Source organism: Porphyrobacter sp. AAP60 (assembly GCF_001296025.1).
Taxonomy (GTDB): Bacteria; Pseudomonadota; Alphaproteobacteria; order Sphingomonadales; family Sphingomonadaceae; genus Erythrobacter.
Window position 1 is genome coordinate 1 of record NZ_LJHV01000010.1, and the last position, 57,128, is coordinate 57,128.

The 57,128-nt window shown below is 63.1% G+C and carries 52 protein-coding genes (1 of these 52 running past the window's edge); 17 read left to right on the plus strand and 35 right to left on the minus strand.

Annotated features, from left to right (window positions below):
• Window positions 1-322: 322 nt before the first annotated feature.
• From IP79_RS09790 to IP79_RS09800, 3 genes are all read left to right on the plus strand, one after another.
• Window positions 323-1,417 (plus strand): AI-2E family transporter, encoded by a 1,095-nt coding sequence (locus IP79_RS09790; protein ID WP_054119126.1) that lies wholly within the window; start codon window positions 323-325, stop codon window positions 1,415-1,417.
• A 61-nt stretch (window positions 1,418-1,478) separates the two neighbouring features.
• Window positions 1,479-2,792, plus strand: a complete 1,314-nt coding sequence (locus IP79_RS09795) for a hemolysin family protein (protein ID WP_054119127.1) — start codon at window positions 1,479-1,481, stop codon at window positions 2,790-2,792.
• On the plus strand, window positions 2,789-4,090 hold the full coding sequence (locus IP79_RS09800) for a hemolysin family protein (RefSeq protein WP_054119128.1): 1,302 nt from the start codon (window positions 2,789-2,791) through the stop codon (window positions 4,088-4,090). Before IP79_RS09795 ends, IP79_RS09800 begins: the two co-directional genes overlap by 4 nt.
• A 105-nt stretch (window positions 4,091-4,195) precedes the next feature.
• Here IP79_RS09800 and IP79_RS09805 read toward each other — a convergent pair whose 3' ends face one another.
• Both IP79_RS09805 and IP79_RS09810 read right to left on the minus strand, forming a co-directional pair.
• Window positions 4,196-5,422 (minus strand): Gfo/Idh/MocA family protein, encoded by a 1,227-nt coding sequence (locus IP79_RS09805; protein ID WP_233994167.1) that lies wholly within the window; start codon window positions 5,420-5,422, stop codon window positions 4,196-4,198.
• 6 nt (window positions 5,423-5,428) lie between these two features.
• Complete coding sequence (locus IP79_RS09810; protein ID WP_054119129.1) at window positions 5,429-6,991, minus strand: aldehyde dehydrogenase (NADP(+)); 1,563 nt, start codon at window positions 6,989-6,991, stop codon at window positions 5,429-5,431.
• 137 nt (window positions 6,992-7,128) lie between these two features.
• Between IP79_RS09810 and IP79_RS09815 the strand changes: the two genes are divergently transcribed.
• The 3 genes from IP79_RS09815 to IP79_RS09825 are packed head-to-tail and all read left to right on the plus strand — an operon-like array spanning window position 7,129 to window position 11,583.
• Window positions 7,129-8,550, plus strand: coding sequence for a sugar porter family MFS transporter (locus tag IP79_RS09815; protein WP_082337164.1), 1,422 nt, complete (start codon window positions 7,129-7,131; stop codon window positions 8,548-8,550).
• Between the two features lie 25 nt (window positions 8,551-8,575).
• The gene (locus IP79_RS09820) at window positions 8,576-10,111 is read left to right on the plus strand and encodes a tryptophan halogenase family protein (RefSeq protein WP_054119130.1); all 1,536 of its coding nucleotides are present in this window, start codon (window positions 8,576-8,578) and stop codon (window positions 10,109-10,111) included.
• Window positions 10,108-11,583, plus strand: a complete 1,476-nt coding sequence (locus IP79_RS09825) for a tryptophan 7-halogenase (RefSeq protein WP_054119131.1) — start codon at window positions 10,108-10,110, stop codon at window positions 11,581-11,583. The genes IP79_RS09820 and IP79_RS09825 overlap by 4 nt, the downstream gene beginning before the upstream one ends.
• Here IP79_RS09825 and IP79_RS09830 read toward each other — a convergent pair.
• Genes IP79_RS09830 through IP79_RS09840 form a run of 3 tightly spaced genes read right to left on the minus strand, consistent with a single transcriptional unit; the run spans window position 11,561 to window position 15,689 of the window.
• Entirely contained in the window at window positions 11,561-12,577 is a 1,017-nt protein-coding gene (locus tag IP79_RS09830; protein WP_054119132.1) for a cupin-like domain-containing protein, read from the minus strand. The genes IP79_RS09825 and IP79_RS09830 overlap by 23 nt on opposite strands.
• On the minus strand, window positions 12,574-14,121 hold the full coding sequence (locus IP79_RS09835) for a tryptophan halogenase family protein (protein WP_054119133.1): 1,548 nt from the start codon (window positions 14,119-14,121) through the stop codon (window positions 12,574-12,576). Before IP79_RS09835 ends, IP79_RS09830 begins: the two co-directional genes overlap by 4 nt.
• Entirely contained in the window at window positions 14,118-15,689 is a 1,572-nt protein-coding gene (locus tag IP79_RS09840) for a tryptophan halogenase family protein (RefSeq protein WP_054119134.1), read from the minus strand. Before IP79_RS09840 ends, IP79_RS09835 begins: the two co-directional genes overlap by 4 nt.
• Window positions 15,690-15,857: 168 nt before the next feature.
• Here IP79_RS09840 and IP79_RS09845 point away from each other — a divergent pair, with 168 nt between their 5' ends.
• The gene (locus tag IP79_RS09845) at window positions 15,858-19,277 is read left to right on the plus strand and encodes a TonB-dependent receptor (protein ID WP_082337152.1); all 3,420 of its coding nucleotides are present in this window, start codon (window positions 15,858-15,860) and stop codon (window positions 19,275-19,277) included.
• A 155-nt stretch (window positions 19,278-19,432) separates the two neighbouring features.
• On the opposite strand, the gene IP79_RS09850 is transcribed toward IP79_RS09845, so the two are convergent.
• The 3 genes from IP79_RS09850 to IP79_RS09860 are packed head-to-tail and all read right to left on the minus strand — an operon-like array spanning window position 19,433 to window position 25,432.
• Window positions 19,433-20,644 (minus strand): endo-1,4-beta-xylanase, encoded by a 1,212-nt coding sequence (locus IP79_RS09850; protein WP_054119135.1) that lies wholly within the window; start codon window positions 20,642-20,644, stop codon window positions 19,433-19,435.
• A gap of 1 nt (window position 20,645) precedes the next feature.
• Window positions 20,646-23,000, minus strand: a complete 2,355-nt coding sequence (locus IP79_RS09855; RefSeq protein WP_054119136.1) for a glycoside hydrolase family 3 N-terminal domain-containing protein — start codon at window positions 22,998-23,000, stop codon at window positions 20,646-20,648.
• A 29-nt stretch (window positions 23,001-23,029) separates the two neighbouring features.
• Entirely contained in the window at window positions 23,030-25,432 is a 2,403-nt protein-coding gene (locus IP79_RS09860) for a glycoside hydrolase family 3 N-terminal domain-containing protein (RefSeq protein WP_420705627.1), read from the minus strand.
• A 60-nt stretch (window positions 25,433-25,492) separates the two neighbouring features.
• On the opposite strand from IP79_RS09860, the gene IP79_RS09865 reads away from it, so the two are divergent.
• The 4 genes from IP79_RS09865 to IP79_RS09880 all read left to right on the plus strand — a co-directional run bounded on the left by IP79_RS09865 (window position 25,493) and on the right by IP79_RS09880 (window position 30,777).
• Complete coding sequence (locus tag IP79_RS09865) at window positions 25,493-27,589, plus strand: alpha-glucuronidase (RefSeq protein ID WP_082337153.1); 2,097 nt, start codon at window positions 25,493-25,495, stop codon at window positions 27,587-27,589.
• A gap of 67 nt (window positions 27,590-27,656) precedes the next feature.
• Window positions 27,657-28,766 (plus strand): LacI family DNA-binding transcriptional regulator, encoded by a 1,110-nt coding sequence (locus IP79_RS09870; RefSeq protein WP_054119239.1) that lies wholly within the window; start codon window positions 27,657-27,659, stop codon window positions 28,764-28,766.
• The gene (locus IP79_RS09875; protein ID WP_054119138.1) at window positions 28,763-30,547 is read left to right on the plus strand and encodes an IlvD/Edd family dehydratase; all 1,785 of its coding nucleotides are present in this window, start codon (window positions 28,763-28,765) and stop codon (window positions 30,545-30,547) included. The genes IP79_RS09870 and IP79_RS09875 overlap by 4 nt, the downstream gene beginning before the upstream one ends.
• A 20-nt stretch (window positions 30,548-30,567) precedes the next feature.
• Window positions 30,568-30,777 carry a hypothetical protein gene (locus IP79_RS09880; RefSeq protein ID WP_054119139.1) on the plus strand — a complete coding sequence of 70 codons (210 nt, stop codon included), beginning with the start codon at window positions 30,568-30,570 and terminating at the stop codon, window positions 30,775-30,777.
• On the opposite strand, the gene IP79_RS09885 is transcribed toward IP79_RS09880, so the two are convergent.
• The 5 genes from IP79_RS09885 to IP79_RS09905 form a co-directional block, all read right to left on the minus strand.
• Entirely contained in the window at window positions 30,774-31,631 is an 858-nt protein-coding gene (locus IP79_RS09885) for an aldose 1-epimerase (RefSeq protein ID WP_054119140.1), read from the minus strand. The two genes, IP79_RS09880 and IP79_RS09885, sit on opposite strands and share 4 nt — an antisense overlap.
• A gap of 41 nt (window positions 31,632-31,672) precedes the next feature.
• Window positions 31,673-33,586, minus strand: a complete 1,914-nt coding sequence (locus IP79_RS09890) for a sialate O-acetylesterase (RefSeq protein WP_054119141.1) — start codon at window positions 33,584-33,586, stop codon at window positions 31,673-31,675.
• Complete coding sequence (locus IP79_RS09895; protein WP_054119142.1) at window positions 33,586-34,470, minus strand: SMP-30/gluconolactonase/LRE family protein; 885 nt, start codon at window positions 34,468-34,470, stop codon at window positions 33,586-33,588. The genes IP79_RS09890 and IP79_RS09895 overlap by 1 nt, the downstream gene beginning before the upstream one ends.
• The gene (locus IP79_RS09900) at window positions 34,461-35,219 is read right to left on the minus strand and encodes an SDR family NAD(P)-dependent oxidoreductase (RefSeq protein WP_054119143.1); all 759 of its coding nucleotides are present in this window, start codon (window positions 35,217-35,219) and stop codon (window positions 34,461-34,463) included. Before IP79_RS09900 ends, IP79_RS09895 begins: the two co-directional genes overlap by 10 nt.
• Before the next feature lie 100 nt (window positions 35,220-35,319).
• Window positions 35,320-36,444 carry a fumarylacetoacetate hydrolase family protein gene (locus IP79_RS09905; RefSeq protein ID WP_054119144.1) on the minus strand — a complete coding sequence of 375 codons (1,125 nt, stop codon included), beginning with the start codon at window positions 36,442-36,444 and terminating at the stop codon, window positions 35,320-35,322.
• A 92-nt stretch (window positions 36,445-36,536) separates the two neighbouring features.
• Here IP79_RS09905 and IP79_RS09910 point away from each other — a divergent pair, with 92 nt between their 5' ends.
• The gene (locus tag IP79_RS09910) at window positions 36,537-38,216 is read left to right on the plus strand and encodes a glycoside hydrolase family 43 protein (RefSeq protein ID WP_054119145.1); all 1,680 of its coding nucleotides are present in this window, start codon (window positions 36,537-36,539) and stop codon (window positions 38,214-38,216) included.
• A gap of 25 nt (window positions 38,217-38,241) precedes the next feature.
• Here the strand turns inward: IP79_RS09910 and IP79_RS09915 are convergent, their stop codons facing one another.
• The 12 genes from IP79_RS09915 to leuC form a co-directional block, all read right to left on the minus strand.
• On the minus strand, window positions 38,242-39,369 hold the full coding sequence (locus IP79_RS09915; protein WP_054119146.1) for a hypothetical protein: 1,128 nt from the start codon (window positions 39,367-39,369) through the stop codon (window positions 38,242-38,244).
• Window positions 39,370-39,382: 13 nt separating this feature from the next.
• A complete protein-coding gene (locus IP79_RS09920) occupies window positions 39,383-40,411 on the minus strand; it encodes a glycoside hydrolase family 5 protein (protein ID WP_082337154.1) in 1,029 nt (342 codons plus the stop codon).
• 91 nt (window positions 40,412-40,502) lie between these two features.
• Window positions 40,503-41,507, minus strand: a complete 1,005-nt coding sequence (locus IP79_RS09925) for a cupin-like domain-containing protein (protein WP_054119148.1) — start codon at window positions 41,505-41,507, stop codon at window positions 40,503-40,505.
• 9 nt (window positions 41,508-41,516) lie between these two features.
• Window positions 41,517-44,045, minus strand: a complete 2,529-nt coding sequence (locus tag IP79_RS09930; protein WP_054119149.1) for a glycoside hydrolase family 3 protein — start codon at window positions 44,043-44,045, stop codon at window positions 41,517-41,519.
• Between the two features lie 224 nt (window positions 44,046-44,269).
• A complete protein-coding gene (locus IP79_RS09935) occupies window positions 44,270-45,052 on the minus strand; it encodes an NUDIX hydrolase (RefSeq protein WP_054119150.1) in 783 nt (260 codons plus the stop codon).
• A gap of 562 nt (window positions 45,053-45,614) precedes the next feature.
• Window positions 45,615-45,941 carry a Grx4 family monothiol glutaredoxin gene (gene grxD, locus IP79_RS09940; protein ID WP_054119151.1) on the minus strand — a complete coding sequence of 109 codons (327 nt, stop codon included), beginning with the start codon at window positions 45,939-45,941 and terminating at the stop codon, window positions 45,615-45,617.
• Between the two features lie 39 nt (window positions 45,942-45,980).
• Entirely contained in the window at window positions 45,981-46,214 is a 234-nt protein-coding gene (locus IP79_RS09945; protein WP_054119152.1) for a BolA/IbaG family iron-sulfur metabolism protein, read from the minus strand.
• Window positions 46,215-46,232: 18 nt separating this feature from the next.
• Window positions 46,233-46,556: a DUF1476 domain-containing protein gene (locus IP79_RS09950; protein ID WP_054119153.1), complete on the minus strand. Its 324-nt coding sequence runs from the start codon at window positions 46,554-46,556 to the stop codon at window positions 46,233-46,235.
• Window positions 46,557-46,644: 88 nt separating this feature from the next.
• The gene (locus IP79_RS09955; protein ID WP_054119154.1) at window positions 46,645-47,643 is read right to left on the minus strand and encodes an NADPH:quinone oxidoreductase family protein; all 999 of its coding nucleotides are present in this window, start codon (window positions 47,641-47,643) and stop codon (window positions 46,645-46,647) included.
• A 26-nt stretch (window positions 47,644-47,669) separates the two neighbouring features.
• The gene (gene leuD, locus IP79_RS09960) at window positions 47,670-48,269 is read right to left on the minus strand and encodes a 3-isopropylmalate dehydratase small subunit (protein WP_054119155.1); all 600 of its coding nucleotides are present in this window, start codon (window positions 48,267-48,269) and stop codon (window positions 47,670-47,672) included.
• Between the two features lie 13 nt (window positions 48,270-48,282).
• Entirely contained in the window at window positions 48,283-48,459 is a 177-nt protein-coding gene (locus IP79_RS09965; protein ID WP_054119156.1) for a hypothetical protein, read from the minus strand.
• A gap of 45 nt (window positions 48,460-48,504) precedes the next feature.
• Complete coding sequence (gene leuC / locus IP79_RS09970; protein WP_054119240.1) at window positions 48,505-49,935, minus strand: 3-isopropylmalate dehydratase large subunit; 1,431 nt, start codon at window positions 49,933-49,935, stop codon at window positions 48,505-48,507.
• A 128-nt stretch (window positions 49,936-50,063) separates the two neighbouring features.
• Here leuC and IP79_RS09975 point away from each other — a divergent pair, with 128 nt between their 5' ends.
• The 4 genes from IP79_RS09975 to IP79_RS09990 all read left to right on the plus strand — a co-directional run bounded on the left by IP79_RS09975 (window position 50,064) and on the right by IP79_RS09990 (window position 53,004).
• The gene (locus tag IP79_RS09975; RefSeq protein ID WP_054119157.1) at window positions 50,064-50,480 is read left to right on the plus strand and encodes an acyl-CoA thioesterase; all 417 of its coding nucleotides are present in this window, start codon (window positions 50,064-50,066) and stop codon (window positions 50,478-50,480) included.
• A 135-nt stretch (window positions 50,481-50,615) separates the two neighbouring features.
• Window positions 50,616-51,572: a stealth family protein gene (locus IP79_RS09980; protein WP_054119158.1), complete on the plus strand. Its 957-nt coding sequence runs from the start codon at window positions 50,616-50,618 to the stop codon at window positions 51,570-51,572.
• Between the two features lie 95 nt (window positions 51,573-51,667).
• Window positions 51,668-52,468 carry a fatty acid desaturase gene (locus IP79_RS09985; protein WP_054119159.1) on the plus strand — a complete coding sequence of 267 codons (801 nt, stop codon included), beginning with the start codon at window positions 51,668-51,670 and terminating at the stop codon, window positions 52,466-52,468.
• Window positions 52,465-53,004 (plus strand): sterol desaturase family protein, encoded by a 540-nt coding sequence (locus IP79_RS09990; RefSeq protein WP_054119160.1) that lies wholly within the window; start codon window positions 52,465-52,467, stop codon window positions 53,002-53,004. The genes IP79_RS09985 and IP79_RS09990 overlap by 4 nt, the downstream gene beginning before the upstream one ends.
• A gap of 124 nt (window positions 53,005-53,128) precedes the next feature.
• Here the strand turns inward: IP79_RS09990 and IP79_RS09995 are convergent, their stop codons facing one another.
• The 10 genes from IP79_RS09995 to IP79_RS10035 form a co-directional block, all read right to left on the minus strand.
• A complete protein-coding gene (locus tag IP79_RS09995; protein ID WP_054119161.1) occupies window positions 53,129-53,539 on the minus strand; it encodes a SufE family protein in 411 nt (136 codons plus the stop codon).
• 116 nt (window positions 53,540-53,655) lie between these two features.
• Window positions 53,656-53,832, minus strand: a complete 177-nt coding sequence (locus tag IP79_RS15695) for a hypothetical protein (protein ID WP_197273796.1) — start codon at window positions 53,830-53,832, stop codon at window positions 53,656-53,658.
• Window positions 53,829-54,080, minus strand: a complete 252-nt coding sequence (locus tag IP79_RS10000; RefSeq protein WP_054119162.1) for a hypothetical protein — start codon at window positions 54,078-54,080, stop codon at window positions 53,829-53,831. The genes IP79_RS15695 and IP79_RS10000 overlap by 4 nt, the downstream gene beginning before the upstream one ends.
• On the minus strand, window positions 54,077-54,394 hold the full coding sequence (locus IP79_RS10005) for a hypothetical protein (protein WP_233994168.1): 318 nt from the start codon (window positions 54,392-54,394) through the stop codon (window positions 54,077-54,079). Before IP79_RS10005 ends, IP79_RS10000 begins: the two co-directional genes overlap by 4 nt.
• Window positions 54,391-54,747 carry a hypothetical protein gene (locus IP79_RS10010; protein WP_054119164.1) on the minus strand — a complete coding sequence of 119 codons (357 nt, stop codon included), beginning with the start codon at window positions 54,745-54,747 and terminating at the stop codon, window positions 54,391-54,393. Before IP79_RS10010 ends, IP79_RS10005 begins: the two co-directional genes overlap by 4 nt.
• The gene (locus IP79_RS10015; RefSeq protein ID WP_054119165.1) at window positions 54,747-55,055 is read right to left on the minus strand and encodes a hypothetical protein; all 309 of its coding nucleotides are present in this window, start codon (window positions 55,053-55,055) and stop codon (window positions 54,747-54,749) included. Before IP79_RS10015 ends, IP79_RS10010 begins: the two co-directional genes overlap by 1 nt.
• 28 nt (window positions 55,056-55,083) lie before the next feature.
• Window positions 55,084-55,461 carry an envelope stress response membrane protein PspC gene (gene pspC / locus IP79_RS10020; RefSeq protein WP_054119166.1) on the minus strand — a complete coding sequence of 126 codons (378 nt, stop codon included), beginning with the start codon at window positions 55,459-55,461 and terminating at the stop codon, window positions 55,084-55,086.
• A complete protein-coding gene (gene pspB, locus IP79_RS10025; RefSeq protein WP_054119167.1) occupies window positions 55,458-55,763 on the minus strand; it encodes an envelope stress response membrane protein PspB in 306 nt (101 codons plus the stop codon). The genes pspC and pspB overlap by 4 nt, the downstream gene beginning before the upstream one ends.
• A gap of 3 nt (window positions 55,764-55,766) precedes the next feature.
• Window positions 55,767-56,702, minus strand: a complete 936-nt coding sequence (gene pspA / locus IP79_RS10030) for a phage shock protein PspA (protein WP_233994169.1) — start codon at window positions 56,700-56,702, stop codon at window positions 55,767-55,769.
• A 40-nt stretch (window positions 56,703-56,742) separates the two neighbouring features.
• Window positions 56,743-56,928 carry a hypothetical protein gene (locus tag IP79_RS10035; protein WP_054119168.1) on the minus strand — a complete coding sequence of 62 codons (186 nt, stop codon included), beginning with the start codon at window positions 56,926-56,928 and terminating at the stop codon, window positions 56,743-56,745.
• Window positions 56,929-57,087: 159 nt separating this feature from the next.
• Here IP79_RS10035 and pspF point away from each other — a divergent pair, with 159 nt between their 5' ends.
• A protein-coding gene (gene pspF, locus IP79_RS10040) for a phage shock protein operon transcriptional activator (RefSeq protein ID WP_054119169.1) crosses the window boundary here: on the plus strand, window positions 57,088-57,128 show its 5' end (the start). It continues 1,018 nt past the right edge of the window; 41 of the gene's 1,059 nt are visible here — the first part of the coding sequence; its start codon is at window positions 57,088-57,090; its stop codon lies off the right edge, out of view.

The following is a 57,128-nucleotide window of genomic DNA, read 5'->3' on the forward strand; positions in this document are numbered from 1 at the left end:
GGTTCGCTGTCGGCATGCCGACAGCGAACCTCTGGTAGCAAATTGATAAGTGGGATCTGCAAAACCGACTGTAACGGGGTCGATACCCGAACGGCGGCTCTTGGGGATTGAACCCGCAAAAGCTGCCAATCACAGTCTGTATTATGCACTGGCGGCTGCTGGCGCGGGCCCAGTCGTTGGCTATTGCGAGATTGAAGCTCTGATTGCGCCTGAAGCCACCAAATCGTTTTCGGGGAAAAGGAGCGGGACCCGGCATGGCCGGTTGGGATGGATTCGTGACAATCTCTTTCCCCCATCTGCATAAACCGCGATAAGGCGGGTTATGAACAGTCTTCCCAATGAAACCCCCGCTGCGGTGCCTGCGACAGGCCGGACGGACGACGTGCCGGCAAGCAATCCTGCAGCGGTGGCCCGCTCAACCCTGATCGTTCTCGCGATTGTGGCTTGCGGCTGGCTTCTGATCGAGCTGAACCGCTTCTTTCTGCTGGTTTTTGCAGCGATTGTTCTGAGCGCGGTGTTCGATGCAATCACCGGCCGGATTTGCCGCTGGACCGGCATCGGCCGCTCTTACGGACTAACACTTGCAATTCTTGTCTTTCTTGGCGTGTTCGTGGGCGCCTTTGTGCTGTTCGGCACGCAACTGGCTGGCGAATTCGACACGATCAGGCAAACCGTTCCCGCAGCCGTCGAAGGCCTTCAGGGCTTTCTTGAACGCTACGGCATGGGTTCATCGATCAGCGAGCTTGCCCAGCTTGGGAGCGATGATCTCTCCCGTCTTTTCACCCGCGCAGGCGGCTTTGCGCTTGCCGCCGGTAACGGGATCGCCGATTTTGTTCTGGTGCTGGTCGGCGCGATTTTCATGGCCGCCAATCCCGGCGTGTATCGCCGGGGGTTCCTGCTGCTGATGCCGGGCAAGGCCGAAGCGATTGCCGGGCAGGCGCTGGACGATACAAGCAAGGGTCTGCGCGGGTGGATGATGGGGCAGGCGATCTCTTCGCTGCTCGTCGCCGTGCTGACCTGGATCGGGCTGTGGCTGCTGGGTGTTCCGGCGGCAGGCGGTCTCGGCGTGATTGCCGGACTGCTCGACATCATACCGATGGTCGGACCGATCATTGCCGGGGTTCCTGCCGTGTTGCTGGCCTTCACAGTATCACCGCTGACGGCCCTTTGGACGCTGCTGCTGTTCCTCGCCATCCAGCAATTGCAGGGCAATTTCCTGCAACCGATGATCCAGAAGCATGCGGTGGATATTCCGCCCGCGTTGCTGTTGTTCGCGGTGCTGGCATTCGGCTTGCTGTTCGGATTTCTGGGCGTGCTGTTGGCGGCACCGCTTACGATCGTGAGCTTCATTCTTGTCCGAAGGGTCTATGTTAAGGCGATTCTGGGCAAGCCGATCAGCGTTGCCGACGTGGAATAACCGGCTCCCGTAACCGGCGCCCTGCCTGGCGTTATCATGCCATCAATGCGAATGGACGTTCATGACTATCAGTAGTTTCCTGTTGCCGCTGGCCGTCATCGCCATGATGGTCGTGGCCAATGCGCTTTATGTCGCTGCCGAGTTCGCCACAGTGGGATCGCGCAAGTCGCGGGTGCAGGAGCTTGCCGAAAACGGCAATCGCGCGGCATCGGGCTTACTGGCGATTTTGCAGGATCCCAAGCGGCTCGATAATTATGTCGCGGGCTGTCAGGTCGGCATCACGCTCAGCAGCCTGATTGCGGGTGCCTACGGACAGGCGCAGCTGACCCCGCTGCTGACGCCCTTGCTGGGGCCGATCGGCGGCGCGGTTGCTGCCATCATTGTTGTTCTGTTGGTGGTTACGGTGCTGCAGGTCGTGCTGGGCGAACTGCTGCCAAAGACCGTCGCCTTGCGTTATCCCGAGACACTGGCAATGGCGACGCTGTGGCCGATTAGGATCAGCCTGCTGGTCTTCAAGCCGCTGATCTTCGTCTTCAACGGAACAGCCTTTGCGCTGATGCGGCTGTTTCGTCTCAACACCGAACATGGCCACACGCATGTGCATTCCCCGGACGAGCTGGAGGGCCTCTACCGCGAAAGCGCGGCAGGCGGCCTGATCGACGCCGACGAACGCAACATGCTGGCCGGCGCGCTGGGGCTGAGTTCGCGCACGGTCCGCGAAATCCTGACCCCGCGCACCCGACTGACCACAATCGCCGCCAGCGAAACCGTTGGCGATGCCCTGGCGCGGATTGCCAAGGAGCCCTATTCCCGGTTCCCTGTGACCGGCCCCAGCACCGAAGAGATCGTCGGCATTGTCCATATCCGCGCGCTGTTTGCCGCCTTCGAGCGAGATGCGAATGTCTTCGTCGAGACAGTGGCGCGCGCGCCTCTGGTGGTGGCCGAAATGATGCCGGTGCCAAAGCTGTGGCAAATCCTGCGCAAGAACGGGCGGCGCACCGCCATGGTGATCAACGAATACGGATCGGTCGCGGGCATGGTCACGCTGGAAGACGCGCTGGAAGAAGTGTTCGGCGAAATTCAGGATGAATTCGATCAGGAAGAAGACCCCGTGATCGCTCGCCCGAATGGCCGCAGCGTGCGCGGCGACATGAACCTCGCCGCGCTGGCAGATCGTTACGATATCGATCTTCCCGAAGACCGGGCCGATACGATTGGCGGTCTCATCTGGCATGAATTGGGCCGCCTTCCAGCGATTGGCGACAAGGTCGATTTGCCCGGAACGCCATACAATCTGAAGGTCGAAGCGATGGCAGGCTATGCCGTCCAGCGGGTGCTGGTGCGCGAAGATATCCAGCCGGAGGACGAGGTATGAGCGAATATCTCTTACCGATTCTGATCATAGCGGTTCTGGTCGTAATCAACGGCGTGTTCGTTGCGGCCGAATTCGCGCTTGTCGGATCTCGCCGCAGCCGGTTGGAGACAATCGCCAAGGGTGGCAGCGGGGCAGCGGCGTGGCTGGTGGGGGTGTTCGATCGCAAGGGCGGCAAGGACAGTTACATCGCCATCGCCCAGCTTGGCATTACCCTCGCCAGTATCGGGCTGGGGATGTATGGCGAACCGGCTGTTGCGGCTTGGCTTTACCCCACGCTCGAAAGCTGGGGGATGAGCTATGACCAGTCGCATCTGGCAGGGTTCATCATTGCGCTGGGTGCCATCACGTATTTGCACGTGGTGTTCGGGGAGATGATCCCCAAGGCGCTCGCGCTGCAATTGCCCGAGCAAGTTAGCCTGTCAGTCAATCCGGTCATGCGGTTCTTCGGCATCCTGTTCCGGCCGATGGTCTTCGCCTTGAACCAGATCGCTTTTGGTCTGATGCGGATGCTGGGTATCCCCGATCCGGGCAAGACCGCCTCGCTCTACACCAGCAAGGAGCTGGAAATCGCGACCGAGGAAGTTGCCGCCAGCGGCCAGTTTGATGAAGGTCAGCGTATCCTGATCGACAATATCTTCGAGATGGAGGATCGTACGGCGGAAGAGTTGATGACCTCGCGCTCGCGGATGACAGCGATTGCGCTGGACACATCGCCCGAAGATCTGGCGGGGCTTATCGCGTCTTCGCAGCAGACCCGCTATCCGGTTTACGCCACTTCGCTCGACGATATTGGCGGCGTGCTGCACGTAAAGGATTTCATCCGCGCGCGCACGCTGGGCAGCAGCCGGCCGCTGTCGGGCATGACTAGGCCACTGCCGCGGGTGGCCGCAACCACCTCAGCCACCGAATTGCTGGCCTTGTTCAAAAAGCAGCGCATCCACGCCGCGTTGGTCGTGGACGAACATGGCGGCACGCTGGGCTTTGTCACGCTGGATGATATCGTCGAAGACCTGATCGACGAAGAAGCCTCCGATGATGCCAATTGGGTGCGCGAACTGCCAGAAGGCGGATTACTGCTGGATGGCGAGGTTACTCTTGCCGAACTGGCCGAGGATTACGAAATTGACCTTGCCGAAGGCGACGTCGTAACCATTGCCGGTCTCGTGCTGGCCAAGCGCGGAATTGTGCCCGAGCAGGGCGAGAGCATCGAACTGCCGGGCTATCGCCTGACCGTTGAACAGACGGAAGGCTACAAGATCACGCAGGTCAAACTAGATCCGGTAAAGCAGCATCCCTAAAGGGGCGAACCTTGTTCGGGATCGGAGCAGCCGCAGGCTGCGGAGATGAACGCGGCGCGTTAGCGGCGCGGACAGTCCTGCCGGGCGGGCCAACGGCTTTATCGCTCAACGCCGCATTGTCGCATCGGGATTGAGCCGAACGGTCTGGCCGCTGGCCGCAGAGGCATAGATAGCTTCGATCAGGCGCAGATCGCGCAGGCCCATTTCGCCCGGTGTGATGATCGGCGTGTTGTCGCGAATGGCGCTCGCCAGATGGTCGAGCTGGCGGGCAAACTGGACCTCGGAATCGCCCGGTGTCAGTTCCTGCCGATTTCTGCCAGCCTCCAGAGTCAGCGTGTTGCCGCCGTAGTTGGTCGCAGGCTGCATCTTCAACACGCCTTCCGTGCCGCGTGCTTCGACCATGTTGAGCCCCGCCGAATCGTACGATGTCACCACATGCGCAGTCGCACCTGACGGAAAGCGCAATTGCGCAGAGACGTGTGCGAAAATCTCGGCAAAGCGCGGATCATTGGCTGGCCGATAGGTCGCGGCGCTGATGCTTTCCGGCATCTCGCCAGACAGATAAAGCGCCGCCTGAAGCCCGTATATCCCGTAATCCTCCAGCGGCCCGCCGCCTGCCAGAGCGCGGCTGACCCGCCAGTTTTCAGACGGGGTGGTCGGTCCCATGCGGTAGGAATGTTCGGTGCGGATCAGGCGCAAGGCGCCCACGGCATCGTCTTCCATCAGCGCCATCGCGGCCATGTTGTAAGGTTCGAAATGGCAGCGATAGGCGATCATCAGCTTGCGGTTGGCCCGCTGGCTGGCCGCGATCATGCGTTCGCATTCGGCGCCGGAAAGCGCCATCGGCTTTTCGCACAAAACGTGCTTGCCCGCGGCAAAGGCGCGCTCTGCCCATTCGGCATGCAGCCCGGTGGGCAGGATGATATAGACCGCCTCAACCGCCGGATTGGTGGCGATCTGGGCGAAGCTGTCATAGGAATAGCGCGCGCTTTCCGGAACGCCGTAAGCATCGCCCACCTGCTTCAGCTTGGCCGGATTGCCGGATACAATCGCGGCAATGTGCGCGCGGCCCGACTGCGCGAAACGCGGCATGATCTGCTTCAAGGCGTAATCGCCCAGCCCGATGATGGCGAAGCCGACGCTGCCCGGCTGCACCGTGGCGGGCGGATTGGCGGGAAGGTCTACGCCGTCTGGCATGGGTTTGCCGGTGGCAGCAGGCCCCGTTGATTGGCCGAGCGCCGCCGCACCCTGCACCAACAGGCCCGCTGCCGCCACGCCGCCGCCAACCGCAATCATCCGCCGCCGCGTAAAGTCGCCATCAAACATGGTCATCGCCCCTCATGCTTCGAACTGTCCATCGATCCGGCGGAGGACGGAGCTGTGCCCGTCAAGCAGCGCCTTGGGGAGCAATGTGGCGGGCAGATCCTGATAGCTTACGGGCCGCAGGAAGCGGTCAATCGCCAGTGTCCCGACCGAGGTGCTGCGCCCGTCCGATGTTGCTGGGAAGGGGCCGCCGTGAACCATCGCGTGGGTCACCTCCACGCCGGTCGGCCAGGCATTGGCGATAATCCGTCCGGCGCGCTGTTCGAGGATCGGAAGCAGTTCGCGCGCGGCGGGGTAATCGGCGCTTGCCATGTGCAGCGTTGCTGTCAGCTGGCCCTCCATCGCGGCGAGAATTCCTGCGACCTGGTAAAGATCGGCGCACACCACGATGATCGAACTCGGCCCGAAAACCTCGTGAGCGAGCGCCGGATTGTCGCGGAAATCGGTGCCGCTTACGGTGTAGACTTGCGCTTGTCCGCAAGGGCCTGCTCCGGCAGCGCCCGTCCCGACCAGTTCAGCCCCTGGCTGTTCGCCGATGGCCGCAGCGCCTTTTACGAAAGCCGTCTGGATACCCTGCGTCAGCATTGTCTGGGCTGGGATGCCCGGCAAAGCATCGCCTACGGCGGCAATGAAGCGCGTGGTCGCTTCGCTCTCGATTGCCAGTACAATCCCGGGATTGGTGCAGAATTGCCCTGCGCCCAGCGACAGTGACCCAACGTAAGCAGCTGCCAGCTCCTCGGCAGCTTCGGCCATGCGTGAGGGCATCAGCACGACCGGATTGATGCTGCTCATTTCGGCATAGACCGGGATGGGGACAGGGCGGGCGGCGGCGTGTTCCATCAGCGCCAGGCCTCCGGCGCGCGATCCGGTGAAGCCGACAGCGGTGATGCGTGGGTCTTTCACCAGCGTTTCGCCCAATGCGTAATCCGTGCCGTTCAGCAGCGAGAATACGCCAGCGGGAAGTCCAGCTTCCAGAACTGCGGCGTGGATCGCCTCTGCCACCAGTTCGGACGTGCCGGGGTGGGCTGGGTGGCCCTTGACCACAACGCAGCAACCCGCAGCAAGCGCCGAGGCGGTGTCGCCGCCCGCAACCGAGAAGGCGAGCGGGAAGTTGCTGGCACCGAACACTGCAACCGGGCCGAGCGGGATCTTGCGCATCCGCAGATCGGGTTTGGGCGGCGTGCGATCGCGAATGGCGTGATCGATCCGCAAGCCCTGCCATGCGCCGTTTTCCACTTCATCGGCAAACAGCCGAAGCTGGCCGACGGTGCGCCCGCGCTCGCCATTCAGACGCGCTTCGGGGAGGCCGCTTTCCAGCATGGCGCGCTGGGTCAGCGTATCGCCAAGCGCATCGATCCGGTCAGCCACCGCGCGCAGAAACGCCGCGCGCTGTGCCAATGGCAAGTCGGCGAACACGGGCTGCGCTGCGGCTGCCGCGGCGCAGGCATCGGCAACGTCGGCGCTGCTCGCTTCGGCGAAGGCAGGTTCGAGCGCTGCACCGCTGGCTGCGGCAACTGCCGCAAAAGTACCTTCCGCACCGCGCCATTCGCCCGCGACCAAATTCTTGCCAGTCAGCATGTCTATTCCTCTCGAAGGTGTTTTGTGATCCTGAAAACACGGTTGTGAAAACGCGGCTTGCCATCGCGCGTTTTTAATGAAAGGTAGCGCTACCATAATTGACATGGGTTGCAACAACGCAAGCCCGGGGGAGAGGGATTTTGGAAACACAGCGCGAAGGCGCCAACATGGTGCTGATATCGGCAATCGTGGCGGTGGCAACGATCGGGGGGCTGCTGTTCGGCTATGATAGCGGGGCGGTAAACGGCACACAGCCGGGGCTGAAGCTGGCTTTCGGGTTGAGTGAAGGCGGCCTTGGTTTCACCGTGGGATCGTTGCTAATTGGTTGTTTCATAGGCGCTTTTTTCGCTGGCACGCTGGCTGACCAGATGGGGCGCCGTAACGTGATGCGGATCGCAGCCGTGCTGTTCCTGATCGGCGCGCTGATTCAGGGTTTCACTGAAAACCACTTGCTGTTTGTGTTCGCTCGCATCGCGGGCGGCATGGCGGTGGGGGCGGCCAGCGTTTTGTCCCCCGCCTATATCGCCGAAGTCGCGCCTGCCAACATCCGTGGGCGGATGACGACGGTGCAGCAAATCATGATCATCACCGGCCTGACATTGGCATTTCTGGTCAACTATGCGCTCGCCGCTGCTGCCGGGGATTCGACCGGCGCTTTCTGGGGCGGGATCCAGGCATGGCGCTGGATGTATCTGATGCAGGCGGTGCCGGCGGCGATCTTTCTGGTCGCGCTGTTCTTCATTCCCGAAAGCCCGCGCTATCTGATCGGAAAGGGCCGCCATGACGAGGCATCGACCGTGCTCACCAGCCTGTTCGGACCGACAGAAGCGACTGCCAAACTGGCTGAAATCCGCGCCAGTTTCTCCGAAGATCACAAGCCGCGCCTTGCCGACGTGCTGGCCCCTCCCGGCACCAAAAGCGTGCTGGGGATGCGGCCGATCGTGTGGGTGGGCATCATGCTGGCCGTGTTTCAGCAGCTCGTCGGGATCAACGTGATCTTCTATTACGGCGCGACGCTGTGGCAGCTGGCCGGCTTTACCGAAAGCGATTCGCTGCTGATCAACATTGTTTCGGGCGCGGTCTCGATTGCGGCCTGTTTCGTTACCATCGCGGTGATCGACGAGGTCGGGCGCAAACCATTGCTGCTGATCGGATCGGCCGGGATGGCGGCGACATTGTTCGTGATGGTCTTCGTATTCAGCCAGGGCGGACTGGATGCCGATGGCAATCTGGTGCTGTCGGCAGGCCTTGGCACGGCGGCGGTGATTGCGGCCAACCTTTACGTCATTTTCTTCAACGTCAGTTGGGGTCCGGTGATGTGGGTGATGCTGGCGGAAATGTTCCCCAACCAGATCCGCGGATCGGCGCTGGCGGTGGCGGGTTTTTTCCAGTGGTTCGCCAATTACCTGATCGCGCAATCTTTCCCACTGATGGCGGCGGGCATCGGGCTGGCCGCAAGCTACAGCTTCTACGCGGTTTGTGCGGTAATCAGCTTCTTCCTTGTCCAGCGTTTCATCGTCGAAACCAAGGGCAAGGAACTGGAGGAGATGGTCGGCTGAGCCGCCCCGTGATAGCGAGGATGCCATGAGCTCGGAAGCATCGCAGCCCGCTAAAAGCCCTGTCCGTGTCGTCGTGCTTGGCGGCGGCACGGCGGGCTGGATGACGGCTGCCGGAATTGCGCGGTTGTTGCCCGATCTGGCGAGCGTACAACTGGTCGAAAGCGAGGAAATCGGCATCGTCGGCGTGGGCGAGGCGACGCTGCCGCACATCCGCGGCTTTGTCGAAAAGCTCGGGATCGACGAGGCCGCGTTCATGAAGGCCACCCATGCGACCTTCAAACTGGGCATCGATTTCCGCGATTTCGGGCGGATCGGTGAAAGCTACATCCACCCGTTCGGATCGTTCGGAGAGGAAGTGGGCGGGGTGGGTTTCCACCACTATTGGCTGGAACTGGCGCGCCACGGCATGGCGCGCGATCTGGGCGATTATTCACTCGCCGTGGCGGCGGCCAAGGCCAACCGCTTCCGCCCGCCATCGCAGGACGATAGCCTCGCATCGACCTATGGCTATGCGTACCAGTTCGATGCGACGCTGTTCGGCCCGTTCATGCGTGAATTCGGCCTCGGCATCGGGATCGAGCGACACGAGGGCCGTGTTGTCACTGTCGAGCGCGACGGTGCGAGCGGCGATGTCACCGCACTGGTGCTGGCAGATGGCCGCCGGATCGAAGGCGATCTGTTCATCGATTGCTCGGGCTTTCGTTCGATCCTGCTTGGGCAGGAACTGGATGTTCCGTGGGAAGACTGGACCCACTGGCTCCCGTGTGACCGTGCCGCCGCGATGCCATGCACCCACGCGACGGATGACATCCGCCCCTATACCACCGCAACCGCCATGCCAGCCGGCTGGCGCTGGCAGATCCCGCTCCAGCACCGGATGGGCAATGGCTATGTCTTTTCAAGCGCGCATATCAGCGAGGAACAGGCCTGCGATGCGATCCGCGCCAGCGCTGAAGGCACGCCGCTGGCCGATCCGCGCATCCTGAAGTTCCGGCCCGGTCGCCGTGCGCAATCGTGGAGCCACAATGTCATCGGCGTGGGGCTGGCGAGCGGGTTCCTCGAACCGCTGGAATCGACCTCGATCTACCTTGCGCAAATGGCGATCACCTATCTGATCGAACTGTTCCCCGAACGCGGTGCCATTGATCCGCGTGACCGTGACGAGTTCAACCGGCTGGTCGACATGGAATATGACCGGGTGCGCGATTTCCTGATCTTGCACTACAACGCCACCACCCGCGACGATTCCGAGTTCTGGAATCATGTGCGCACCATGCGTCTGCCCGACAGTCTTGAAGGCAAGCTGGAACTGTGGCGCAAGGCGGGCCGGATCGAGAAGTATTCCGACGGATTGTTCTACGATGCCAGCTGGATCGCGGTCTATGTCGGCCAGGGTTTGCTGCCCGAAGCGCATGATCCGCGCGCGGCCATGATCGCGCCCGATGCGCTGGCCCGTGCGACGGAACGGCTGCGCATGGCGGTGACAGGCGAGGTCGCGGCCATGCCCGGCCACCGCGATTTCCTGCGCGCCGAAGCCGCAAGGCTGGCCGAGGCCGCGTGAGCACCCCGCGCGAACCATTGCGCCGGATCGTTGTCGTGGGCGGCGGACAGGTCGGCATTCTTACCGCCATTGCCCTGCGGCGCAGCTTGCCAGGCTCCGAGGTGATCGTGATCGGCGGTACGCCGGGGCCGGCATCCTTTGCCGACTGGTCGCCTACCGCCATGCCTTTCACCAACAAGCTGCATGACCGGCTGGGCATTGCCGAGGCAGATATCGTGACGAAGGCGGGTGGATCGTATCGCCTGATCATCCGCTATGTCGGTTGGGGCGGGGCGGTGCAGGCGGGCGTGCAGGCCTATGGCGAAGCATTGGACCCGGCGCTCAAAACCGCATTCGCGCGCGATTGGGGCGGCGCGCGCGCGCTGGGCGCCGCCGCGCCGCCGATCGCCAGTCTGGCGCAGGTGCTGGCAGAGGCGGGCCGCTTTGCACCCCCGCCACCGGGCGAGCCGACCCCGATCTCTGACGTCGATTATTCTCTGCGCTGGAACCCGGCAGCCTATCGGGCGCTGCTGATCGAACGGGCCGAGGCATTGCAGGTCGGCTACGTCGAAGGCGTGATAGACAACATCGAGCCGGGAGAGGGCGACACGATCGAAGCAATCGGCCTGGGCGGACAGGGCCGGATCGCAGCCGATCTGTTCATCGATTGCAGCGGCCCGCAGGCAATGTTGCTTGCCGCGCACCGGCGCTTTGCTTTCACCGACTGGTCAGACACCTTGCCGACCCGCAGCATCTATCTCGGCCAGCCGGGCGCGCCGATGGCGGCGCTGGAAGACCGGATCACATTGACCGGGGCAGGCTGGGTCAGCGAAGTGGCGGGGCGTGACGGGTTGCAGGCAACGCTGGGCGCGCCTGCCAGTGTCCTGCGTGAGGATGCGCTGGCAATGCTGCGCGTCCCGGCGCGGGCGGTGATCGCGCTGACGCCGGGACGTGTGGCAGAGCCGTGGATCGGCAATGTCATCGCGATTGGCGATGCGGCTGCGCGGTTCGATCCCTTGGGGCCGCTCAATCTCGATCTGGCCCATCGTCAGCTTGATCTGCTGCTGGAAATGCTGCCCGGTCGCACGATCTCTCCGCTCGAACGCGCCGAATACAACCGCCGCTCTGGCCTGATGATGGACGGCGTACACGAAATGCTGGCGCTGCATTTTGCCACCGCTGAAGCGCAGCGCGTGTTTGGCGCGCGGAGTTTGCCGGGGCAGGTGGCGATAGTGATCGATCAGTTCACCCGGCGGGGGCGTATCCCGTTCCGCGAAGAACTTCCGCTGCTGGGGCAGGAGCAATTTGCCCTGCTGGCAGCACTCGGCTGGCAGCCGGGTTTACCGCCTGCGGTGCGGCATGGCGATGCTGGCGCTGAAGCCCGCGCAAAGGCGGCGTTTGAAGCCTCGGCGCAGGCGGCGCTTGCCTTTGCGCCGCCCTATGCCGCGTGGCTGGAACGCGCTCTATCGGCTAGCCGAGCGCCTGCCGGATAAGATCGCGCATTTGTGCGAACTGTGCCGGTGAAGGGGGGCCGATAATGCCCTTGGCATGATCGGGCAGGTGCGCCGCCGGATCACCGCTTTGATCGAACACGTAATGCGCCAGCATCCCGCGCCACACCGCGCGCTGATCGGGCGGCAGGTGCTTGAACGCCAGCAGGGCGTGAAGCAGCGCGTCATAAGGGCTGCCGATCCCTTCGGGCTGGCCCGGTGCCCACCAGTAATTGACCAGAATGCTCACGGGATCGAGCGATTCCACCCCGTGCCACCAGCCATAGGGAATATAGATCGCGTCTCCCGGAGCAAGCGTGGCGATACTTGCATGGGCCGCCGCCTCGGCATAGCGCGGGTAGCGCTCCAGATCGGGCGCGCCGGGATCGACCATGCTGACGGGGGTACCCGCCGGGGTCAGTTCGAACGGGCCGGGATACAGGTTGGCGATCTGGTCTGGCGGGTAGAGCGTGAACTGTCGCCGCCCGGCGACGCAGCAGGCAACATTTTCCTTGGCGTCGTAATGCGTGGCGACGCGGATGTGGTTGCCGATCCAGATGCGCGGCGGGACTTCGGGCAATAGATCAAGCCGGTTGTCCTGCGCGAAGGCTGGCAGCAGGCTGGCGATGTCTTCCGACTGGACGGCCATCGCGGGCGCATCGGGCATGGCAGCGGCACTGAGAAGGTCGGCCATAAAGGTTTCAAGCCGCCCGCTGCCGCGCACAAAGTTCAGGCGGGTGAGATCGTCGGTATAGAAAAACCGCCCTTGTTCGCCAGGCGCTGCGGCAATTGCGCCGACCGGGCGTCTGGAAGGCTCGCGGCAGAGGTAATCAGCTATGGCCTTGTCGCTCTCCCGCGCCGCGACCACTGCTGGCCAATCGGCAGCCAGCCCGCGCATTACCACCGGGCGAACCGCGCTGCGCAGGTCAGCGAAGGCTTCGGGGCTTACCGGTGCAACCATTTCGGCAATCGGCGCAGGCGCGGGGAGCGCTGTCATGCGGTGAGATATTCCTCCGCTGCAATTGCCCCGCCGCTTTGCCGCAGAAACTCGGCCTGAGAAGGCAATTGATCGACCGTGTTGCGGATCACATCGCGGATATGGGCCAGCCGGGTGCGGGTTTCGGCGTCGTCCAGCATGTGGGCTGCCGGATGGTAGCCCTGCGGCGTGATTCCCTGCGAAAGCATCACCGAAAGCCAGCTGGCTTCAGTAAACAGTTCATTATTCTCGCGGAAGATGCGGCCGGATGATCGGAACATGTCGATCTTCTCGACCAGCCCGTCGGGCGCTTCGAGATTGCGGCAATAGCGCCAGAATTCGGAATCATCGCGTTCGCTCGCCCGGTAATGCAGCACCAGAAAATCGCGGATGTTGAGGTATTCGCGGCTGGTGTCTGTGTTGAAGCGGTCGCGCTCCACCGCGCTGAACCCGGTGTCGGGAAACAGCGCCAGCAGCCGTGCGATGCCCGATTGCACCAGATGGATCGAGGTCGATTCGAGCGGTTCGAGGAACCCCGATGCCAGCCCCAGCGCCACCACGTTCTTGTCCCATGCCCGCGCCCTGTGACCGGCCTTGAACGCCAGCTGATTGGGATCGGCCAGCGGTTTTCCGTCCAGATTCGCCAGCAGCAAATCGGTCGCCGCGCCGCGATCAATGTGGGCGGATGAAAACACATGGCCGTTGCCGATCCGGTGCTGCAACGGGATGCGCCATTGCCATCCGGCAGGGCGAGCGGTTGATCGTGTCAGCGGCTCGTTGCGACCGCCAAGCTCGCACGGCACTGCCACCGCGCTGTCGCACGGCAACCACTTGCTCCAGTCGGTGAATGGCACCCCGAGCGTCTGCCCCAGCAGCAAGGAGCGAAAACCGGAGCAATCGATGAACAGTTCGCCTGCGATCTCGCGCTCGTCTTCCAGCCTGAGCGCTGTGACGAAGCCCGATTCGCCGTCCTGAAGCACTTCGGTGATCCGGCCCTCGATCCGGTTCGCGCCGCCGTTTTCGGCGAAAGCACGCAAGAACTTTGCGTAACGTCCGGCATCGAACTGGAAGGCATAGGATAGCTTGGACAGCGGGGATTTGGGATTGTCTGCGCGCGGCCAGGCAAAACGGCCCGATTTGCCCGCCACCGCCGCAATGGAATAATCATCGATCGGTGAGGTATCGCCCACCTGCTGCCCGCGCAGCCAGAAATGCTGGAATTCGATCCCCAGCATGTCGATCCCGAAGCTGCCGAAGGGGTGGACATAGGCATGGCCCGGACGCAGCCAATCGACGAATTCGATCCCGAGTTTATAGGTCGCGCGGGTTTCGCGCATGAACTGCGCTTCATCCAGACCCAGCAGGCGGTTGAAGCCGATGATCTGCGGGATCGTCGCCTCGCCGACGCCGACGGTGCCGATCGCATCGCTCTCGACCAGCGTGATTGACAGGCCGGGCATTCCGCCGAGCACGCGGGTAAGGGCAGCCGCTGTCATCCAGCCAGCGGTGCCTCCGCCGACAATCACGATCTTCGTGACAGGCTTGGGTGCAGACGCGCCGGTCATGCGCTGAGCGCCTGAGGGGCAAGGCCGGCCGCTGGCTGCAGGTTCCAGCTGCCCGACTGGCGCAGGAAAGATTCGTGCGGAGGCAATTGCGCGGCGACATCGCTGTACCCTGCGCGCATCTGCGCCATGGCTGCGGCAACCTTTGCCTCGTCCAGCGTGTCGGCAATCGGATCATAGCTGTCAGGCCAGATGTTCTGGCCCAGCATCACCGCGATCCAGCTTGGCGTGGAAAACAGCTCCGCCTCGTCGCGCAGCACCCGCCCATGGCGCTGCCACATTGCCATTTTGCGTGACAGGGTTTCAGGCACGCTCATGTGCCTGACATAGCGCCAGAACTCCGAATCCTCGCGCTGGGTTGCCTTGTAATGGAGGATGATGAAATCGCGCACATCTTCGAAGATTCCACGCATCCCGCGGTTGTATTCATCGCGTTCCACCGGGCTGATGGGATTATCCGGAAACAATGCGAACAGCCGGGCGATACCGTTCTGGATCAGGTGGATGCTGGTCGATTCGAGCGGTTCGATAAAGCCGGACGATAGCCCGATGGCAACGACGTTGTGGTTCCACGCCTTACGCCGCATGCCGGTCAGGAACCGCAAAGCCCGCGGTTCGGCCAGCGGTGCGCCTTCCAGATTGGCGAGCAGGATTTCGCGCGCCTTGTCTTCGTTCATGAAAGCGCTGGAGAATACATGGCCATTGCCCGTTCGGTGCTGGAGCGGGATGCGCCACTGCCAACCGGCATCATGCGCGGTGGAGCGGGTGAAAGGCGAAGGCGGGCCGGGGCTTACGGTGGGCACCGCAATCGCGCGGTCCATCGGCAGCCAGTGGCTCCAATCCTCGTATCCCGTTTCCAGTGCTTCTTCGATCAGCAGACCGCGAAAGCCCGAGCAGTCGATGAACAGGTCGCCTTCGACTTGTGTGCCATTGTCGAGCGTTACATTGGAAACATCGCCGCTTTCGCTATCGCGCGAGACAATGGTGATGCGCCCTTCGATGCGGACGACGCCCTGCCGCTCGGCCAGCCTCCGCAGGTATGCGGCGTACAGGCCGGCATCGAAATGATAGGCGTAGGCAATCTGGTTCACTGCCGATTGCGCACCCGCTGCGGGCCGCGCGAAATGCCCGGCGCGTGCGGCCGCTGCACTCATCGAATAATCGCAAATCTCGCCAGCCCCGCCGCTGCGGGCCCGTTCCCGCAGAAACAGTTGGTGAAACGGGATGCCGTGCAGATCCTGCCCGAAACTGCCGAACGGATGGAAATAGCGATCGCCCTGCTGGCCCCAGTTGACGAACTCGATCCCGAGTTTGCAGGTGCCGCGCGTTTCGCGCAGGAATTCGGCCTCGGGGATATCGAGCATCGCATTGAAGCTGCGGATCGCCGGGATGGTTGCTTCCCCCACACCGACAGTTCCGATCGCATCGGATTCGATCAGCGTAATCGTCCGGCGGCCATCATTGAAATATCGTGACAAGGCCGCAGCGGCCATCCAGCCCGCCGTGCCGCCACCGACGATAACCACCCGTTCAAGGCGGCTTGCGTTACCGATACCATTTGCCTCAGTCATCCGGCCTCCACCTTAGCGCGCCCGTTGGTTGTTGGCAATTTGCCACACTTCCCCAGCAAAAATTGTTACGCCCTATTGTCAAGCACGCCGAGCCTCGATAAGCCATGCTCCCACAAGAGGGCAAGCTATCCAACAATAAATGATAGCGCTAACATGGGGAGGGTTCTGATGGGTAATTCCATACAGGATCGCGGCGTCCAAGCGGGATGCAGCGGTTCATGGTACAAGACTGCTTTGCGCACCGGTGCTTCGGCACTGGTTGTCGGTAGCGCCATTTGCGCAACCGGCGCTTGGGCGCAGGATCAGACGCAGACTGAAACTGAAGAAGTGGCGGCGGAACCGGTTGGCGAAATCGTCGTCAGCGGTCTGCGCCAGTCGCTCGCCAATGCGCAGAACATCAAGCGCAACGCCGACACCATCGTTGACGCGATTACCGCGCAGGATATCGGCGCGCTGCCAGACCGTTCGGTGACAGAAGCACTGCAGCGCGTGCCCGGCGTTGCGATCAACCGCTTTGCCGGTTCGAACGATCCCGATCACTTCTCGGTCGAAGGTTCGGGCGTCGTGGTGCGCGGGTTGAACTTTGTACGTTCGGAATTCAACGGCCGCTCCGCCTTTGCGGCGGGCGTCGGCGGGCAGGCGCTCAATTTTGCCGACGTTCCGGCTGAACTGCTCGGCTCGGTTGTCATCAGCAAGAATGCCACCGCAGAGACGATCGAAGGCGGGCTTGCCGGGACGGTGAACCTCAACACCCGCAAGCCGTTCGACAACAACGGCCTGAAGATCGCCTTCAGCGCCGAGGCGAACTACGGCGATTTCCGCAAGGATTGGACGCCGACCTTCTCGGGCCTGATCAGCAACACCTGGGATACCGATAAGGGCCGCTTCGGCCTGCTGGTGTCCGGTTCCTACTCGCGCATCAAGAGCCGCGCCGATGGTTTGCAGATTGCCAACTATCAGACCCGCGATGGCGCATTGGTCAGTGCCGCCAACACCGATGGGGTGCAGGTGTGCCGTAACCCGCTGCCCAGCTCGTCGGACAACTTCACGCTGCCGCCGGGCGGTTCGGCCTGCGGCAATTTCGGCGCTGCTGGCGGTGACGGATTTGCCGATTACGCTGACTCGCGCGTGGCTCCGGTGGGCGGCCAGTTCCGCACGCAGGATTTTGACCGCGAACGTAACGGTTTTGCGGCGTCCGCGCAGTTCGAATCCATCGACGGTAAAACTGTCATCACGGCAGAATTCATCCGTTCGGCCTCGACCAACAAGTGGGGTGAATACACCTACGAAACCGCGCCCGATCAGGCGGAATACACCACCTATCCGATCGGTTGTCAGCAAAACGCCAACGGGCCGAACCGGATCAACCCGGATGGCTCTCTGGGCGACCCGACATCGCGTGCGCAGTGCCCGATCGGCGGGTTCACCGATTTCCAGTATAACGACATTGGCCTGTTCCAGTCGGGTTACATCGTCAACACCAGCGATGGCTGGCGCGGCGGGGTCAACAATTTCGATCCGGCACCGCCGGTGCGCGATGCGGACGGCAATCTGATCAGCGGTGGGGGTTCGCCCTTCGTGCCGATTGGCGGGTTGCAGCAATCCTTGGCCCGTCGTCAGGTCAATGACGAAATCGCCAACGAAGACTACTCGCTGAACCTGAAGACAGAGCTGACTGATCGCCTTTCGATCAGACTCGATGCCCAATACGCTACCTCGCGCAAACAGAACCTCGATTTCAGCGTCTTTGGTTCTTCTTTCGCCGATCAGGAACTTGATCTCACGGGCGACCTCCCGGTAATAGCACCGCGCCGTCCGCAATTTCTGGGTTACACCTGGTCGCAGCCGAGCCCGGATCTTGCTGGCACGACCGAGCAAACCTATTTCACCGATCCGCGCTTCCAGTTCTGGCGTGCGGCAATGGATCACATCGAAGACAGCACGGGCGATCAATATGCGTTCCAGGCTGATCTTGCCTATGAATTCGATGACGACTCTTTCCTGCGCCGGGCCAAGTTTGGGGCCCGCTATCAGGATCGCGAACAGACGGTGCGTTACACCACCTACAACTGGGGTATGCTCAGCGAAGTGTGGTCGGGCGCGCGTCCGGTCAACTTTGCCGATACACCGGCCGACCTGTCAGAACGGTATGAATTCCCCAACTTCTTCCGTGGTCAGGTACCCGGCCCTCCGGGCGGGTTTTACTATGCCGGTGATCTGATCGGAGATTACGAAGGAGCGATTGCCGATTTCCAGTCGGTCCAGGATATTGCCCGCCAATACGAAGGCGCGCCAACCTGGGTGCCTTTGGCCGGGCGACAGAATGCGATTGCCGGAACGCCGTATCTGCCGGAGGATATCCAGCCGATCGGACAACAGGATTCGGCCGCCTATCTGCAGCTCGAATTCGGCGCGGATAATGTCTTCGGTTCCATGCGTCTGTCGGGCAATATCGGCGTGCGTTACGTGGATACCCGGATCCGGTCAGGAGGCTCGATCGGGGTGCCTAGCCAGCAAGCGCTGAACATCCTCGAACCGTTCGATGTCCGCTGTGCGGCAGGTGTGCCGGAAGGTGCCCCTCCGGGCACCGCGCCGACACGGCCGGGCGGTGTGTGTAATCTTGGCGAACAGGGTTATGCCGATCTGCAAACCTTCGCTGGCGGCGGTGCGAGCGCTCGGGATGTTGCTGATGTCGCCTATGACTTCTGGCTGCCTAGCCTGAACCTCAAACTGGGGATCAGCGATGATGTGATCGTCCGGTTTGCAGGCTCCAAGGTGCTGACCCGTCCGGACAACTCCTATGTCCGCAACTTCCTCAACATCGGTTTGGGGCAGAGCGGCGAGTTGACGGCCCAATCGGGCAACCCTTTCATCCGGCCTGCGACCGCATGGCAGTTTGATGCGAGCGTGGAATGGTACTTCGCGTCGGTTGGCTCCCTCACCTTCAATGCCTTCTACAAGGACATCAAGGACTTCTTCTATCAGGAGGTCACCAGTCGTCAGGTCACCAGCAACGGGATCACCCGCGATGTGCTGGTGCGCGGGCCGGCGAACTTTGATGAAAACGGCAAGATCAAGGGTTTCGAGCTGGCCTACCAGCAGACCTACGACTTCTTGCCGGGGCCGCTTAACGGGCTTGGTGTGGCTGCCAACTATACCTACATCGAGAGCGAAGGTCTGCCGAACACCTTCCTGAATACCGGCGAGCCGGTGAGCGAATCCACCATTCCGGCGGGCAATCTCCCGCTTGAACAATTGTCCAAGCACAACGTCAACGCGACCGTGTTCTATGAAAAGGGCCCGATCTCTGTGCGCGCTGCCTACAACTGGCGCTCGCGGTTCCTGTTGACACCGGCCGACGTGATCTTCCCGTTCTATTCGATCTTCAATGAATCGACCGGGCAATTGGATGGTTCGATGTTCCTCAGATTGTCGGATCAGATCCAGATCGGGGTTCAGGGTGTGAACCTGCTGAATGAAGTCACGCGCACCTCGCAGGCCTTCACCGGCGATCCCAATGTGCTGGCCCCGCGTTCGTTCTTCATGAACGACCGGCGCTTCTCGTTCATCCTCCGCGGCAACTTCTAACCGCGGATCGGGGCTACCCAGGGGAAAGGCTCTCCGGCTTCGTGCCGGGGAGCCTTTTTCGTTGGGCGGCGTGATGCCGGGGCCAGCCGCGCCAATAAAAAAGGGCCGGAGCGCGTGGCTCCGGCCCTCAGGCAACGTGCTGGAGAGAGAGAAAATCAGCCAGCAGCGCTTATCGCGTCGGCCAGTGCGGTGCGCATCGGCTTGGCGCGGTATTGGGAATCGTAAGGCGTCCCGCGCACTTCCTGCCCGTCGGCGCGCTTGGCGGGATCGAAACCCTGCAGCCAGTTGAACCGATCAACCATGCCCCAGGCCAGCACATCATCAAGGTGCGCATCGTAATCGAACATCAGATCGAAGTAGCGCCGCGAGAAGTCTGCGACCTTCTCGTCACGCTGCGCGATATTGGCGGGCAGCGCCTTGTCCTTCACATCGAACTCGGTGATCAGCAGGCGGTATCCCATGCCGGTCACTTCATCGAGAAAGCTGCGCCATTCGCGTTCGGCAAAGGGGCCGACGCCGGTGGCAGGATCGATGGCGAACATTTCGATATGCGACTGGATACCCAGCGCATCGACCGGCGTGCCGCGTTTGCGGAAGCCTTCGAGCAGGCGCAGCACATCGGTGACATGCTCGCGATGCTGCGGTTCCCAGCTCATGTAGTCGTTGTAGACCAGTTGCCCGTCGGGCAGTTCGGCGCGGGCCGTATGGAAGGCGAGGTCGAGCACGGCTTCGGGGCTGCCCATGGCGCGGCTCATGCTGGTTTCGATCGGGGCGTTGCGATCATGGTCGATCGCCTCGTTGACCACGTCGTAGCTGGTGATCACACCCTTGTAACGGCGCGTGACCGTCTGGATATGCTCGGTCAGCAGGCGTTCGGCCTCGCGCACCGGATTGGCGCCGTAATCATAGGTGTTGAGCCAGTTCGGGAACCATTGCGGGCGATGCCACAGCAGCGTGTGCCCACGCACAGCAAGACTGTTTTCCTGCGCCCAGCGCACGATCTCGTCCATCCGGTCGAAGGTATAGGCCGTGGGCGAGGGGCGCAGCGCCTGCCACTTCATCTCGTTTTCAGCGACAACGAGGCCGCATTCGCCCTTGATGATCGCGGTATAGGCCGGGTTCTGGATCGATCCGGCGTTGGTGTTGCCCGGCGTCGAGGCGATGGCGCTGCCGAACTTGCGCCCGCCGCGTGCGGCGATGGCGTTGAGGCCGGGCTGCGGCACGCCTGACGTGGGCGGGGTGGGCGAGGGCGGCGTGCTGACAGGCGCGGCGGTGCTGCCGGTCGATCCGCTGCCACACCCCACCAGCGGGATGGCCGCAAGCCCGGCAAGCGCCGCACGGCGGGAAATGCTGAAATCCGTACTCATCTCAGATGATCTCCACGAGGGTCGATGAAAGTGTGTCGGAACTGCCGCCAGCGTGCAGCATGACGGGGCCGGGTTCGTTGACCTCCTCCAGCGCATCGTTCCAGATCGCCAATTGCCGCGCCGGTATGCGGAAGGTCAGCGTGCGCGCCTCGCCCGGTTGCAGCGTGACCCGTTCGAACCCCTTGAGTTCGAGCACCGGGCGACTGACGGATAGATTGGTGCGGGTAATGTAAAGCTGCACAACCTCGTCACCCGCCCGCGTGCCCGTATTGGTCACAGTGACTTCGGCAGTGATATCTTCATCGCGGCTAAAGCGCTGTTTGGCGGCACGCGGCGGCGAAATGGCGAAAGTGGTGTAGGACAGCCCGTGCCCGAAGGCGAACAGCGGTGCCTTGTCATCGAACAAGTATCCGCGCCGCGCGCTCGGCTTGTGGTTGTAGAAGAACGGCACCTGCCCGGCATTGCGCACTACCGTTACCGGCAATTTGGCACCGGGATTGACGTCACCCAGCAGCGCTTCCGCGACAGCTACGCCGCCTTCTTGCCCGGGATACCAGCATTCCAGCACCGCGTCGGCTTTTGCGATCACATTGGGCCAGCTTGGCGGGCGACCATTGTAGGCGGCGATGATCAGCGGCTTGCCCAGCGCGGCAAGTGCATCGACGAGTTCGTTTTGCTCGCCGAGAATGTCGATACTGGTGCGGTCGCCGAGGTGGTTCTTGGCGAAACCTTCGCGGCTGGTCTGTTCTGTGTCGCCGATGGCGAGGATGATGGTGTCCGCGGTTTTCGCCACTTCCACCGCCTCTGCAATCAAGCGCAGGTTTTCGGTGCGGTCGGCGAGCGTGATCTCGTCTGCCGAGCGGTCTTCGCTGGTGGTGATGAAGACACCTTGCGCGGTGACGAAGTCAGCCTCTGGCGCGATGGCGCGCAGCCCTTCGATCAGGCTGAAGGCCTGTTTGGGCACGCTGGAATAGCCGCCCAGCCGGGCAATCGCATGGTTCGGCCCGATCACGGCCACGCGGCCCATGGTCTCGCGGTCGAGTGGCAGCGCGCCATCCTTGTTGGTGAGCAGGCACACGCCCTTGCGTGCTGCCTCCAGCGCAAGTGCGCGCGCTTCGTCATTGCCGGTGATGGCTGATGCCAGCGCAGCATCGCCATAAGGGTTTTCGAACAGGCCGCAGCGGAATTTGAACGCCAGCATCCGGGCGCATGCCGTATCGATCAGCGCTTGCGGAATGCGGCCCGCACGCACGGCTTCGGTCAGCGTGGCAAAGGCCATGCCTTCGGGCAGTTCGCTATCCACACCGGCCAGCAAGGCCTGATGCGCGGCATCTTCCAGATCGCGGGCGACATGGTGCAGCGTGGCGAGTTCATGGACACCGCCGTAATCGCTGGCGATGATGCCATCGAAGGCCCATTCGCCGCGCAAAACCTCGCCCAGCAGCCAGACATTGGCATGGCTCGGCACCCCGTCGATCTCGTTATAGCTCGGCATCACCGCGCCGATGGAGGTGCGGCGCACGACTTCACGGAACGGCGGGAAGAAATTCTCGCGCAGTTCGCGTTCCGAAAGCTGGGCAGGTGCAACGTTGTTACCGCTTTCGGGCTGGCCGTGGCCGGTCATGTGCTTGAGCGTGGCGAAGACTTTGCCGTCTGCCAGCCGTTCAAACTTGCCCGGCCCCTGCAGGCCTTCGACCGCAGCAACGCCCATTTCGGCGGCGAGATAGGGGTCTTCGCCCCACGTCTCCTCGATCCGGCCCCAGCGCGGATCGCGCACGATATCGACCACCGGGCTGAGCACCAGCGGCACCCCGCGTGCGCGCACCTCGCGCGCAGTGACTGACTGGACGCGGCGCATCAGATCGAGATCGAACGATCCCGCCAGTGCAATCGCCTGCGGGAACATGGTGGCCTCGGTCGCCATGTAGCCGTGAAGCGATTCCTCGTGCAGCAGCACCGGGATGCCGAGGCGGGTGTCCTCCACCGCCCAGCGTTGCAGCGCGTTGATGAAAGCGACTGTTTCGGCAGGCGTGCGCCAGCGCGCCGCCGTGCCGCCCGCTGCTCCGGTGATGCCGGGCACGCCGCGCTTGTCACTGGGGCGGGTGACATGGCCGATCCCGTCGGGGAAGGCGGCGCTGGCCTTGGCCGGGTTGAAGGCGAGGTCATCGATCATATCGCCCTTCGCCGCCCAGGCCGTGCGGATATGCGCGACCTTTTCTTCCAGCGTCATGCGCGCCATCAGATCCGCGACCCGCAGCGGGATGGGGGCGGCGGCATCCTTGTAGACTGGGCGGCCCTGCGCGAATGCCGCCGGCCCCGCCGCCAGCGCCAGTGCAGCAAGGCTGCCGCCTGCCATCAGGCCAAGCGCATTGCGGCGGGAGAGGTTCACGGCGTCACCGTCAAGGTAACGTTCTGCACCTCTGCCGAATTCGCGCCGGTCATGATCGTGAAAGCGCCCGGTTCGATCACCTGCTCCATCGCGGTATTCCACATCATGAAAGCGCGCGGTTCGATGGTCACAGTGACATTGCGGGTTTCGCCAGGGGCCAGCGTGATGCGCTTGAAGCCAACCAGTTCCTTGACCGGACGTGTCACCGAGCTGAGTTCGTCGCGCAGGTACACCTGCACCACCTCGTCACCGGCGCGCTTGCCGCTGTTGGTGACCGGCACCGTCACCGTCACGCTCTGGCCCGCCTTGATCGTTGCCGAAGAAAGCTGCGGCGCGCCCAGCGTGAAGGTGGTGTAGGACAATCCGTGACCGAACGGGAAAAGCGGGGTCACCTCGTCAAACAGGTATCCGCGCCGCGCGCTCGGCTTATGGTTGTAGAACATCGGCAGCTGGCCGACGTTGCGGGCGACCGATACCGGCAGCTTGCCGCCGGGATTGACCTTGCCGATCAGCGCATCGGCAATCGCGGTGCCCTGCTGTTCGCCCGCATACCATGTTTCAAGGATCGCATCGGCCTCTGCCGCGATGGTGGGGTAGCTGGGCGGGCGGCCATTGACGAGCACCGCGACCACCGGCTTGCCAAGCGCCTTGAGCGCTGTGAACAGTTCGTTCTGCTCGCCCACCAGATCAAGGCTGGTGCGGTCGCCAAGGTGGCCGGCAGCCCAGCCTTCGCGGCTGGTCTTTTCGGTGTCGCCGATGAACAGCACGATGGTATCGGCTTTCTTGGCAACTTCCACGGCCTGCGAAATGCGGCGGCGGTTCTCGGCTGGGTCGCCCAGTTCGACCTCGTCATCCCACCAGTCGCTATCGCCCTTGACGATCTCGACACCCATCGCGTGGACGACATTCGCCTTGTCGCCCACGGCGGCGCGGATGCCTTGCAGCGGGGTCACGCTGGCACGCGGTTCGCCGTAATAGCCGCCCAACCGCGCGACATCGGCATTGGGGCCGATCACCGCGATGGTCGGTTTCTTGCCGGTTTCGGGCAGCGCCAGTGGCAGCGCACCATTGTTCTTGAGCAGCACCAGCGATTTTTCCGCCGCCAGCCGTGCCAGTGCGACGCCTTCGCGCCCGTTGGAGGTTTGCGCCTTCGCCAGATCGGGCCAGGGATTGTCGAACAGCCCGGCGTTGAACTTCATGGTCAGGAAGCGCTGCACGGCCGTGTCCACTGCCGCCATCGGCACGCGGCCTTCGCGCACGCTCACGGCCAGATCCTTGAAGCCCGCACCTTCGGGCAGATCGACATCGACACCGGCCAGCAACGCGATCTCGCCCGCGCGGGCATTGTCAGGGGCGATGTTGTGCAGGCGCGCCATATCCTCGATCGCGTAGTAATCGGAAACCACCGCGCCCCTGAAGCCCCACTCGCCGCGCAGCACATCGCCCAGCAGCCAGCTGTTGGCATGGCTGGGGATGCCGTCGATTTCATTATAGCTCGCCATCACCGCATCGATCGCGGTGCGCTTCACCACCTGTTCGAACGGCGGGAAGAACATTTCGCGTAAGGTGCGTTCGCTGATCTGTGCCGGGCCGACATTGGTGCCGCTTTCGGGCTGGCCGTGGCCGGTCATGTGCTTGAGCGTGGCCATCACCTTGCCCGGGCGCAGCTTGCGGTCGGTACCGGTGCCGGTCAGCCCTTCGACCGATGCAACACCCATCTCGCCAACAAGGTAGGGGTCTTCGCCGAAGGTTTCCTCGATTCGGCCCCAGCGCGGATCGCGCGCGACATCCACCACGGGAGAGAGGACCATGTGGATGCCGCGCGCGCGCACCTCGTCAGCGATCAGGGAATTGATCTCGCGGACGAGATCGGGGTCCCAGGTGCTGGCAAGGCCGATGGATTGCGGGAAGGCGGTGGCATCCTTCGCCGCAAAGCCGTGGAGTGATTCTTCGTGAAACAGGACGGGGATGCCGAGCCGGGTATTTTCCATCGCCCAGCGCTGCGCATCGATTACATACTGGATGCTGTCTTCGATATTGCGGCGCGGCACCTGGCGCGGGCTGGATGGCCCCTGCCGGTCAGAGGGGCGGGCAATCTGGCCGATCCCGTCGGGGAATTTCGCCGATGCCTTGGCGGGATCGAACACGTCACCAGCGCCCTGGATTTCGGCCTTGCTGTCCCAGATGGTGATGATCTGCGCGATCTTTTCTTCCAGCGTCATGCGCGCCATCAGATCGGCGACCCGCTGTTCAACCGGCAAGGCCGCGTTCCAGTACGGCGCATCTTTCATCGCCCGTTCCACCGCAACCTCTTGCGCCTGAACCGCCGGCACCAGGGCCAGATTGAACGCCGCCAGACACACGCCAGCCGCCAGGGCTGCCCGCTTGATCCCGAACATGGTATTCCCCTCTCCTCTACGCGATTGCTTGACTGTCACCGCGTTTGTGGTAGCGCTACCATGATGAGAGGGAGAGGCCTTGTCAACCGGCTTGCGATGCTGGCTGGCGCTTTGGGGGTAGCGGCGTTGGCCGGTGCCCCTGTGCGCGCCGAGGATGGCTATGCCCTGTGGCTGCGCCATGCGCCGCTCGAAGGCGAGGCGCTGGCTCGGCTGGACGGATTTGCCGGGTCGGTAAGTATCGATCTGCCCGATAATCCTACCGCTGCATTGGCCGCAAACGAGCTGCGCCTCGGTGTCGACGCACTGCTCGGCGACGGGGCGATCGGGTTCGCCGAACCTTCCATGGCCGCCTTCCAGTTCGATTGCGATGATCCGGCCATCGCCACGGACGGTGCCTTTCGCGTCACGTCGGACGTCAGTCGCATGCGCATTGCCGCCGGAGCGCCGATTGGTTGCCTCTACGCGAGCCATGCGATTCTGCGCGCGCTGGAGCAGGGCGCCGATCCCGCGACACTGGCGCTCGACGAAGCGCCAGTGATGCCGCTGCGGATGCTCAACCATTGGGACAATCCCGACGGGCATGTCGAGCGCGGCTATGCGGGGCGATCCATCTTCGATTGGTGGCATCTGCCCGAAAGGCTCGATCAGCGGATGATCGATTACGCCCGCGCCAATGCGAGCGTGGGCATCAACGGCGTGGTGGTGAACAACGTCAACGCCCGCGCCTTCATGCTTGAGGCCCGTTACATCGCCAAGCTCAAGCGGCTGGCGGACGCGTGGCGGCCCTATGGCATCCGCGTCTATCTCTCGGCCCGCTTCTCTGCCCCGCGCGACATTGGCGGGTTGGCCACCGCCGACCCGCTCGATCCGGCAGTGGCGGCATGGTGGCAGGCCAAGGCGGACGAAATTTACGCCGCCATCCCCGATTTCGGCGGTTTTCTGGTCAAGGCCAATTCCGAAGGCCAGCCCGGCCCGCAGGACTATGGCCGCAGCCATGCCGATGGTGCCAACATGCTCGCCGCCGCGCTCGGCGACAGGGGGACGGTGATCTGGCGGGCCTTCGTCTACAAGGCGCAAGACAGCACCGACCGGACGATGCAGGCCTATGCCGAGTTCGTGCCGCTCGACGGGCAATTTGCGGACAACGTGATTGTGCAGGTCAAGAACGGCCCGCTCGATTTCCAGCCGCGCGAGCCGTTTCACCCGCTGTTCGGGGCGATGCCCGAAACCAGGCTGATGTTCGAAGGGCAGATCACCAAGGAATATCTGGGGTTCGCCAGCCACCTCGCCTTCCTCGGGCCGCTGTGGAAAGATGTGCTGGACGCCGATACGGGGCGGGGCGGTACTGTCGCGCAAATCGTGGCGCCTGCGGGCATGGCCGGGGTCGCTAACGCCGGATCGGATCGCAACTGGACGGGATCGGATTTCGATCAGGCCAACTGGTATGCCTTCGGGCGGCTGGCTTGGAATCCGGCTCTGCCTGCCGAGGCTATCGCCCGCGAATGGGCGGCGCAAACCTTTACCCGTGATCCGCAGGCGCTGGATACCATCACCGCGATGATGCTGGGCAGCCGCGAGGCGGTGGTGCGGTATATGACCCCGCTGGGCCTCGCGCATGTGATGGACACCGGCCACCATTACGGCCCTGGCCCATGGGTATGCGATCTGGCGCGGCCCGACTGGAACCCGTGTTATTATCACCGCGCCGACAGCGAAGGGATCGGGTTTGATCGCACGGCGCGCGGTTCGGGCGCACTGGCGCAATATGCGCCCCAAGTCGCGGCGCGATGGGCCGACCTTGCGACAATCGACCCGCGCTACCTGCTGTGGTTCCACCGCGTCGGCTGGAATCAGGCGATGCCATCGGGACGCACCTTGTGGGCCGAGATGGTGCACGAATATGATGCCGGGGTGGCTGCGGTCGATGCCATGGCCCGCGATTGGCAGGCTCTCGCCCCGCACATCGATGCGCAGCGCCATCGCGCCGTGGCTGAAAATCTCGCTATCCAGCAGGCCGAAGCCCGCTGGTGGCGTGACGCCTCGCTCGCCTATTGGCAATCGCTCCACGGCCTTGCGCTGCCCGCAGGTGCCACGCCGATCCCCGAAAGTCTGGCTGATTACCAGCGCCGCACCTTTCCGGAGGCACCCGGACAATGATGCCGCAAATGGTAGCGCCTATCATCGCGCTTGCTGACAATCGGGGCATGGCAGTATGGCCGTGACCATGAGCACCAAGCCAGAACCCGCCGCCGCCCGCAAACGCAGTGCCCGCCGCAGCAACGCCGCCCCGACTATCACCGATGTCGCGCGCGAGGCGCAATGTTCGCCGATGACTGTCAGCCGCGTCATCAATGGCGAGGAAAACGTGCGCGAGGACACCAAGCAGAAGGTGCTCGGCGCGATTGCCAAGCTCAATTATGTGCCCAACCGCGCTGCGCGATCGCTGGCGGCAGGATCGCAGCTGCGGATTGCGCTGTTGTTCGATAATCCGTCCGCCTCCTACCTCAGCGAATTCCTGATGGGCGCGCTGGAAGAGGCGAGCCGCCGCGATATCTATCTGGTGGTGCAAAGCTGCGAGACCGTGAACGAGGCTTACGGCGTCATCCGCAAGCTGCTGGATGGCGGGATCGAAGGCTTCATCCTGCCGCCGCCGCTGTGCGACGATCAAAGCGTGCTTGACCAGATCCGGGCGGCTGGCGGCATTGCCGTTGCGGTTGGCCCCGGTCGCGCATCGGGCAGCCACGGCGCGGTGCTGATCGACGAGTTCCAGGCTGCCTACGACATGACCCGGCACATTATCGGGCTGGGGCATGAACGGATCGGGTTCATCATCGGCAACCCCGAACAGGTGGCCAGCGGCCAGCGGCTCGAAGGTTATCGTTCGGCGATGACTGATGCCGGGCTGGCGGTTGATGAAACGCTGATCGCGCAGGGCCAGTTTACCTATCGTTCGGGCATGGTCGCCGCCGAAAAGCTGCTGGGCGCGGCGCATCGTCCCACGGCGATCTTCGCATCCAACGACGATATGGCCGCTGCCACCGTGGCGATGGCGCACCGGCGGCATCTGGATGTGCCCAACGACATCACAGTCTGCGGCTTCGATGATACCGAGCTTGCCAGCTCGATCTGGCCTGAACTCACCACCATCCGCCAGCCGATCCGCGAGATGACGGCGGAAGCGGTGGCGATGATCGCGCGGGTGCACAAGCAGAAGCCGCGCACCTTGCGGGCCAAGGCCGAGCAGCTGACACTCGCCTATCAGCTGATCCGCCGCAATTCCGATGCAGGGCCCAGCCTTGCCGCCTCGTTCAACAAACCACCAGCGAGTCCATGACCGAAACACCCACACCCCGCCGCCTGCGTTCGCGCGACTGGTTCGACAATCGTGAGCGGATGGATATGACCGCGCTCTATCTCGAGCGGTTCATGAATTACGGGATCACGCCCGAAGAGTTGCAAAGCGGCAAGCCGATCATCGGCATTGCGCAATCGGGGAGTGACCTTTCCCCCTGCAACCGCATCCACATCGATCTGGCCAAGCGCACGCGTGACGGCATCCGCGATGCTGGCGGTATCCCGATCGAATTTCCGGTTCACCCGATCTTCGAAAACTGCCGCCGGCCCACCGCCGCGCTGGATCGCAACCTGCTGTATCTGGGGCTGGTGGAGCTGCTCAACGGCTACCCGATTGATGGCGTGGTGCTGACCACCGGCTGCGACAAGACCACGCCGAGCCAGATCATGGCGGCGAGCACAGTCGATATTCCCGCTATCGTGCTTTCCGGCGGGCCGATGCTGGATGGCTGGCACGAAGGCGAGCTGGTCGGCAGCGGTACGGTGATCTGGCGCAGCCGCCGCAAACTGGCGGCGGGCGAGATTGACGAGGACGAATTTCTCCGCCGCGCCACTGGCAGCGCGCCATCTGCCGGGCACTGCAATTCGATGGGCACGGCCAGCACGATGAACGCGGTCGCCGAAGCGCTCGGCCTGTCGCTCACCGGCTGCGCGGCGATCCCCGCGCCCTATCGTGAACGCGGGCAGATGGCCTATCGCACGGGTAAGCGGATCGTCGAAATGGTGCTCGAAGACCTCAAGCCTTCGGACATCCTGACGCGCGCCGCGTTCGAGAACGCGATTGCCACCGTCAGCGTGATCGGCGGATCGTCCAATGCGCAGCCGCATATCCAGGCGATGGCCGCGCACGCTGGTGTAGAACTGGAAACCGGCATCTGGCAGACCCATGGCTATGATCTGCCGCTGCTGGTCAACATGCAGCCCGCCGGACAATATCTTGGCGAACGCTTCCACCGTGCAGGCGGCGTGCCTGCGGCGATGTGGGAATTGATGCAGGCGGGCAGGCTCAACGGCGATTGCATCACCTGCACTGGCGCCACGATGGCCGAAAATCTTGCCGGAGCCGAAAGCCATGATCGCGAAATGATCCGGCCCTTTGCCGAACCGCTGATCGACAGGGCGGGCTTCATGGTGCTGTCTGGCAACCTGTTCGATTTCGCGATTCTGAAGACCTCGGTGATTTCCGATGCCTTCCGCGCCAGATATCTCTCGCGCCCAGGTATGGACGGCGTGTTCGAAGCCCGCGCCATCGTGTTCGACGGTTCGGACGATTACCATCACCGCATCAATGACCCCGCCCTCAACATCGACGAGGATTGCATTCTGGTGATCCGCGGATCGGGCGTGATCGGCTGGCCGGGCAGCGCGGAGGTGGTCAACATGCAGCCGCCCGATGCGATGATCCGTGCTGGCAAGCAATGGCTGCCGACGCTGGGCGACGGGCGGCAATCGGGGACGAGCGACAGCCCGTCGATCCTCAACGTCAGCCCCGAAAGCGCGGTTGGCGGGGGATTATCGTGGCTGCGGACGGGCGATATCATCCGGGTTGATCTGAACACGCGGCGCTGCGATGCGCTGGTGGACGAGGCCGAAATCACCCGGCGCAAGGCGGAGGAGACCTGCCCGCCCGTGCCCGAAAGCCAGACCCCGTGGGAAGAGCTGTTCCGCGAGAAAACCGGCCAGTTGGGCGAGGGCGGCGTGATGGACTTCGCACTCAAATACCGCGGCACGGCAAGGAAACTGCCAAGGCATAACCACTGACGGGGGAGGGGCACTGACCCTTGCTGCGCTGCTGGCTGTGGCACCGCTCGCAGCGGAGGAGCCTGCGCGGAGGCGCGAACCCGATCATCCGTGATCGCTCGACCGCGGCAAAACGCAAGGGCGCGCTCGGCCGGAGGGTGGTGACGGTGGAGCACCTGACCCATGTTGATCAGGGCTTGATGCTGCCGGTCAAGCAGGCGACGGCAGGCGTGACTGCCCCGCCGCCTTAGGCGACGCTGATGCGCAGGCTCAGGCTGATCGTTTCGCCGGGCGCGCAAGATGGCATCCCGCCTGCATTCACCGCGTCGGGCAGGTGGCTGACGGGTTCGAGGCACAGGATATCGGGCGTTTCGGGCGCATAGAGATGTAGGTGCGGCGCTCCGCTGGCGTGCAGCGTGATGGTGCCGAGATCATCCTCCAGCACCGCCGCGCCGTCCCATTCGGCATAGCAGTGGTCGATCAATCCGGCGGGAAGGCTCGTACCGCCTGCCGCCGCGAAATCGCCGAAATGCGCAGGCGGCAAGTGCTCGCCGGTCGGGATCATATCCGCACCCACTGCCACCACGCTGCCTGCCGCAAAGCGCACGCGGCTTTCCGGACGGCGGCGCAGATAGGGGTGGAGGCCGAGGCCTGCGGGCATTGGCATATCCGCGTGATTGGTCAGCAGCAGCGTGATCGTGCAGCCTGCTGCGTCCAGCACCACTGTCTGCCGCGCTTCATAGGCCCATGGCCAGCCCGGTGCGGTGCCATGATGGCGGTGCACCAGCGTGCAGCGGCTTGCCTCTGCCACGGTTACATCCCATGCCGATTGCCAGCCATGGCCGTGTATGGCGTGGGGTTCAGGCAGGAAATTGGGCGCAAGAGAGATGCGCTCGCCCGCCAACGCAAACAGCCCGCTGGCGATGCGGTTGCACCACGGCACCATGGGGAAGCAGGCGGCGTCAAGCGGATCGGTCGATCCTTCGGGCATGGCGCGCAGCACCGGCACGCCGCCGCATTCCAGTGCTGCCAGCAGCCCGCCGGCTTGCGGCAGGATAAGCGCGCGCCAATCGCCGTGTTCGATGATCAGATGGGGCATGTCCATTGTCGCGGCGCTGTGATGGTGCAGGTTCTGGCGCGCAAGCCTTAGCGTGCAATATCAAGGCCGAAACCGGGGACAGGCATGCCGTCGCCATCGACCAGATTGACGACCGGCGCATCGGCCCAGGCATAGCGGACGCGTGTGGGGGCCATCCCTTCGGGCACCGGGATCACAATGCGGCTGCCGTCAAGCCTTGCCAGCACGAAGCGGCAGGTGCCGGGAGCGATTTCGCACAGTTCCACCCCGAGGGGGTAGGCGCCGCCCTGCGCCTGCAACGCGCCTGCAATTCCGCTGAAACTGACGGTGACCTGCCCGCCCGCCAGCACTGCGCGCTGCGGCATCGGCAGGCTGCGGCCATTGAAAGCCTGCGCCAACCGCTTGCCCAGATCGTTCTTGTTGGCAGGGTGGATATCGGTCGGTTCGCCAAGGTCGAACGCGGTGACCAGCGCGGCGTTGCCATCGGCGGCGACCGCGCGGCGCTGTTCATCGCGCAATTGCGCCCAGCCGGATTCGCCCGGAGCGCTGCGGCGTTCGCCGAAATCGGCCAGTTGCACCACCAGCATCCGCGCCTGCGGGCCGAACTGCCGCCGCCATCCGGCAAACAGCGCTTCCAGCTTGCGATCATAGGCGGGCTGACCTGCATCGGATTCCCCCTGATACCAGGCTACGCCCGCCAGCGGCATCAGGCTGAGCGGGGCGATCATCGCATTATGCATCACGCCGACACCCGCATTGGCATCCCACGGTGCACGCGGGGGCACGTCGGCAACCGGCGTTGTCGCATATTTCCAGTCCGCGCCCAGCGGGATTCGCGTTCCATCGGCCGCGGTGAAATGCAGCCGTTCAGGCCCGGCGAAGAATCCGCCATTGTCCCATGCGTTGTTCGCGGCGATCAGGACGGTGTTCTCGCCCGCTTTCAGGTGCTTTGCGGGCACGCGATAGGTTCGTTCCACCCCCCAGCCGAAGGTGTAGCCGACCGCCGCACCGTTGACGAAAGTAAGATCAAGATCGTCAATCGCGCCGATGGCGAGCTGGCCCTCGCCCTTGGCTTGTTCCGGCGAAAGTGTGAAGGTCTGGCGCAGCCACACATTGGCAACCGGATTGCGATCCAGCCCGGTGCCGGTCCATTCGTTCCAGAACGAGAAGCGCGGAATCGGCTTCCAGTCGAGGCTTTGCGGGTTGCGCCACGGTTCGCGTCCGCCATCGCGTTCACGCCACCAATCGAACCACTTCGGCACGAAAGCCTGCGTCGCGGCGTAGGGATCGCGGGCGTAGAGCGCGAGCTGGTCAAGCGCTGCGGCCCCGTGCAAGGCGCGCACGCCTTCGCGGTCAAGCCATGCCCGCGCAGCGCTGCCGCCCCAGTTGGAATGGATCAGGCCGATGGGTGTGGCCGCGTCCTTCCCGCGCAATGCCTTGGCCATGTAAAAGCAGGCGGCGGAAAAATTGGCGACGCTGTCACTGGTGGCGGATTTCCATGAAACCGGCGCGGCAAAGCGGGTCTGCGGCAATGCAGCGGTCGCCTTGGGCACCATCAGCAACCGGATGCCGTCATCTGCAGCGAGGCGCAGCTGGGTATCGGCATCCAGTGCGCGGGTGACCGGCAGTTCCATGTTGGATTGTCCGGCGCACAGGAACACATCGCCGATCAGGATATCGGCATAGGTTTTCGTCCCGCTCTCGTCGGTCAGCGTCAGGGTTTGCGGGGCGGCGTTCGCGGGCAATGGGGGCAGGGTAAGGGTGAAGTTGCCAGCCTCGTCCTTGACCGCGCTTGCGGCGGCCTCGCCCAGCCTTGCCGTGACCTTGCCGCCTGCCTGGCCTTGCCCCGACAGGGTGATCGGCTGCCCCTGTTGCAGCACCATGCTGTCGCCATAGCCGGCACCAAGCTCAGGCGCAGCGGCTGCACTGACCGGAGCGATGATCGCAAGTGTCGCTGCCAGTCGCTTGTAAAACAAACGCATCAGCCAAGCTTTGCGCGGGTCTGGGCAAACCCGGGTACCGGAGACACAAAGGCGAACAGGCTGCCCGCGTGGGGATAGGCAATCATGTCGTCAGCCGACATGTTCTTGGTCGCCGAAGTGACATAGCCGGTGCTCAGAACCGCGCCGCCGAAAGCCATCTTGGTGATGTCGCGGGCTGGCATGGCAATCGTCGCTACCAGTTCGCCATCGGGAGAAAACCGCGCAACACGCCCGCCGAGGTAAAGCCCCGTCCAGACGTGATCCTCGGCATCCACCACCGGCCCATCGGGATAGGCCGAAGGGAACAGCGCGCCGGTATCGGCAAACAACCGCGCCTCGCCCACACCAGCGGGCGAAAGATCGGCGACCATGATCTTTTGTGCTGTCGTATCGGTGAAATAAATGCGGTCGCCTTGGGCGTTTACAGCAGGGCCATTGGTGATCGCGATGCCTGCAGGCCCCGCCGCGCGGATTTCCCCGCGGTCGAACATATAGAACCGGCCCGATGCGGCACCTTCGGCATCGTCCATCGATCCGAACCACACCCGGCCCCAGGGATCGGTGCAGGCATCGTTGAGCCGGTTGGTCGCGGGCTCGCCCGGCACATCGGCCAGTTTGTCGAACCGTTGGGTTTCAGGATCAAAGGTATAAAGCCCGTCCTTCAGCCCGCATAGCAGCAAGCCGCCTTCTGCCGGGATCGCCCAACCGATTTGGCCGGGCGCTTGCGTAAAGGCATTGCTGCCGGTTGCCGGATCATAATGCCACAGGCGATGCCGCTTGATATCGACGAACCAGACAATCCCGCGCTCCGCATCCCACAGCACCCCTTCGCCGAGCTTGCTGTCAGCGGCGAGGACCGGGCGGACGGGCAGGTTTATCTCCATCCGGCATCCACCCAGTAATTGTGCGCGGTGCAGTAACGCGCATCGTCGGAGGCAAGGAACAGCGCCATCGCGGCGATATCGACCGGCTGGATGCGGCCATCAAGGCATTGCGCGGCAACGATTTCCGCCTCGCCTTCGGGCGAATACCATTTCATCTGGCGCGGGGTCTGCACGTTGCCGGGGATGATGGTGTTGACCCGGATATTGTCGCGCCCCAATTCGCGCGCCAGGCTGCGGGTCAGGCCTTCGATGGCGGCCTTGGCGGTCTGGTAGATCACCAGATCCTTCAGCCCCAGATGCCAGCTGATCGATCCCATGTTGACGATCGACCCGCCACCCGCTTTCCGCATCGCGGGCACCACCGCCTTGGCAGCGAAGAACTGGTGCTTGAGGTTCACCGCCATCCGATCATCCCAATAGGCCGGGGTGACATCGTCGAAAGCGTGGCGATCATCGCTGGCGGCATTGTTGATCAGCACGTCGCAGCCATCCAGCTTTTCGATCAGGCCGTTGATCTTGTGCCCGTAATCATCGCAATCGGTGATGTCGCAGCAGATGAAGTGCGGCGGTATTTCCGCGTCGGCCAGCCGCCGGATCAAATCCTCGCTCGGGCTTTCCTGAATGTCGACGAAAGCCACGGCGGCACCTTGCCGCACGAAGGCTTCGACCACAGCTTCGCCGATCCCTGAGCCACCGCCGCTGACGATCACTTTCCGGCCCGTCAGGCTCGGATAGATCGCGTTGTGCACGCTCGCAGTGCTTGAATGCGCCTCCAAAACTATTCCCCATCCCTTAATGCTGGCCTGATTGATCCCGAGGCCATGTCGTCCGTTAATCCGTATTGGTTCGTCAAATCCTGTCGATCAGGCCCCGTGCGGCAAGATTGCGCACGAATGCGGCGATACCGGTTTCCCAAGCAGGCGCATCGCGCGACGTCATGACGGTATTTGTAAGCAATCCCAGTCGATTGGATCGGATCGTTACCACATCGCCAACCTTGTGGGTGAAACCCGCGCCCGGCTGATCGCGATCCTGCGTCGGCGCGAACAGCGTGCCGCAGAACAATACGAAGCCATCGGGGTAGTGGTGTTCAGAAAGGCACTGCGCCACCAGATCGAGCGGATCACGGCTGATTTCAGCCATGACGTTGCGGCCTTCCAGCCGGTATCCTTCCGGCCCGTCGATCGTCAGTTCGACATCAGCTGCGCGCACGTCATCAATGGTGAAACTATCGTCGAACAGGCGGATAAGGGGGCCGATGGCGCAGCTGGCATTATTGTCTTTCGCTTTGGACAGCAGCAGCGCCGAACGGCCTTCGAAATCGCGCAGATTGACATCATTGCCCAGCGTTGCGCCCCACACCTTGCCGTGCGCATCGCACACCAGCACCACTTCGGGTTCGGGGTTGTTCCAGGTCGAATCCGATCGCACGCCCACCGGCGCGCCGGTGCCGACGGCTGAAAGCGTGGGCGCCTTGGAGAAAATCTCGGCATCCGGGCCAATTGCGACCTCGAGATATTGCGACCACATGCCTTCTTCGATCAGCACCGCTTTCAGCTGCGCTGCCGCGTCACTGCCGGGGACGACAGCACGGATGCCCGCGCCAACCTTGTCTTCCAGCTGGGCGCGGATCGCGGCAGCGGCAGAGGCATCGCCGCGCGCACGTTCTTCGATCACGCGTTCGATGGCGGATACCGCAAAGGTGACGCCGCTGGCCTTGATGGTTTGAAGATCGATCGGGGTCAGCAGCGACCAGCCTTCGGGCAGGCCGGCTTCGACCGGGCCGATGGGTTTTCCGCCGGTGATCGTGCCCCTTGCCAGCGCGCCGGATACCGTCGCGGCAAGCCCTGTCAGGTCATAAATGATGCCGCCTTCAATCGTTACGACACAAGGGCCGTCCGGCGATTGTGCGCGTCCGATGAAATGGCCGTGCAGATAATCTGCCGGCAGGCTTTCCAGAATCCCGTTGGCCATTGCTGGCTCTTGCCCTCCACGTTGATAGCGCTACCATAGGAGCACAATCGCGGGCCGACAAGCCCCAAGAAACGGCAAATTGGGAGGATGGGATGATGAAGGGTAAAGCAGGCTGGCTGGCAAGCGCGTTGGTATTGGGGGCAGGGGCGTTGGGCGTGGGCGCACAGCCGCTGGCGGCGCGCGATGTGATCGCGGCTTTCGATTATCTTGGCTACGAATCGATGGAGAATCAGGCTGCGGTGCCTGAAGGGGCATATCGCAATCCGGTCATCCCAGGATTTCATCCCGATCCCTCGATCGTGCGCGTCGGCGATGATTTCTACGCCGTCACATCGACCTTCAGCTGGTTTCCCGGCCTGCCGATCCTGTACAGCACCGATCTGGTCAACTGGCGGTTGATCGGCAATGCGATCGACCGTCCGACCCAGCTCGATTTCAGCGGGCTGGGCACCAATCGCGGGCTGTTTGCCCCGGCTATCGAACATCACGACGGGCAGTTCTGGATCGTCAACACCTGCATCGAATGCGGCGGCAATTTCGTGATCACCGCCAGCGATCCGGCGGGGCCGTGGAGCGATCCGATGTGGCTCGATTTCGGCGGGATCGATCCGTCGCTGTTCTTCCATGACGATGGCACGGCGTGGATCGTCTATAATGATGCGCCTCCGGGCGAGCCGCGGTACGAAGGGCACCGGGCGCTGTGGTTGCAGCAATTCGATGCCGAAAACATGCAGGTCATGCCCGGCCGCACGCTGCTGGTGGATGGCGGGGTCGATCCGTCCAAGAACCCGATCTGGGCGGAAGGCCCGCATATCTACAAGGTGGGGGATTGGTATTATCTGCTGACAGCCGAAGGCGGCACGGCAGACCAGCACTCGCAAACGATCTACCGTTCGCGCGCATTGAAGGGGCCTTACACCCCCGGTCCGTTCAATCCGATCCTGACCCAGCGCGATATGGCCGCAGACCGGCCCGACCGGGTCGAGGCGACCGGCCATGCCGATATCGTCAAGCTGGACGATGGGACGTGGTGGGGCGTCTTCCTCGCCACCCGGCCCTTTACCGCGCAATCGACCCTGATGGGGCGCGAAACCTTCCTGCTGCCGCTCGAATGGAAGGATGGCTGGCCGCGCTTCCTTGACCGGGGCGAAGCGGTGCCGATGGTGGCGGCCAAGCCGAAGCTGCCTGCTTCAAGCGGATCGGATTGGCAGATGTGGCGCGACGAATTTGACGGCGCATTGTCGGATGAATGGATCGGTTTGCGCACGCCGGGGCAGGAAAATCTGGCTTCGGTGGAGGCAGGCGAACTGCGCCTTGTCGCCGGGCCGGCAGCGGCAGGCAGTCTCGGCAAGCCCGCCTTCATCGGCCGCCGCTTGCGCCACCACAAGGCCGAATTCACCACCAGCCTCACCTTTGCGCCGCAGCGCAGCGGCGATTTTGCCGGGCTGCTGGCCTTCATGGACGAACACCACTTCCTCGCCGCAGGCAAGGAACGCGGGCGGTTGGTGGTGCGGCTGCGCACCTCGGCCGATCAAGGCACCAGCGGCGTCGTTGTGGCACAGCAGCCGTTGGCTGCCGAAGGGCCGATCGAACTGAAACTCGCGCTCGACGGTGGCAGCGCCCGCGTGTTCTGGCGTGAGCGTGTGCAGGGACAGGGGCAGGGCCTCTGGCAACCGGTGGGCGAGCCGATCAATGTCGAGCCGCTCGCCTCGGTCTATGCGGGCCTGTTCACCGGAATGGTAGTCGGCCCCTATGCCTTTTCGCCCGGCTAGCGCTGGGGGGTTACACCCGGAGGGGTCAGTTGGTCTTGAAGACGTAAACTGGCCCCACCTCAACATTCTGCTTGGCGCCCGCAAAGTGCAGCGCGACCGTTGCATCGCCAGTGCCGAAGGCCCGCGTGGCGGTGAAGGGCAGGTTCACCATCTGCCAGCGATCACCGATCTTGAACACCTTGTCGCCAAAGCCTTCGAAGGGTGGGAAACTGCCCTGGATCCGGGCATAGATCACGCCTTTTCCGTCTTCGGTTTCCGCACTGATCGTGCGCGCCACCACGGCGACCATCATCTGGTCGCCTTCCTTCACGGCGGTGGCGAACGGCACCGATGTGCTGAGATCCCAGCGGTTTTCCCCCACCTGCGTGGCGGTGAAGCGGGTGGCTTTCTGCAGCCAGATTTCCGGCACATCCAGTTCCTGCCATGTCCCCGCCGTGCCGCCATGGCCCCAACCGCGCTGCGTGGGGTCATTGATCAACTGCCCGGCGCTGCGCAGGCTATCGGGCATTTCGATGGTTGCAGGGTCTTTCAGCGTCGGCTGGGGCGCGGCGGCGGCAACCGTGGTTTTTGCCACGATGGTCTCCGATCCCTTGACCACAATCGTCTGACCGATCTCGATCTGCTGCTTTGCGCCTGCCAGCTGCAGCGCGACGATGGCATCGGCCTTGCGGATGCGCTTGTCGGCGCGGGCGGTGACTTCGTACCAGTCCCAATCGGAACCGATCAGCAGGTTGGTGTCACCAAACCCGCCATAAGGGGCGGCATTTTCCTGAAAGCGCACCCCGATGATGCCTTTGCCGTCGCTGCGTTCGGTGCTGACGGTGCGGGCGTAGAAGCCCACCGTCACCCGGTCGCCGCTGCCGATCTGCACCAGCAGCGGCACATTGGTGGCGACATCATAGGGGTTGGCACCCTTGGCCTTGACCGTGAACACCCGCGCAGCGCCGCCGCCGGGAATATCGGCTGCCTGCCTGCCGCTGGTTTCGTAGTTCTGGCCGTAGCTTTCCCAATCGATCCGCGTGGGATCATTGATCAGATCGCCGGGCACCTGCGCATCGAAGGCTGCCAGTTCCGGCGGCAATTGCGCCGTTACCGGGCCTGCGATGCAGAGCAGCGCCGCGCCTGCGGCCAAAGCAATGCGATTGGTCATCATGGATCGTCCCCCCTTACTTCTCTTCCTTGAGCCCCAAGGAACCCAACATCCCCGGCAGCCATTGCCGCTTGTCATTGTCATAGAACGGGAAGGTGTTGGTGTAGGCCCACACGCAAACGCCGATGCCGGTGGGGGCAAAGGCATCGGTGATCATACGGTGATATTTCACCCGGTCTTCCAGCGCGATGTGGCGATCAAACGCGCCGACCTCGCCCATGAACGGGGTCTTGCCGGTGCGCGCCACATAGGCCTGCACCGCGAGCACATCCTTGGCGAGTTGCGCGGCATCCTCGGTCGTCGGGAAGGCGCGGCCCACCGGCGGGATATCGGGCGCCGTCCATTCGGCCCCCTGATGGGTGTAGGTGAACGGATCATAGTAGTGGAAGGTCGGGTGGATATTGGGATCTTCGGGCAGCGGCAGGGTTTCGAGCGACTTGATCCCGCTCCAGTTCTCGCCCCCGATGATCACGGCGCGGGTCGGATGCAGCGCCCGCACTTCCTTCAGCGACGGCGCCAGCGTTTCGAGCAGATTGGTGTGGTCGAAGTTCTTGTGCGGTTCGTTTTCCAGTTCGAACCACAACGTGTCTTCGGGGTATCCGGCAAAGCGCGCCGCAATCTGTTTCCACACCCCGCCATGCCAGGCGGCAACCGCCAGTGGATCATCATGGATCGGATCGAAATGGTGGCTGTTGAGGATGACGTTCAGGTCTTCCGCCAGCGCCCAGTCGACAATCTGCTGCACGCGGGCCATCCACTTGGGATCGACGGTGTAAGGCGGCTTGTCGCTGGACTTGTTGTGCCACCGCACAGGGATGCGCACCGTATCGAAACCAGCAGCCTTGATACGTTCGAAATCCGCCTTCCGCGCAGGGGCGCCGCCCCATGCGCCTTCGGTCTGCGGTTCCAGCGTGTTGCCCATGTTGATGCAGGTGCCAACCGGCAGCGGTTTGGCGAGCGGGGCAGGGGCCTGCGCCTGTCCGGGTGCTGCAAGGCTTGACGTTGCTACCGCCAGCGCCGAAGCCAAAGCTAGAGCTTTCATCATTCTCTCCCCATGTGTGCGGCCTTGTCGGCCTGCCTTGTGGTAACGCTTCCAAATATTGGCCACTTGGCAATTGCCAATCAGCCGGAACGGATCAGGGGCTGCCCAGCACCTGCAGGATGAAGCGGCGGATCTGTTCGTCGCGCTGCGGTGTTGTTGGCCCGTTCACCCCTTGGGCATGGGCTGGCAGATGCGCGGCGGCATCGCCCGCCTCCTCATCGAACACGAAATGATCGAACCATGTCCGCCACGCTGCGCGCTGGGCTGCGGGCTGTTCGCGGATCGCGAGCATCGCGTGCACCAGCGCCAGAAACCCGCCGCCGCGCGCGGCATCATTGTGCCAGTAATTCACCAGCACATTGATCGGCGCGCTGGCTGCGACATGGTGCCACCACAGGGTGGGAATGTAGATCGCATCGCCCGGCTCAAGATCGGCAAACTGCGCCAGACTTTCCGCCTGCGCATAGCGCGGATAACGCGCATGATCGGGCGCCTGCGGATCGACCATGCTGACAGGCTGCCCGGCGAGCGTGATGTTGAGCGGGCCGACATAGAGATCGGGCGTCGCTTCGGGCGGGAACAGCGTGAACCGGCGGCGTCCGGCGGCGACAACCGCGATATTATCCGACAGATCGAAATGGGTGGCGACCTGCGTGGCGTTGCCCAGCCAGATGCGCGCGGTCGCTTCCATCGCGGCGACCAACGGCAGCGGATTCGCCAAGGCGAGCGATGGCAGGTGGCGGGCGATTTCGGCGGCGCCGGCATAGATGCCGATGGGATCAGGCGTGCCTGCGATATCGCGGAGATGCTGCGCCAATGCGGCCAGCGGCATTTGTTCGCGCCGGAAATTGAAACCGCGCAAATCGGGTGTGTAGAAAAACCGCCCCGCTTCCGATGGCGGGGCGACCATCACATCGGCTGGCAGCCCGGTATCGGCCTGAAAGACCAGATCCAGCGCCGCGTTCGCATCGGCCTTGCCCGCTGCCACAAGCGGCCAATGGGCGGCCAATCCGCGCATCACCACCGGACGAAATGCGGCCCTGATATCGCGCTCGAAGGTCGCGGCATCGGGGATCGCGATTTCGTCGACCGGTGTCATGGCGTCAGATCAGGTGCATGGCAGAACACGCTCTGCATCGCTGCCCAGCCGCACTTCGGCGATGGCATAATCCGCCGCGCCTTCGGTTTCGAGCACGAAAGGCCGGTTGAGATTGGTCACGTCGGCTCCTTTGCTGCGCAGGCATTTCAGCGGAATGCCATAGCGGACATAGTCCTTTCCGGCAGCGAGATCGATAGCCGCAAAGCCTTCACCATCAGGCCCGATCGCCCCGATCCGTGCGCGCTGCGGCGCGGCCCAACTGCGTAGCGTCACCAGCAGCATCACATCGGCATTGGTTTCGCGGTCGATATCGACCCCTTCGAAGTTGCCGAGCTGCACGCTCGCCGTGCCGCCCGCGACGGTGAAACGGCGTGCACCTTCCTGCACCTTGAAGTTTTCCGCCGTCACCCGCACGCGTCCGCCAAGCGCATCTGCCGGGACAGTGGTGACGCGGGTTCCGGCATCGCTGCCGGTGCCCTCGATCATCAGCGACCAGCGCGCTGCGGGGGCACCCGCGTTGAACCACAGGCGGCTGTCGCCCGCGAGGTTGCCGGTGTCGAGTTCGGGCAGCGGCGTCCAGCCGGAGGCGGGCGCGGTGTAATCCAGACCATAGCCGAACGGGAACAGCGTACCTTCGCTCAGCAGTGTGGTGCGCGGCCAATCGGCGGGCAGCGTTCCGGCAAAGTCGAACCGCGGCTGGCCAGCGCTATCTGCCACCAGCACATCGGCAACGCCGCCGCCTTCGCTGCCGGGCAGCCACGCCACCACGAAAGCATCTGCGGCATTGAGCGCGGGGTTCACATACAGGGGCCGCCCGGTGATCATCACTGCGACCACGGGAATGCCCTGCGCCTGCAGCTTGCGCATGGTTTCGTAAGGCGCGGTCAATTCGGGATCGAGCACAAGCGCTTCGCGGTCGCCCTGAAACTCGGCATAGGGCGTCTCGCCGAACACCACCACGGCAGCATCGGGACGGTCGGTAAAGCTGCCATCGGGCGAGAATACGGCGCTGCCGCCGCCTGCTTCGACCGCCTGTTTCAGCCCGTTCCCGATCGAGGTCGCGCCGGGGAAGTGGCTGTTGTCGACCCCGGTGCCCTGCCAGCTCAGCGTCCAGCCGCCCGATTGCCGCGCAATGTCGTCCGCGCCGTCACCCGCGATCAGCAGGCGCTGGCCTGGTGCCAGTGGCAGCACGCCTTCGTTCTTCAGCAGCACCAGCGATTTGCGCACGGCCTCGCGCGCCACAGCGCGGTGTTCGGGTGCGCCGAGCAGGTCATACTGGCCGGAAAAAGCGCGCTGCGAAGGCTTGGGCGCAGCAAACAGGCCGAGCCGCGCCTTGACCCGCAGAATCCGCGCCACCGCATCGTCGATCCGCGCCATCGGGATCGTGCCCGCCTGCGCGCGCGCCAGCAGATCGGCGTAAATCGGCTTCCACGTGTCGGGCGCCATATACATATCCAGCCCGGCCATCAGCGCCTGCGGGCAGGCTTCATTGGTGCAGCCTGCCACCTGCCCATGGGCGTTCCAGTCCGACACCACAAACCCGCCGAAACCCATCCGTTCTTTCAGCACGCCGGTAATCAGCGAGCGGTTGCCGGTCATCTTCACGCCCTGCCAGCTGGAAAAGCTGACCATGACGGTGGAGACGCCTTCGGCAATCGCGGGGCCATAAGGCAGGCCGTGAATATCGCGCAGGTCTTCTTCGCTGATCGAGCTGTCGCCCTGATCCACGCCCCTATCGGTGCCGCCATCGGCCAGGAAATGCTTGGTCGATGCGATCACCCACGGGCCAGCCAGCAGGTTGTCATTATCCGGCGGCCCCTGCAGCCCGCGCACCATCGCGCCGACATAGGAGGCGACAAGTTCCGGATCGGAAGAATAGCCTTCATAGGCGCGGCCCCAGCGGAAATCCTGCGGCACGGCTACCGTGGGGGCAAAGGTCCATTCCTGGCCCGTAACGCGGATTTCCTTGGCCGTGATCGCGCCGATCTTCTCCACCAGCGCCGCATCGCGCATCGCGCCAAGCCCGATATTGTGCGGGAAAATCGTCGCGCCGATGATGTTGGAATGGCCGTGGACGGCATCGATGCCCCACAGGATCGGGATGCCCACGCCGCCATCGCTGCGATCGACCGAGGCGAGGTAGAAATCGTCTGCCGCCTTCAGCCAGTCGGGCGCAGGGGACAGATCATTGCCGTTGGGGCCGCTGTTGCCGCCCACCAGAATCGAGCCGAGCTTGTACGTGGTCACATCTTCGGGCGTGACGCAGCACAGGTCTGCCTGCACCAGCTGGCCGATTTTTTCCTCGATCGTCATGCGCGCGATCAGGCTGGCGATCATCGCTTCGTGATCAGGCTTGGTCGGGACAGGATATTCATAAGTTGGCCACAATTCGGGGTGGGCGGTGCCGGGTGCGGTTGGCGCGGCATCAGCGGCTTCGGCTGGCTGCGACGGCTGCGCACCGGCAATGGCAGGTAACGCGATTCCGGCAAGCAGCAGCCCTGTGAGCAGCCGCGCACCTTTGTGACCGGTGTGGCCCATAATATCCTCTCCCAAGGCAGAATCATCTGCCTTCCCCAATGCTCTTTTGCGAGCGCTACCATTTATCTAGGTAAGTTGGACGCGCGAAGTCAATCACGCGGGCCGCGTCAGCGCGGCGCGATTTGGAAAATGATACGTATTCAGGGCATTTGACGGCAAGATTTTCGGGACGGTCCGGCGACGGACGGCAAAATCACAAAAATGATAGCGATACCATGACGGGATTAGCCCCGCGCCACGTTCTCCAGCAGTTCCGCGGTCACCGGGTATCCGGCGTCGCCGAGGATCGTCAGCCATGCCTTGCCGCCTTCCTCCACCACCTGCGGCATGATCGTGCGGACGGGGATCGCTTCGGCCTGGGCGCGGGCATCTTCGTAGCTGGCGAACAGGGCGAGCCGTTCAAGATTGCGGCGGGTGGGGAAGATCAGCTTGATCTCCCCGCGTTCCGCAGCGTCGAGCGCGCCTTGCGCTGAAACCCAGAACAGCCGCGTGTTTTCGGCATGGTCGATCGACACATCGACCGCACCAGTGCCGAGATTGGCGAGGTAGAAGCGCGTGTCATAGACCCGCGTGATATTCTCGTTCTTGGGAAACCAGCGCGCAAACGGGGTGATCTGTGCCAGATCGAGCCGCCAGCCGAACGCCTCCAGGACCGGAGCGAGCGCCTGCGTCTCGGCCAGCATGGCGCGCGCATCGGCGGCGCGGGCGGCGTCGATATCGCCTGCAAGGCCAAGCGCGAGGCCGGTTTCTTCCAGCGTTTCGCGCACGGCGGCAATCTGGTGCGCGGCTTCATCCGCGCTCAACCCGCTGGCGGCGGCGATGGCTTCTCCCAGCGCATAATCCGCCGGATCGACCCTGCCACCGGGGAATACCGCCATTCCGCCTGCAAAGCTCATATTGCGCGAACGCACGGTCATCAGCACCTCCGGCGCGCCGCCATCCGGGGCGTTGCGGAAGATGATGATGGTTGCGGCGGGAATGCCCACAGGGCCGGAATCGCTGTTCATTGCGGCAAAGGATGGCCTGCCGGCAAGCGCTTGCCAAGGGGCAAGGCAAAGTCCTGCCGGGTTCTTGCGCGGTTACTGCCCCGCAACTGGAGATGGGCAAAGGGGTGTCGGGATGCTTTACAATCGCGCCCGGCAAGCACCAGCCGGCCAACCAAAAAACGCCTGATTTCCGTGGTTTTTCAAGTTTGGCACGCGCTGTGCATAGTATTGATCGGTCCTAATGGTCTTCAACGAGAAGCGCGATCCTTCCTGGTCTCCGGGTCGCGCCTCCCCGAATACGAAAAAGCGCTCCGCACTGGTCCTGCGGAGCGCTTTTTTGTTTTTGCCTCAGGCGTCGGCGCAGCGCGTTCGCGCCGCTTGGCTTACCTTCAGGGGCCCGGCCCTTGCAGGGCCACCCTTCCGGGCGCGCGGTCGCGCTTGCGGCCCTGCGGGCCGAGGCAATGTTGCGTTAGGTTGCTAATAACGGTCGCGAAGCGGCCGCAAGGGCGACCGCCCGCCCGCAGCGACGCGACCTTCAGGTCGCGTGAGCGAGGAAGTCGCAGCCCGGAGGGGCTGCGCTAAATCAAACCTTCGCTACGCCGCTTTCTTCCATCAGCTGCTTCAGCTCGCCCGCTTCGAACATTTCCATCATGATATCGCTGCCACCGACGAATTCGCCCTTCACGTAAAGCTGCGGGATGGTCGGCCAGTCGGAATAGGCCTTGATGCCCTGGCGCACTTCCATGTCCTGCAACACATCGACGCTTTCATAGGCGACGCCGCAATGTTCGAGGATCGCCACGGCACGGCTGGAAAAGCCGCATTGCGGGAACAGCGGCGTGCCCTTCATGAACAGCACAACATCATTGCTGGTGACGATTTCGGAAATGCGGGAATTGGCGTCGGTCATGGTGCTGGAAGCCCTGATACGAGTGTTGACTGTTGCGCTTTACGTGGGAACCACGGTGGTGACTTGCAAGGCGTGCAGTTCGCCGCCCATGCGTCCGCCGAATGCGGCATAGACCAGCTTGTGCTGGGCCACGCGGCTGATACCGGCAAATTGCGGCGCGGTGACTTTGGCCGCCCAGTGGTCATCATCCCCCGCCAGATCGGTCAGTTCCACAGTCGCGCCCGGCAGAGCGGTGAGGATCGCGTGTTCGATTTCGGCAGCGGACATCGGCATGAAATAATTCCTTAGGGATCAGGCCTCGCCGAACAGCTGGCGGCGGGCCTCGATCGTCATGTCTTCCAGCTTGGCGCGGATATCGGCCTCGCTGACATCGGTGTTGGCCGCGGTCAGATCGCCGAGCAGTTTGCGCACCACGTCCTCATCGCCCGATTCCTCGAAATCGGCCTGCACCACGGCTTTGGAATAGGCGTCGGCTTCTTCGGGGGTCAGGTTCATCAGGCCAGCGGCCCATTCGCCCAGCAGGCGGTTGCGGCGGGCGGCGATGCGGAATGCGGTTTCACCGTCGAGCGCGAACTTGGCTTCCTCGGCGCGTCCGCGGTCCTTGAAATCGGTCATGTGTCTGTGTTCCTTCGGATCGGATCCGCAGTCTGGATAGAGGGGGCGGCGTGCGGCTTCAAGCGCGAAGCCGCACGCTATGCGCGGCCTAATCGATGGTGACGACCAGCTTGCCCACCGCTTCGCGCGCTTCCAGCTTGGCAATGGCATCACCGGCGCGGGCGAGGGGGAAGGTTTCGGACACCAGCGGATCGATCTTGCCGGCCTGCATCAGCGCGAACAATTCGTTGACCTGGGCATGGAAAGCTTCGGGTTCGCGTGCGGTGAAGGCGCCCCAGAACACGCCGCAGATGTCGCAGGATTTCAGCAGCGTGAGGTTGAGCGGCATCTTGGCAATCCCGGCAGGAAAACCGACGACCAGAAAGCGTCCCTCCCACGCGATGGCGCGCAGGGCAGGTTCGGAATATTGCCCGCCGACGATATCATAGACGATGTTGGCCCCGTCCGGCCCGCAGGCCGCCTTGAAGGCATTGGCGAGCGCCTTGGACGCATCCTTGTCCATCGCTTCGCGGGGATAGATCACCACTTCATCGGCTCCGGCCTTGCGGGCGACTTCGCCCTTGGCCTCGGACGAAACGGCAGCGACAACGCGCGCGCCGTAAGCTTTGGCGAGTTCCACCGCCGACAGCCCGACGCCGCCCGCCGCGCCAAGGATCAGCACAGTGTCGCCTGCCTTGATGTGGCCGCGATCCTTCAGCCCGTGGATGGTGGTGCCATAGGTCATCAGCAGGCTGGCGGCCTTTTCGAACGGCACGCCTTCGGGCACTTTGAACATCCGGCCTGCGGCAACGGCGACCTTTTCGGCCAATCCGCCATTGCCGATTCCGGCCAGCACTCTGTCACCGACCTTGAAGCCTTCAACCCCTTCGCCCACGGCTTCAACCACACCTGCGATTTCGCCGCCGGGCGCGAACGGGCGCTGCGGCTTGAACTGGTAGAGATCGCGAATGATCAGCGTATCGGGATAGTTGATCGCGCAGGCCTTGACCGCAACCAGCACTTCGCCCTTGGCGGGCGCAGGGGTTTCGACCTCGTCGAGGGTCAGCGTTTCAGGGCCACCTGTGGCGTGGCTGCGGATGGCTTTCATGATGTCTCTCCCAAAAAACTTGACTGTCAGGCGCCCGTGCCGCGCATCAGCCAGGGCTGGGCGGCGGTGCGAGCGGTCTCGAAGGTGCCGATGGCTTCGGCGCGGGCCAGTGTCAGGCCGATTTCGTCAAGCCCGCCCAGCAGGCATTCGCGCCGGAACGGGTCGATGGTGAAGGTGAAACGGTCCTGATAGGGCGTAGTGACGGTCTGGCTTTCCAGATCGACCGTAATCGGCTGCCCTTCACGCGCAACCTCCAGCAACCGGTCAACCGCGTCCTGTGGAAGCACCACCGGCAGGATCCCGTTCTTGACCGCATTGCCCGAAAAAATGTCTGAGAAAGACGGCGCGATCACCACCCGCAGCCCCAGATCGCCCAGCGCCCATGCGGCGTGTTCGCGGCTGGAACCGCAGCCGAAATTGTCGCCCGCGATCAGCACGTTGGCCCCGGCATAGGCAGGATCGTCGATCACATTGCCGGGTTCCGCCCGCAGCGCCTCGAACGCGCCTGCGCCAAGCCCTTCGCGGCTGATGGTCTTGAGCCACTTGGCCGGGATGATGATGTCGGTATCGACATTCTTGAGACCAAGCGGAATGGCGCGGCCTTCGACGCGGGTAAGCGGTTGCATCGGGGTTAAGTCCTCAATCGGTTTCGGGCGGCTCACCCGAAGGGATCGGGCCGGGCTGGGTCGGCTCGTTCGGCTTTTTCATGCGCTTTCCGGCATAAAGCAGGGCAGCGGCAATGGCGGCCGATCCGATAGCGCCAGCGGCGGCAAGCGCGGCGTTGCGGGCGTTGTTGTTTTTGGGCTTGTCGGTCATGCTTTTTCCATGCGCTTCGCGCAGCAGTCTTTCAAGGGGTTGGCGTCACGCAAGTTCGCGGGCGTCGGTCAGGCGACCCGTGACAGCGGCAGCCGCCGCCATCGCGGGCGAGACGAGGTGCGTGCGCGCGCCGGGGCCTTGCCGGCCGACGAAATTGCGGTTGCTGGTCGAAGCGCAGCGTTCGCCCGGCGGCACCTTGTCGGGGTTCATGCCCAGACACGCCGAACAGCCCGGCTCGCGCCATTCGAAACCGGCTTCGATGAAGACTTTGTCCAAGCCCTCGTCCTCGGCCTGCGCCTTCACCAGACCCGATCCGGGGACGACAATCGCCCAGCGGACATTATCGGCCTTGTGCCTGCCTTTCAGCACGGCGGCGGCGGCGCGCAGGTCTTCGATGCGGCTGTTGGTGCAGGAACCGATGAAGACGTTTTCGATAGGCACATCGGTCATGGCGGTGCCGGGGGTGAGGCCCATGTAATCGAGGCTTTTCTGCACCGCGACACGCTTCGATTCGTCGGCAAAGTCTGCGGGGGAGGGCACGCGCCCACCGATTGCCACCACGTCTTCCGGGCTGGTGCCCCAGGTGACGCTGGGTTCGATGGCGGCGGCATCGATCACCACGCTTTTGGCGAAGATTGCGCCATCATCGCTGTGGAGCGTGCGCCAATAGGCAACTGCGGCTTCCCATTCAGCGCCCTGCGGTGCCATCGGGCGGCCTTTCAGGTAAGCGAAGGTCACGTCGTCTGGTGCAATCAGGCCTGCGCGCGCGCCAGCCTCGATGCTCATGTTGCAGACCGTCAGGCGTTCTTCCACGGTCATTTGTTCAAACACGCGGCCACGATATTCGATCACGTAGCCAGAACCGCCCGCCGCGCCGATCTGGCCGATGATGTGGAGGATCAGATCCTTGGCGCTGACACCGGGGCCGAGATCGCCTTCCACCCGCACTTCCATCGGCTTTGATTGCTGGAGCAACAGCGTCTGGGTCGCCAGCACATGTTCGACCTCGCTCGTCCCGATGCCGAACGCCAGCGCGCCCAACCCGCCGTGGCAGGCGGTGTGCGAATCGCCGCAGACGATAGTGGTGCCGGGCAGCGAGAAGCCCTGTTCGGGGCCGACCACATGGACGATCCCCTGTTCGCGGGCCGTGGCGGGAATGTAGCGGATGCCGAAGGCCGGGGCGTTCACTTCCAGCGCGGCCAATTGCGCGGCGCTTTCGGGATCGGCGATGGGCACCGCCTTGCCTGCCGCATCCACCCGCGCCGTGGTGGGCAGGTTGTGATCGGGCACCGCCAGCGTCAGTTCGGGCCGCCGCACCGGACGACCTGCCACCCGCAGCGCCTCGAACGCCTGCGGACTGGTGACTTCGTGCACCAGATGCCGGTCGATATAGATGATCGCCGTGCCATCGTCGCGGGTTTCGACGGTGTGCGCGTCCCAGATCTTTTCGTACAGAGTGCGGGGGCGGCTCGCCATGATCGGTTCCATCATTCGGGGGGTCGGGTGATGCCCCCTAATCATCTTTGCCGATCCGTGGCAAGATTGCGGCGATTTACACGCAATGGCTGGTGGAAATTGTAACAATTGTGCGCTAGCTTACAGTCATGTTAGCAACCACCGCTCCCGCCACTGCTTTTTCCCACCCGATTACGGTTCTGCCCGCAGACATCGACTTCATGGGTCATGTCAATAACGCGCGCTATCTCAATTGGGTGCAGGATGCGGTGCTGGCGCACTGGAACAATCTTGCCCCGGCAGAGGATATTGCCAGCAAGGCGTGGGTCGCGCTGAAACACGAGATTACCTATCGCAAGCCCGCATTTCTTGAAGATGACGTGATCGCGCAAACCGTACTGGAACGGTTTAACGGCGCGCGGGCGTTCTATTCCACGCTGATCAAGCGGGGCGAGGAAGTGCTGGCCGAAGTGCAATCATCATGGTGCTGCATCGATGCCCAGACCCTGCGCCCGGCGCGTATCGGTGAACACCTGCGCGAGTTCTTCTTTCCCGCTGCCGAGTAAAGGCGCCCGGTTGCCCGCGTTTTGCGGGTAAAACCAACCTGTGTTGGTATTTATTGACTTGTGCGCCGCTGCGCGCCACGGGCCGTTTTGTCCTGTTCTATCGTGGCAGACCAAACGCTTGCCCGGACGGGATCAATGCCAAATCACAGCGTCGCCGCGCGTATCGATGCGGTCATCACCTGGGTTGACGGGGATGACCCGCTGCACCGTGCCAAGCGGTTGCATTTTCAGCCACAGACACCGCGCAACGCCAATGCCGTCAATCCGCACCGCTGGGCCTGCAATGACGAGCTTGGCTATTGCCTGCGCTCGATTGCCAATCATGCGCCGTGGATCGGGCGGATCTGGATCATCACCGATGCGCAGATGCCCGATTTGTCGCGCCTTCCGGCCGAACTGGTCAGCCGGATCGCGATCATCGACCACCGCATCCTGTTTGCCGGATATGAAAGCGCGTTGCCGACCTTCAACTCGCTCGCCATCGAAACGCTGCTGTGGCGCATTCCGGGGCTGGCCGAACATTTCGTCTATTTCAACGACGATGTGTTTCTCACCGGCCCGCTGGCCCCCGGCGATCTGTTCCATGATGGTGCGCCGGTGCTGCGCGGCGGCTGGGTGGATCAGCGCGCCATTGCCGCCGATCCTGCCAGCCGCGATGATCCGACGCGGCTCAATGCGCTGACCCAGATCAACGCGGCGGCGCTGGCGGGCTTTGGTGCGGAGCGGTTGTTCCGCGCAGCCCATGTCGTGCATCCGCTGCGCCGTTCGGTGCTGGCCGGGCTTTACGACCAGCACCGCGGCGCGTTTGCGGCCAATATCGGCCACCGGTTCCGCTGTGTTTCGCAGTTCCTGCCGCAGGGATTGCACAATCATGCCTGCATCGCAGCGGGCGGCGCGGTGCTGCACACTGCGGAGGATCACCTGCACCTGCGCACCGGGGCGGTGCATGATTACCCGCTGCCGCGTGTGCGGGAATACCTCGCCCGCGCATTGCAGCCGCAGTTCAAGTTTCTGTGCGTCAATGATCTGCCGCAGGTCGAAGCTGCGATTCCCGACACCCGCGACTGGATCGAACGCGCTATCGCTGCGTGAGGCGGAGTGGCCGGACAGTGCTCTAAACGCAATTGCCACGCGGTGTGCAGGTTCTATACGCAACCACATGCCCCGCCTGTGCGTATCCTTATGATATGAACCCGCACCCGACCCTTCCGGCCCGTGCCTATCAGGGCGCGATCGGCGTGGCGCTGGCGCTGGCGATTGCGGGAAGCTGGCTGGCAATCCACGCTTACGGCATGTTCGTGTTCGAACTTTCCTGGCGCAACTGGCCCTTTGCGCTGCTGCTGGCGGCGGTGCAGTGCTGGCTTTCGGTGGGCGTGTTCATCGTCTGCCATGATGCGATGCACGGCAGCCTTGTGCCGGGCAGGCCCAAGGCTAATTCTGCCATCGGAACGGTATTGCTGGCGCTGTATGCGGGCTTTGCGTGGAAGCAGCTGCGCGATGCCCATTTCGCCCATCACAAGCTGGCCGGTCGCGCAGGCGATCCCGATTTCGACGAGCATCATCCTGATAATTTCCTGCGCTGGTATGGCACCTTTTTCCGGCGCTATTTCGGCTGGCGTTCGATCCTGTTCGTGCACACGGTAGTGGGCATTTACTGGCTGGTGCTGGATATTCCGATGATCCAGATCGTGCTGCTCTATGGCCTGCCCGCGCTGGCATCATCGCTCCAGCTGTTCTACTTCGGCACCTTCCGCCCGCACCGCCATATGCCGGGCGAGGACGCCACTGCTTTCGCAGACCGCCACAACACCCGCAGCGAGGATTTCGGCACCATTGCCAGCCTCGCTTCGTGCTTCCATTTCGGCTATCATCTTGAACATCACCGCCGCCCCGACGTGCCGTGGTGGGCGCTGCCGCAAGCGCGCCGGGCTGGGGTGGGAAGGCCCGATGATATTGAGACTGATTTGACTGAAAAGGTGCCCGCATGAGCTGGCTCGAAATTACGCTCACCGTGCTCTCCTCGCTGATCGGGATGGAGATTTTCGCGTGGGTGGCGCACAAGTATATCATGCACGGCTGGGGATGGGGTTGGCACCGCGATCATCACGAACCGCACAATAACATGCTGGAAAAGAACGATCTGTTCGCAGTCGTGTTCGGCACGATCAATGCCGCCATGTATATCTACGGCGCGCTGTACTGGGACTGGCTGTGGTGGTTTGCGGTGGGGATCACACTCTACGGGGTGATCTACACGCTGGTGCATGACGGGCTGGTGCACCAACGCTACTGGAAGTGGGTGCCGCGCAAAGGCTATGCCAAGCGGCTGGTGCAGGCGCACAAGCTGCACCATGCCACGATCGGCAAGGAAGGCGGGGTCAGCTTCGGCTTCGTCTTCGCGCGCGATCCGGCCAAGCTGAAGGCAGAATTGAAGGCGCAGAAGAACGCCGGGATTGCGGTGGTGCGCGATTCTGCGGGCGCGTCTGGCGAAGAGGTTTTCGAGACGGTTGGGCGCAATCTTTAGGCCCGCCTAGGCCCCGTCTAGACCCCCTCTAGGTCGGTCTTGACCCCCTCTAGACCCCACTTAGGCCCGTTTCAGGTGAATGTTTCACGTGAAACATTGGCAGAAAAGCGAAGCGGTCAGGTTCTCAGACCTCCGCCAACCTTGCTGCGTGTTCCTTCACCAGCGCGATCATGTTCGGCACGCCTTGGGTGCGGTTGCTCGACAGCTGGTTTTTCAGATCGAACGGCGCAAGCGCGCCCATTACATCCATCGCGGCAACTTCGGCAGCGGGCTTGTCCTGCACGGCGGAGATTACCAGCGCAACGATGCCCTTGGTGATCGCGGCATTGCTATCGGCGAGGAAGTGCAGGTTCTGTTCTTCCTGCGATGCGGGATAGACCCATACAGCGGCCGAACACCCGCGCACCAGCGTGGCATCGGTTTTCAGCGCATCGGGCATTGGCTCAAGCTCGCGGCCGAGCTCGATCAGCAAGCCGTAGCGGTCGTCGCCTTCAAGGAATTCATATTCTTCGAGAATGTCGGAAAGGGTGCGCAATTATCAACTCCGTTCGCCCTGCTTTTGCGAGACTGCCCTAATAGAAAGGACAATGCTTCGACAAGCTCAGCATGAACGGGTTGAGGTCATGGCAGTTCCTCAGGTCACCCGCGAGGTTAACCGCTCAGGCCGCCAGGCCGGGTGAAGGCGTGCCAGATCACATAGAACCAGCCGAAGAACCCATGGACAATCGCCCAGATGATCGATTGGTGCAGGCTCCAGCTGATCGCCACCGCGATGGCGCTGCCAAGGCCGATGCCGGCCTGTGTGGCGGTATCGCGCGCGCCGCTCACAGTTCCACCCCGCTGGCGATGGCTTCCAGCTTGCGGATGCGTTCCTTGAGATCGGCCAGTTCGATCCGCGCAGTGCCGATGCCGGAACCTTCGTCGGCGGCGGGGCGGGGCAGGGCGCGGTCAAGCTCCTGCCGCTTGAGATCGAGCCAGCCCTGCCAGCCACGCAGCAGTGCAGCAGCGATGATGACAACGGCGATCAGGCTGGATGTGGCCATGATGATTGTCGGGTCGAGAAGGGGCGTAATCATTCGCTCTGTTCCTCCTTGCTGGCGGCGGGCAAGCCCCGCAGCGCTTCGATTTCGGCAGTAATCCGCGCCCGTTCGCGCGCATCGCCGGAGTTGCTGTCGGTCACGATGCGTTCCAGCACCTTGATCCGTTCCTTCAGTTCGGTGACTTCGCGCTGTGCCGCCTCGATTTCGGCCTGGCTGCGACCATCATCGCGCGGAGCGAGGGTTTCCTTGCCATATTCATCGGTCGTGATCCCGGCGCGCGCCTTGGTATATTGCACCACGCCCCAAACGATGATCCCGATAATGGCAACGAGAGCCCAGCCGCTCATCATGCTTCGCCCTTGTCTTTCAGGTTCGACAGGGCCCGGTCCCGCAGTGCGTCAATCTCTGCGCCGAGGTGGTAGCCGCCGTCTGTGACGATCCGTTCGACATTGATCAGCCGGTCTTTCATCGCGCCCAGTTCGGCCCGCAATTCGGCGTTTTCCTGGGTCAGCAGGGTAACGCGGTGGGCGGTCTGCTTGTCCGATCCCGGCTTCAAAGACTGGCCCCACATCCCTTCGAGCGGGTAGCCGTTCTTGATCTTCATCCGGGTGGTCTGGAACGAGGTCAGGATACCGCCCGCGCCGAGCACAAAGGCCCCGCCAATGATCCAGCCGAGATAGGGGAGAAAGTCGACAGCTTCCATCACACGCGCTCCTTGCTAAGGCCGAGCGGCACGCCCGCGCCATCCTCGTCAACGCGGCGCTGGTCGCGCAGCGCTTCGATCTGGGTGGCGATATCGTAACCGCGATCGGTGACGATGCGTTCGAGCACCTGCACCCGGTCTTCCAGCCGCTGGATGTGAGACGCATATTGTGCGGCCTTTTCAGCGGTGTGTTCGGCCGTGCTTTGAACTTGAAGTTTGGCAATCTTCTGCTGATGCGAAGTCCAGATCCCCAGCAGGGGTATTCCGAAAATCATGACAACCGCTGCCAGTCCGATGAATTCGCCCATAGTCTTGGTCCCTGTTGCGTATTGGCGATTAGCGCAGCCGCTCGATTTCGGCGGTCAGGCGCGGATTGCTGCTGACATAGTGGGTTTCCACTGCGGCCAGGCGGCGGTCGATGTCACGGAAATTGGCGCGGATTTCCTTGGCCGTGCGCTTCGGGTTCTGGCGCACGCCCTGCCAGTATTTCTGCTCGCTCGCGTCGCGATAAAGGTGGGGCGGCTTCTTGTTGAGGATGAAGCCGGCGATGAAATAGGCGATTATCGAGGGGCCGCCGGTGATGAAAATCGAAGCGACTGCTGCAAACCGGACCCAGAATACATTGACCCCGGTGTAATCGGCGATGCCGGAACACACGCCCATGATCCTGGCATTGTACTTGTCGCGATAAAGCGTGGTGCGGGGGCTGTTCATGCGCGGGTTCCCTTCTTCTCTGCGATCAGCGCTTCCAGTTCGCGCAGTTGCTGGTTGTCCTTTTCCTGATCGGCGATCAGGCGGCGGGCAGGGGTGAATTCGGGCTCGTCGCTGGCGACCAGCCGTTCGACCGTTTCCATCCGCTCATCCAGCCGCTTGGCGAGGTTGTAGAGTTCCTCCAGCAGCACCTCGTCATCGGTGGTAATCGTGGCTGCTGTCTTCCACTTGGTCATGTAATGAAGGATGACCCAGGGCAATCCGATGAACAGCATCGCCACAATCAGGATTGGTTCAAAATCCATGGTCTATTCCCCCTTGCTGTCGTCGGCCTTGCCGAGCGCCTTCTTCATGGCCTCAAGTTCATCATCAATCGCGTCCGATCCGGCGAGCGCCGCGATTTCATCGGCGAGCGACGGGGTCTTGCCTTCTGCAATCTGCAAAGCGTCGGCGCGGCCTTCGGCGTAATCGACCCGGCGTTCGAGCTGGTCGAAGCGGGCTAGCGCTTCATCGGTGCGTTCGGTGCTCATCAGCGTGCGCAGCTTGACGCGGTTTTCGGCGCTTTCGAGACGCGCAGCGATTGCAGTCTGGCGGCTGCGGGCCTCGCGCAGGCGGTGCTGCAGCTTGGCGATATCGTCTTCGTAAGCGCGCAGCGCATCGTCGAGCACGGCGATTTCCGCCTTCAGCTGATCGGCCATGTCACCGGCCTTCTTCTTTTCGACCAGCGCCGCACGGGCCAGATCCTCACGATCCTTGGAGAGGGCCAATTGCGCCTTTTCGCCCCAGTCGGCCTGCAACCTGTCGAGCTTCACGCAATGACGGTGCATTTCTTTCTGATCGGCAATTGTGCGCGCCGCGCTGGCGCGGACTTCGACCAGGGTTTCCTCCATTTCGAGGATGATCATGCGGATCATCTTGGTCGGATCATCGGCCTTGTCGAGCATATCGTTGAAATTGGCGGCAATGATGTCGCGGGTGCGGCTGAAAATGCCCATGAAGGCTACTCCATCGAGAAACGAGTTGGCGCGATCCCGTGCGCTGCTGCGTGCAGAATCGGAACCGCCGGTATTGTCCTGCGATTGCGCTTTGGAAGGGTTGCGACGCAAGGCTTCGATTTCCTCGTCAAGCCGCGTGAGCCTTCCGGCGCTGAGCAGGCGGGTGGGGTGGGCCGGAGTATCGCTGCTCTGGTCGGCGCGAGCCGGGCGTGCGCCGCCGGCAGCATCTGCAGGGGGGACATCCTGCATGGGGCGCTCCGGCCCAAGGGGGTCAAAAGGGTCGCCCATATCAGGCGATCTCGATCATCGCGCCCGCTGATGCAGCGGGATAAGCGATCGGGGCAGCATGGGCAGCGCCCGGCTGGATCTGCGAAGACAGCGCGATCATCATCACCATCGCGGCAATGCTGGCCATCGCGGCATGTCCGACCTTGGAATTCCAGAAGCTGCTGGCGGCGGGATTGTGGTTGATCATGGCGGGTCTCCGTGGCGGTAAGCGTCGTGTTGCCAAGTATTTTGCAATCGGCGTGCCAAACTCGAAGAATGGCGGAATTGCTGGGTTTTTCGGGTTGGGTTACAAACTACTGTTAGTGTCTATTGCCAAGCATTGGGGAATTTCACTATATGTTTGGGTGTGAAGAACGAAAGCCAGTTTATTGGTCAATCGGGGGCCTT

Bases quoted from the DNA above. Each gene is read 5' to 3' on its own strand.
- IP79_RS09790 (WP_054119126.1), top strand. From the start codon at position 323: ATGAACAGTCTTCCCAATGAAACCCCCGCTGCGGTGCCTGCGACAGGC.
- IP79_RS09795 (WP_054119127.1), top strand. From the start codon at position 1,479: ATGACTATCAGTAGTTTCCTGTTGCCGCTGGCCGTCATCGCCATGATG.
- IP79_RS09800 (WP_054119128.1), top strand. From the start codon at position 2,789: ATGAGCGAATATCTCTTACCGATTCTGATCATAGCGGTTCTGGTCGTA.
- IP79_RS09805 (WP_233994167.1), bottom strand. From the start codon at position 5,422: ATGACCATGTTTGATGGCGACTTTACGCGGCGGCGGATGATTGCGGTT.
- IP79_RS09810 (WP_054119129.1), bottom strand. From the start codon at position 6,991: ATGCTGACTGGCAAGAATTTGGTCGCGGGCGAATGGCGCGGTGCGGAA.
- IP79_RS09820 (WP_054119130.1), top strand. From the start codon at position 8,576: ATGAGCTCGGAAGCATCGCAGCCCGCTAAAAGCCCTGTCCGTGTCGTC.
- IP79_RS09830 (WP_054119132.1), bottom strand. From the start codon at position 12,577: ATGACAGCGCTCCCCGCGCCTGCGCCGATTGCCGAAATGGTTGCACCG.
- IP79_RS09835 (WP_054119133.1), bottom strand. From the start codon at position 14,121: ATGACCGGCGCGTCTGCACCCAAGCCTGTCACGAAGATCGTGATTGTC.
- IP79_RS09840 (WP_054119134.1), bottom strand. From the start codon at position 15,689: ATGACTGAGGCAAATGGTATCGGTAACGCAAGCCGCCTTGAACGGGTG.
- IP79_RS09845 (WP_082337152.1), top strand. From the start codon at position 15,858: ATGGGTAATTCCATACAGGATCGCGGCGTCCAAGCGGGATGCAGCGGT.
- IP79_RS09850 (WP_054119135.1), bottom strand. From the start codon at position 20,644: ATGAGTACGGATTTCAGCATTTCCCGCCGTGCGGCGCTTGCCGGGCTT.
- IP79_RS09855 (WP_054119136.1), bottom strand. From the start codon at position 23,000: ATGGCAGGCGGCAGCCTTGCTGCACTGGCGCTGGCGGCGGGGCCGGCG.
- IP79_RS09860 (WP_420705627.1), bottom strand. From the start codon at position 25,432: ATGTTCGGGATCAAGCGGGCAGCCCTGGCGGCTGGCGTGTGTCTGGCG.
- IP79_RS09865 (WP_082337153.1), top strand. From the start codon at position 25,493: ATGATGAGAGGGAGAGGCCTTGTCAACCGGCTTGCGATGCTGGCTGGC.
- IP79_RS09870 (WP_054119239.1), top strand. From the start codon at position 27,657: ATGAGCACCAAGCCAGAACCCGCCGCCGCCCGCAAACGCAGTGCCCGC.
- IP79_RS09875 (WP_054119138.1), top strand. From the start codon at position 28,763: ATGACCGAAACACCCACACCCCGCCGCCTGCGTTCGCGCGACTGGTTC.
- IP79_RS09885 (WP_054119140.1), bottom strand. From the start codon at position 31,631: ATGGACATGCCCCATCTGATCATCGAACACGGCGATTGGCGCGCGCTT.
- IP79_RS09890 (WP_054119141.1), bottom strand. From the start codon at position 33,586: ATGCGTTTGTTTTACAAGCGACTGGCAGCGACACTTGCGATCATCGCT.
- IP79_RS09895 (WP_054119142.1), bottom strand. From the start codon at position 34,470: ATGGAGATAAACCTGCCCGTCCGCCCGGTCCTCGCCGCTGACAGCAAG.
- IP79_RS09905 (WP_054119144.1), bottom strand. From the start codon at position 36,444: ATGGCCAACGGGATTCTGGAAAGCCTGCCGGCAGATTATCTGCACGGC.
- IP79_RS09910 (WP_054119145.1), top strand. From the start codon at position 36,537: ATGATGAAGGGTAAAGCAGGCTGGCTGGCAAGCGCGTTGGTATTGGGG.
- IP79_RS09915 (WP_054119146.1), bottom strand. From the start codon at position 39,369: ATGATGACCAATCGCATTGCTTTGGCCGCAGGCGCGGCGCTGCTCTGC.
- IP79_RS09920 (WP_082337154.1), bottom strand. From the start codon at position 40,411: ATGATGAAAGCTCTAGCTTTGGCTTCGGCGCTGGCGGTAGCAACGTCA.
- IP79_RS09925 (WP_054119148.1), bottom strand. From the start codon at position 41,507: ATGACACCGGTCGACGAAATCGCGATCCCCGATGCCGCGACCTTCGAG.
- IP79_RS09930 (WP_054119149.1), bottom strand. From the start codon at position 44,045: ATGGGCCACACCGGTCACAAAGGTGCGCGGCTGCTCACAGGGCTGCTG.
- IP79_RS09935 (WP_054119150.1), bottom strand. From the start codon at position 45,052: ATGAACAGCGATTCCGGCCCTGTGGGCATTCCCGCCGCAACCATCATC.
- grxD (WP_054119151.1), bottom strand. From the start codon at position 45,941: ATGACCGACGCCAATTCCCGCATTTCCGAAATCGTCACCAGCAATGAT.
- IP79_RS09945 (WP_054119152.1), bottom strand. From the start codon at position 46,214: ATGCCGATGTCCGCTGCCGAAATCGAACACGCGATCCTCACCGCTCTG.
- IP79_RS09950 (WP_054119153.1), bottom strand. From the start codon at position 46,556: ATGACCGATTTCAAGGACCGCGGACGCGCCGAGGAAGCCAAGTTCGCG.
- IP79_RS09955 (WP_054119154.1), bottom strand. From the start codon at position 47,643: ATGAAAGCCATCCGCAGCCACGCCACAGGTGGCCCTGAAACGCTGACC.
- leuD (WP_054119155.1), bottom strand. From the start codon at position 48,269: ATGCAACCGCTTACCCGCGTCGAAGGCCGCGCCATTCCGCTTGGTCTC.
- IP79_RS09965 (WP_054119156.1), bottom strand. From the start codon at position 48,459: ATGACCGACAAGCCCAAAAACAACAACGCCCGCAACGCCGCGCTTGCC.
- leuC (WP_054119240.1), bottom strand. From the start codon at position 49,935: ATGGCGAGCCGCCCCCGCACTCTGTACGAAAAGATCTGGGACGCGCAC.
- IP79_RS09975 (WP_054119157.1), top strand. From the start codon at position 50,064: ATGTTAGCAACCACCGCTCCCGCCACTGCTTTTTCCCACCCGATTACG.
- IP79_RS09980 (WP_054119158.1), top strand. From the start codon at position 50,616: ATGCCAAATCACAGCGTCGCCGCGCGTATCGATGCGGTCATCACCTGG.
- IP79_RS09985 (WP_054119159.1), top strand. From the start codon at position 51,668: ATGAACCCGCACCCGACCCTTCCGGCCCGTGCCTATCAGGGCGCGATC.
- IP79_RS09990 (WP_054119160.1), top strand. From the start codon at position 52,465: ATGAGCTGGCTCGAAATTACGCTCACCGTGCTCTCCTCGCTGATCGGG.
- IP79_RS10000 (WP_054119162.1), bottom strand. From the start codon at position 54,080: ATGATTACGCCCCTTCTCGACCCGACAATCATCATGGCCACATCCAGC.
- IP79_RS10005 (WP_233994168.1), bottom strand. From the start codon at position 54,394: ATGATGAGCGGCTGGGCTCTCGTTGCCATTATCGGGATCATCGTTTGG.
- IP79_RS10010 (WP_054119164.1), bottom strand. From the start codon at position 54,747: ATGGAAGCTGTCGACTTTCTCCCCTATCTCGGCTGGATCATTGGCGGG.
- IP79_RS10015 (WP_054119165.1), bottom strand. From the start codon at position 55,055: ATGGGCGAATTCATCGGACTGGCAGCGGTTGTCATGATTTTCGGAATA.
- pspC (WP_054119166.1), bottom strand. From the start codon at position 55,461: ATGAACAGCCCCCGCACCACGCTTTATCGCGACAAGTACAATGCCAGG.
- pspB (WP_054119167.1), bottom strand. From the start codon at position 55,763: ATGGATTTTGAACCAATCCTGATTGTGGCGATGCTGTTCATCGGATTG.
- pspA (WP_233994169.1), bottom strand. From the start codon at position 56,702: ATGCAGGATGTCCCCCCTGCAGATGCTGCCGGCGGCGCACGCCCGGCT.
- IP79_RS10035 (WP_054119168.1), bottom strand. From the start codon at position 56,928: ATGATCAACCACAATCCCGCCGCCAGCAGCTTCTGGAATTCCAAGGTC.